At 68.8% G+C, this 56,496-nt stretch carries 50 protein-coding genes and 1 tRNA gene (2 of these 51 only partly in view); 24 read left to right on the top strand and 27 right to left on the bottom strand.

Annotated features, from left to right (window positions below):
* The 6 genes from ubiB to ASF45_RS02850 all read right to left on the bottom strand — a co-directional run.
* On the bottom strand, positions 1 to 378 hold the 5' portion of the coding sequence (ubiB, locus tag ASF45_RS02875; protein WP_056656548.1) for a ubiquinone biosynthesis regulatory protein kinase UbiB. The gene continues 1,194 nt to the left of window position 1, outside the view; only the first 378 of its 1,572 coding nucleotides appear in the window; its start codon is at positions 376 to 378; the stop codon falls past the left edge of the window.
* Between the two features lie 34 nt (positions 379 to 412).
* The gene (locus ASF45_RS02870; RefSeq protein WP_056656545.1) at positions 413 to 958 is read right to left on the bottom strand and encodes a hypothetical protein; all 546 of its coding nucleotides are present in this window, start codon (positions 956 to 958) and stop codon (positions 413 to 415) included.
* A 48-nt stretch (positions 959 to 1,006) separates the two neighbouring features.
* On the bottom strand, positions 1,007 to 2,014 hold the full coding sequence (locus ASF45_RS02865) for a Tim44 domain-containing protein (protein WP_056656542.1): 1,008 nt from the start codon (positions 2,012 to 2,014) through the stop codon (positions 1,007 to 1,009).
* A gap of 38 nt (positions 2,015 to 2,052) precedes the next feature.
* Positions 2,053 to 2,784 carry a bifunctional demethylmenaquinone methyltransferase/2-methoxy-6-polyprenyl-1,4-benzoquinol methylase UbiE gene (gene ubiE / locus ASF45_RS02860; protein WP_056656539.1) on the bottom strand — a complete coding sequence of 244 codons (732 nt, stop codon included), beginning with the start codon at positions 2,782 to 2,784 and terminating at the stop codon, positions 2,053 to 2,055.
* 110 nt (positions 2,785 to 2,894) lie between these two features.
* Positions 2,895 to 3,308 (bottom strand): gamma-butyrobetaine hydroxylase-like domain-containing protein, encoded by a 414-nt coding sequence (locus tag ASF45_RS02855; protein WP_056656536.1) that lies wholly within the window; start codon positions 3,306 to 3,308, stop codon positions 2,895 to 2,897.
* 10 nt (positions 3,309 to 3,318) lie between these two features.
* Complete coding sequence (locus ASF45_RS02850) at positions 3,319 to 7,170, bottom strand: FAD/FMN-binding oxidoreductase (RefSeq protein ID WP_056656533.1); 3,852 nt, start codon at positions 7,168 to 7,170, stop codon at positions 3,319 to 3,321.
* Between the two features lie 188 nt (positions 7,171 to 7,358).
* Between ASF45_RS02850 and ugpB the strand changes: the two genes are divergently transcribed.
* The 8 genes from ugpB to ASF45_RS02810 all read left to right on the top strand — a co-directional run bounded on the left by ugpB (position 7,359) and on the right by ASF45_RS02810 (position 18,792).
* Positions 7,359 to 8,666 carry a sn-glycerol-3-phosphate ABC transporter substrate-binding protein UgpB gene (gene ugpB, locus ASF45_RS02845; RefSeq protein ID WP_056656530.1) on the top strand — a complete coding sequence of 436 codons (1,308 nt, stop codon included), beginning with the start codon at positions 7,359 to 7,361 and terminating at the stop codon, positions 8,664 to 8,666.
* 76 nt (positions 8,667 to 8,742) lie between these two features.
* Positions 8,743 to 9,624, top strand: a complete 882-nt coding sequence (ugpA, locus tag ASF45_RS02840) for a sn-glycerol-3-phosphate ABC transporter permease UgpA (protein ID WP_056656527.1) — start codon at positions 8,743 to 8,745, stop codon at positions 9,622 to 9,624.
* A 1-nt stretch (position 9,625) separates the two neighbouring features.
* Positions 9,626 to 10,477, top strand: a complete 852-nt coding sequence (ugpE, locus tag ASF45_RS02835) for a sn-glycerol-3-phosphate ABC transporter permease UgpE (RefSeq protein ID WP_056656524.1) — start codon at positions 9,626 to 9,628, stop codon at positions 10,475 to 10,477.
* A gap of 10 nt (positions 10,478 to 10,487) precedes the next feature.
* The gene (locus tag ASF45_RS02830; protein WP_056656521.1) at positions 10,488 to 11,549 is read left to right on the top strand and encodes a sn-glycerol-3-phosphate import ATP-binding protein UgpC; all 1,062 of its coding nucleotides are present in this window, start codon (positions 10,488 to 10,490) and stop codon (positions 11,547 to 11,549) included.
* A complete protein-coding gene (gene ugpQ / locus ASF45_RS02825) occupies positions 11,546 to 12,289 on the top strand; it encodes a glycerophosphodiester phosphodiesterase (protein WP_056656518.1) in 744 nt (247 codons plus the stop codon). Before ASF45_RS02830 ends, ugpQ begins: the two co-directional genes overlap by 4 nt.
* A 214-nt stretch (positions 12,290 to 12,503) precedes the next feature.
* Positions 12,504 to 14,240, top strand: a complete 1,737-nt coding sequence (locus tag ASF45_RS02820) for a patatin-like phospholipase family protein (protein WP_235580797.1) — start codon at positions 12,504 to 12,506, stop codon at positions 14,238 to 14,240.
* Positions 14,225 to 18,091 carry a non-ribosomal peptide synthetase gene (locus tag ASF45_RS02815; RefSeq protein WP_056656514.1) on the top strand — a complete coding sequence of 1,289 codons (3,867 nt, stop codon included), beginning with the start codon at positions 14,225 to 14,227 and terminating at the stop codon, positions 18,089 to 18,091. The genes ASF45_RS02820 and ASF45_RS02815 overlap by 16 nt, the downstream gene beginning before the upstream one ends.
* Positions 18,088 to 18,792: a TVP38/TMEM64 family protein gene (locus tag ASF45_RS02810; protein WP_056656511.1), complete on the top strand. Its 705-nt coding sequence runs from the start codon at positions 18,088 to 18,090 to the stop codon at positions 18,790 to 18,792. The genes ASF45_RS02815 and ASF45_RS02810 overlap by 4 nt, the downstream gene beginning before the upstream one ends.
* Here ASF45_RS02810 and ASF45_RS02805 read toward each other — a convergent pair.
* The 4 genes from ASF45_RS02805 to ASF45_RS02790 are packed head-to-tail and all read right to left on the bottom strand — an operon-like array spanning position 18,776 to position 22,758.
* Positions 18,776 to 19,834, bottom strand: a complete 1,059-nt coding sequence (locus ASF45_RS02805) for a VWA domain-containing protein (RefSeq protein WP_056656508.1) — start codon at positions 19,832 to 19,834, stop codon at positions 18,776 to 18,778. The genes ASF45_RS02810 and ASF45_RS02805 overlap by 17 nt on opposite strands.
* A gap of 26 nt (positions 19,835 to 19,860) precedes the next feature.
* A complete protein-coding gene (locus tag ASF45_RS02800; protein ID WP_056656505.1) occupies positions 19,861 to 20,838 on the bottom strand; it encodes a DUF58 domain-containing protein in 978 nt (325 codons plus the stop codon).
* On the bottom strand, positions 20,819 to 21,826 hold the full coding sequence (locus tag ASF45_RS02795; RefSeq protein ID WP_056656502.1) for a MoxR family ATPase: 1,008 nt from the start codon (positions 21,824 to 21,826) through the stop codon (positions 20,819 to 20,821). Before ASF45_RS02795 ends, ASF45_RS02800 begins: the two co-directional genes overlap by 20 nt.
* Positions 21,827 to 21,843: 17 nt before the next feature.
* Entirely contained in the window at positions 21,844 to 22,758 is a 915-nt protein-coding gene (locus tag ASF45_RS02790; RefSeq protein ID WP_056657446.1) for a S1C family serine protease, read from the bottom strand.
* Between the two features lie 161 nt (positions 22,759 to 22,919).
* Between ASF45_RS02790 and ASF45_RS02785 the strand changes: the two genes are divergently transcribed.
* From ASF45_RS02785 to ASF45_RS02760, 6 genes are all read left to right on the top strand, one after another.
* A complete protein-coding gene (locus ASF45_RS02785; RefSeq protein WP_056656499.1) occupies positions 22,920 to 23,807 on the top strand; it encodes a TatD family hydrolase in 888 nt (295 codons plus the stop codon).
* Positions 23,791 to 24,573: a spermidine synthase gene (locus tag ASF45_RS02780; protein ID WP_056656497.1), complete on the top strand. Its 783-nt coding sequence runs from the start codon at positions 23,791 to 23,793 to the stop codon at positions 24,571 to 24,573. The genes ASF45_RS02785 and ASF45_RS02780 overlap by 17 nt, the downstream gene beginning before the upstream one ends.
* Entirely contained in the window at positions 24,570 to 26,348 is a 1,779-nt protein-coding gene (locus ASF45_RS02775; protein WP_056656494.1) for a GspE/PulE family protein, read from the top strand. Before ASF45_RS02780 ends, ASF45_RS02775 begins: the two co-directional genes overlap by 4 nt.
* Positions 26,349 to 26,486: 138 nt before the next feature.
* Positions 26,487 to 26,975: a tripartite tricarboxylate transporter TctB family protein gene (locus tag ASF45_RS02770; RefSeq protein WP_056656491.1), complete on the top strand. Its 489-nt coding sequence runs from the start codon at positions 26,487 to 26,489 to the stop codon at positions 26,973 to 26,975.
* A 10-nt stretch (positions 26,976 to 26,985) separates the two neighbouring features.
* Entirely contained in the window at positions 26,986 to 28,497 is a 1,512-nt protein-coding gene (locus ASF45_RS02765; RefSeq protein ID WP_056656488.1) for a tripartite tricarboxylate transporter permease, read from the top strand.
* Positions 28,498 to 28,583: 86 nt separating this feature from the next.
* Positions 28,584 to 29,381: an SDR family oxidoreductase gene (locus tag ASF45_RS02760; RefSeq protein ID WP_056656485.1), complete on the top strand. Its 798-nt coding sequence runs from the start codon at positions 28,584 to 28,586 to the stop codon at positions 29,379 to 29,381.
* A 3-nt stretch (positions 29,382 to 29,384) separates the two neighbouring features.
* Here ASF45_RS02760 and ASF45_RS02755 read toward each other — a convergent pair whose 3' ends face one another.
* Positions 29,385 to 30,302, bottom strand: coding sequence for a DMT family transporter (locus ASF45_RS02755; RefSeq protein ID WP_056656482.1), 918 nt, complete (start codon positions 30,300 to 30,302; stop codon positions 29,385 to 29,387).
* A gap of 80 nt (positions 30,303 to 30,382) precedes the next feature.
* Here ASF45_RS02755 and ASF45_RS02750 point away from each other — a divergent pair, with 80 nt between their 5' ends.
* The 3 genes from ASF45_RS02750 to ASF45_RS02740 all read left to right on the top strand — a co-directional run bounded on the left by ASF45_RS02750 (position 30,383) and on the right by ASF45_RS02740 (position 33,270).
* Positions 30,383 to 31,375: a quinone oxidoreductase gene (locus ASF45_RS02750; RefSeq protein WP_056656478.1), complete on the top strand. Its 993-nt coding sequence runs from the start codon at positions 30,383 to 30,385 to the stop codon at positions 31,373 to 31,375.
* Positions 31,372 to 32,175 (top strand): NUDIX domain-containing protein, encoded by an 804-nt coding sequence (locus ASF45_RS02745; RefSeq protein WP_056656475.1) that lies wholly within the window; start codon positions 31,372 to 31,374, stop codon positions 32,173 to 32,175. Before ASF45_RS02750 ends, ASF45_RS02745 begins: the two co-directional genes overlap by 4 nt.
* Before the next feature lie 186 nt (positions 32,176 to 32,361).
* The gene (locus tag ASF45_RS02740) at positions 32,362 to 33,270 is read left to right on the top strand and encodes a diguanylate cyclase (RefSeq protein ID WP_056656471.1); all 909 of its coding nucleotides are present in this window, start codon (positions 32,362 to 32,364) and stop codon (positions 33,268 to 33,270) included.
* On the opposite strand, the gene ASF45_RS02735 is transcribed toward ASF45_RS02740, so the two are convergent.
* The 4 genes from ASF45_RS02735 to ASF45_RS02720 all read right to left on the bottom strand — a co-directional run bounded on the left by ASF45_RS02735 (position 33,271) and on the right by ASF45_RS02720 (position 39,461).
* Positions 33,271 to 34,935, bottom strand: a complete 1,665-nt coding sequence (locus ASF45_RS02735) for a Na/Pi cotransporter family protein (RefSeq protein ID WP_056656468.1) — start codon at positions 34,933 to 34,935, stop codon at positions 33,271 to 33,273.
* A gap of 61 nt (positions 34,936 to 34,996) precedes the next feature.
* Positions 34,997 to 35,485: a signal peptidase II gene (lspA, locus tag ASF45_RS02730; RefSeq protein ID WP_056656465.1), complete on the bottom strand. Its 489-nt coding sequence runs from the start codon at positions 35,483 to 35,485 to the stop codon at positions 34,997 to 34,999.
* On the bottom strand, positions 35,485 to 38,310 hold the full coding sequence (gene ileS / locus ASF45_RS02725; protein WP_056656462.1) for an isoleucine--tRNA ligase: 2,826 nt from the start codon (positions 38,308 to 38,310) through the stop codon (positions 35,485 to 35,487). The genes lspA and ileS overlap by 1 nt, the downstream gene beginning before the upstream one ends.
* A gap of 107 nt (positions 38,311 to 38,417) precedes the next feature.
* Complete coding sequence (locus ASF45_RS02720; protein ID WP_056656459.1) at positions 38,418 to 39,461, bottom strand: bifunctional riboflavin kinase/FAD synthetase; 1,044 nt, start codon at positions 39,459 to 39,461, stop codon at positions 38,418 to 38,420.
* 173 nt (positions 39,462 to 39,634) lie between these two features.
* Here ASF45_RS02720 and ASF45_RS02715 point away from each other — a divergent pair, with 173 nt between their 5' ends.
* Positions 39,635 to 40,192, top strand: coding sequence for an HNH endonuclease (locus ASF45_RS02715; RefSeq protein WP_056656456.1), 558 nt, complete (start codon positions 39,635 to 39,637; stop codon positions 40,190 to 40,192).
* A 44-nt stretch (positions 40,193 to 40,236) separates the two neighbouring features.
* Here ASF45_RS02715 and ASF45_RS02710 read toward each other — a convergent pair whose 3' ends face one another.
* The gene (locus tag ASF45_RS02710) at positions 40,237 to 41,352 is read right to left on the bottom strand and encodes an acyl-CoA dehydrogenase family protein (protein ID WP_056656453.1); all 1,116 of its coding nucleotides are present in this window, start codon (positions 41,350 to 41,352) and stop codon (positions 40,237 to 40,239) included.
* Positions 41,353 to 41,365: 13 nt separating this feature from the next.
* Complete coding sequence (locus ASF45_RS02705; RefSeq protein WP_056656450.1) at positions 41,366 to 42,544, bottom strand: acyl-CoA dehydrogenase family protein; 1,179 nt, start codon at positions 42,542 to 42,544, stop codon at positions 41,366 to 41,368.
* A gap of 109 nt (positions 42,545 to 42,653) precedes the next feature.
* Here ASF45_RS02705 and purN point away from each other — a divergent pair, with 109 nt between their 5' ends.
* From purN to ASF45_RS02685, 5 genes are all read left to right on the top strand, one after another.
* Positions 42,654 to 43,247 (top strand): phosphoribosylglycinamide formyltransferase, encoded by a 594-nt coding sequence (gene purN / locus ASF45_RS02700; protein WP_056656447.1) that lies wholly within the window; start codon positions 42,654 to 42,656, stop codon positions 43,245 to 43,247.
* Positions 43,248 to 43,260: 13 nt separating this feature from the next.
* A complete protein-coding gene (locus tag ASF45_RS02695; protein WP_056656444.1) occupies positions 43,261 to 44,529 on the top strand; it encodes an RsmB/NOP family class I SAM-dependent RNA methyltransferase in 1,269 nt (422 codons plus the stop codon).
* Positions 44,530 to 44,652: 123 nt separating this feature from the next.
* On the top strand, positions 44,653 to 45,867 hold the full coding sequence (locus ASF45_RS02690; protein ID WP_056656441.1) for a fatty acid desaturase: 1,215 nt from the start codon (positions 44,653 to 44,655) through the stop codon (positions 45,865 to 45,867).
* A 176-nt stretch (positions 45,868 to 46,043) separates the two neighbouring features.
* Positions 46,044 to 46,442 (top strand): hypothetical protein, encoded by a 399-nt coding sequence (locus tag ASF45_RS34970; RefSeq protein ID WP_156472792.1) that lies wholly within the window; start codon positions 46,044 to 46,046, stop codon positions 46,440 to 46,442.
* 6 nt (positions 46,443 to 46,448) lie between these two features.
* On the top strand, positions 46,449 to 47,411 hold the full coding sequence (locus tag ASF45_RS02685) for a succinylglutamate desuccinylase/aspartoacylase family protein (protein WP_056656438.1): 963 nt from the start codon (positions 46,449 to 46,451) through the stop codon (positions 47,409 to 47,411).
* Here ASF45_RS02685 and ASF45_RS02680 read toward each other — a convergent pair.
* The 10 genes from ASF45_RS02680 to ureA form a co-directional block, all read right to left on the bottom strand.
* Positions 47,395 to 48,207: a transglutaminase family protein gene (locus tag ASF45_RS02680; RefSeq protein ID WP_056656435.1), complete on the bottom strand. Its 813-nt coding sequence runs from the start codon at positions 48,205 to 48,207 to the stop codon at positions 47,395 to 47,397. The genes ASF45_RS02685 and ASF45_RS02680 overlap by 17 nt on opposite strands.
* Positions 48,208 to 48,323: 116 nt before the next feature.
* Positions 48,324 to 49,475 carry a lytic murein transglycosylase gene (locus ASF45_RS02675; protein ID WP_369802094.1) on the bottom strand — a complete coding sequence of 384 codons (1,152 nt, stop codon included), beginning with the start codon at positions 49,473 to 49,475 and terminating at the stop codon, positions 48,324 to 48,326.
* A gap of 172 nt (positions 49,476 to 49,647) precedes the next feature.
* Positions 49,648 to 49,735 (bottom strand) — tRNA-Ser (locus tag ASF45_RS02670).
* A gap of 17 nt (positions 49,736 to 49,752) precedes the next feature.
* Positions 49,753 to 50,415: an urease accessory protein UreG gene (gene ureG / locus ASF45_RS02665; RefSeq protein WP_056657444.1), complete on the bottom strand. Its 663-nt coding sequence runs from the start codon at positions 50,413 to 50,415 to the stop codon at positions 49,753 to 49,755.
* Between the two features lie 13 nt (positions 50,416 to 50,428).
* Positions 50,429 to 51,103 carry an urease accessory protein UreF gene (locus tag ASF45_RS02660; protein ID WP_369802093.1) on the bottom strand — a complete coding sequence of 225 codons (675 nt, stop codon included), beginning with the start codon at positions 51,101 to 51,103 and terminating at the stop codon, positions 50,429 to 50,431.
* Positions 51,104 to 51,108: 5 nt separating this feature from the next.
* Entirely contained in the window at positions 51,109 to 51,951 is an 843-nt protein-coding gene (locus ASF45_RS02655; RefSeq protein WP_056656429.1) for an SHOCT domain-containing protein, read from the bottom strand.
* Between the two features lie 66 nt (positions 51,952 to 52,017).
* Positions 52,018 to 52,629 carry an urease accessory protein UreE gene (gene ureE / locus ASF45_RS02650; protein WP_056656426.1) on the bottom strand — a complete coding sequence of 204 codons (612 nt, stop codon included), beginning with the start codon at positions 52,627 to 52,629 and terminating at the stop codon, positions 52,018 to 52,020.
* Positions 52,630 to 52,718: 89 nt separating this feature from the next.
* Entirely contained in the window at positions 52,719 to 54,437 is a 1,719-nt protein-coding gene (gene ureC / locus ASF45_RS02645; protein ID WP_056656423.1) for an urease subunit alpha, read from the bottom strand.
* Positions 54,438 to 54,743 (bottom strand): urease subunit beta, encoded by a 306-nt coding sequence (locus ASF45_RS02640; protein WP_056656420.1) that lies wholly within the window; start codon positions 54,741 to 54,743, stop codon positions 54,438 to 54,440. It abuts the gene before it with no gap.
* Positions 54,743 to 55,045: an urease subunit gamma gene (ureA, locus tag ASF45_RS02635; protein ID WP_056656417.1), complete on the bottom strand. Its 303-nt coding sequence runs from the start codon at positions 55,043 to 55,045 to the stop codon at positions 54,743 to 54,745. Before ureA ends, ASF45_RS02640 begins: the two co-directional genes overlap by 1 nt.
* 198 nt (positions 55,046 to 55,243) lie before the next feature.
* Here ureA and ASF45_RS02630 point away from each other — a divergent pair, with 198 nt between their 5' ends.
* Positions 55,244 to 56,496, top strand: partial view of an ATP-binding protein gene (locus ASF45_RS02630; RefSeq protein ID WP_082550795.1) — the 5' end (the start) only. Its footprint extends 2,095 nt past the window's final position; 1,253 of the gene's 3,348 nt are visible here — the first part of the coding sequence; it begins with the start codon at positions 55,244 to 55,246; its stop codon lies beyond the right edge, outside the window.

Genomic DNA, 56,496 nt, shown 5'->3' with positions numbered 1-56,496 from the left:
GGCGATCGGCGTGCGATCGAACTGGATGAAGATCTCGTCGAGCGGCTTGCGGAAGGCGCGCTCGATGGTCTCCACCGCGATCTCGGAGGGGAAGGGCGGCACGCGGTCCTGCAGCCGCGCGAGCTCGTCGGCGATGTCGGGCGGCAGCAGGTCGCGCCGGGTGGACAGCACCTGGCCGAACTTCACGAACAGCGGGCCCAGCTTTTCCAGGGCCTCGCGCAGGCGCTGGCCACGCGGCGCGCTGAGGTCGCGCCCGACCGACAGCACGCGTGTGAGCCCGCGCAGCCAGGGCTGGCGGAAGCTGGAGAGCACCAGCTCATCCAGGCCGTAACGCAGCGCGATCCAGGAGATGTAGGCGCCGCGGGCGAGCTGCCTCACGGTGCGGCCTTCCCGCTGGCCGTCATGTCGACGCTCATGCCGGGTTCTTGCCGCGCGCGCCGCTGGCGAGGGCTGCGAACTTCTTGAGGGCCGCGGACGCGGCCCGGCCGATCTGGCCCAGCGTGTGGGCCGGTGCGTCGCCGATCAGGCGTGACAGGTCTTCCTCAAGGTCCCAGCGCACATGCTCGATGAGCCAGTTCACATCGGCGGCCAGCTGCACATCGCCTTCGATGCGGATGCCGGGCTTGTCGCCGCGCAGCAGCGTCTGCGCCAGCGCAGCCGGGGATTCCTCGGTCACGGTCAACGTCAGGTCGGCTGGCGTCAGCGCGTCCGCCAGGTCCAGCAAGCCGGCCGGCGTGGCCTTGAGGAGCAGCGTGAAGTGGCGCCACTGGAAGCGCACGGCGCGGCCCTGGTGGCGCAGCAGGCGTTCCATGGCCTGCTCCTCCTGCATCAGCACGTGGTTCAGCAGCAGCACCAGGCGCCGGTGGAACTCCTCCACGGCCCAGGCGGGCGGCTGCAGCGCGCTGCCGGCACGTTCGAGCAGGGTGCCCAGAAAAGAAAAAGGGGACGATGTGGCCATGTCCCCGATTATTTCCGCGTTTGCGCCGCATTCCGCGGCGCATCGGCTTTATTGCAGTGCCTGGACACCGGCCACCAGCCAGCCGGCATGGCCGCTCTTGGGCTTGGTCATGTTCCAGACTTCGCGGAACGGGCTCGGGCCGGCCGAGGGCTCCTCGCGGATCATGCCGGAGAACTCCACGCTGGCCATGTAGTCCTCGCCGGTGTCCTCGATGCCCAGCAGCTTGGCGTCCAGCATCACGACTTCGGTGGTGTTGGACTGGCCGCCGGTGTGGGCTTCACGCTCCTTGAGCTGGGCCTGGATCTCGCCCAGCATGGCGTCGGTCATCATGGCGCGCAGCGAGGAGATGTCGGCGCGGTCCCAGGCCGATTGCAGCGTCACGAAGTTGCGCTTGGCGGCGGTCAGGAAACCATCGGTGTCGAAGTCGCCCGGGACGCCCCAGGTCTGCGCGCCCGACAGCCCTGAGCCGATCACGATGCCCGAGTTGCCGACGCCGGCGGGGCCTGCATCGAAGGCCGTGGCATTGCGCTCGAAGGGGCGCGCGGAGGCATCGTTGCCGACGTTCTCGGGCCGGTAGCTGCGTGGCATCTGCGGCTCCTGCGGGGACCCGCCGCCAGCGCCCTGGAAGGCGAACGGGCTGCGGTTGGCCTGCTGGGGTTGCGCGCCACGGCGTGCCCGCATCACGGCCCCGATGACCACCATGGCCACCAGCACCAGCAGCGCGATCAGCAGGAACTGGCCGAAGGCCTCACCCAGGCCCAGCGACGACGCCAGCCAGGCCAGGCCCAGGCCGGCGGCCAGGCCGCCGAGCATCGCGCCCCAGGGACGCTTGGGTTGTGCGGCGGCGGCATTGGGGGCGGCCGCGGCCTTGCTCGGCACGGCGTTGTTGGCCGACTGTGCCGGTGCGGCCGGGGCCTGCGGCGCGGCTTCGCGCTGCGTCACGTTGCTGGACTGCTTGCCGATGGACTTGCCACCGCCCATGCGGCGCTGTGCGTCGGCGTCGGTGCCCAGCGTCAGCAGCAGCGCGCCGGCCAGAATCACGGTCAGGAATTTCATCGAGGTCTCCTCGTCGTCTTCAAATCAAGAAAAATGGTTCAGCACTTGATGCCCACGTGCAGGGCCACCATGCCACCGGTCATGTTGTGATAGTCCACGTGACCGAATCCCTGCGCCTGCATGAGGCCTTTGAGAGCCTGCTGGTCGGGGTGCATGCGGATCGATTCGGCGAGGTAGCGGTAGCTGGCGTCGTCGCCGGCCACCACCTTGCCGATTCGGGGCAGCACCTTGAAGGAATACCAGTCGTAGGCTTTTTCCAGCGGCTTGGCGACCTTGGAGAACTCCAGCACGAGCAGCTTGCCACGTGGCTTGAGCACGCGGCACATCTCGGCCAGAGCCTTGTCCTTGTGCGTCATGTTGCGCAGGCCGAAGGCCACGCTGACGAGGTCGAAGCTCTCGTCGGCGAAGGGCAGGGCCTCGGCATCGCAGACCATGCTCGGCACCACCACGCCTTCGTCGAGCAGGCGGTCGCGGCCGGCGCGCAGCATGGCCTCGTTGATGTCGGTGTGCACCACCAGCCCGCTGCGGCCCGCGCTCCTGGCGAAGCTGCGCGTGAGGTCGCCGGTGCCGGCGGCAATGTCCAGCACGTGCTGGCCTTCGCGCACATTGGCCACCAAGGTGGTGTAGCGCTTCCAGACGCGGTGCAGCCCGGCGGACATGAGGTCGTTCATGAGGTCGTACTTGGGTGCGACCGAATCGAACACCTCCCGCACGCGGCTGGCCTTTTCCGTCTCGTCGACGGACTGGAAACCGAAATGGGTGGATGACATGCGACGAATCCTAGGACACAAGAGGTGTGCAGGGACTCACATCCCTGCACCAGATCGGGGATTGTGTGGCGGTTTGCGCCACAGTGGCGGCGCGCAGGCGCGCGTCTGCGTCAGTGGCTGGCGCAGCCGTGGCCCGCTGGCGGCGCCATCGGTGCGTCGCGGTCGACGCCGGCCTCGGCCAGGCGGCGCTGGTAGTCGGTCCACAGCTGTTGCTCTTCCTTGCCCAGGAAGTACAGGTACTCCCAGGTGAAGATGCCCGAGCTGTGGCCGTCCGAAAAGCCGGGTTGCACGGCGTAGTTGCCCACAGGCTCCAGCCCCAGCAGCGTGACATCGCGCTTGCCGGTCTGCAGCACTTCCTGGCCAGGCCCGTGGCCCTGGACCTCGGCCGAGGGTGAATACACGCGCATCAGCTCGAACGGGATGCGAAAGCGCGCGCCGTCGGAGAACGCGATCTCCAGCACGCGCGACTGGCCGTGCACGGTGATCTCTTCGGGCTGCGGGGTGGTGGGGGTCAGGCCGGCCATGGAAACTTTCTCAGACGAGCACGCGCTCGATGCCGCCGCGGTTGGCGGTGGCGACATAGGTCTGCATCCAGTCCTCGCCGAGGATCTTGCGCGCCATCTCGACGACGATGTAGTCGGCCTCCAGCAGCCCGCTCTGCAGGTCGTTCTGGTAGCGCGACAGGCCTTGCAGGCAGCTCGGGCAACTGGTCAGGATCTTGAGGTCGCCCTGCACACCCTGCGCACGCAGCGCGGTCTCGCTCTTGCGCAGCTCCTCCTCCTTGCGGAAGCGGATCTGCGTGGAGATGTCGGGCCGGGTCACGCCCAGCGTGCCGGATTCGCCGCAGCAGCGCTCGCTCTTGGCCACGCCGTCGCCCAGCAGCGCCTTGACGGTCTTCATCGGCTCCTGCTGCTTCATGGGCGTGTGGCAGGGGTCGTGGTAGAGGTAGGCACCGGCTTCACCCAGGGTGATGCCCTTTTCCAGCAGGAACTCATGGATGTCGATGATGCGGCAGCCCGGGAAGATCTTGTCGAACTGGTAGCCCTGCAGCTGGTCGAAGCAGGTGCCGCAGCTGACCACCACGGTCTTGATGTCCAGGTAGTTCAGCGTGTTGGCCACGCGGTGGAACAGCACCCGGTTGTCGGTGATGATCTTCTCGGCCTTGTCGAACTGGCCCGAGCCGCGTTGCGGGTAGCCGCAGCACAGGTAGCCCGGCGGCAGCACGGTCTGCACGCCGGCGTGCCAGAGCATGGCCTGGGTCGCGAGGCCCACCTGGCTGAACAGCCGCTCCGAGCCGCAGCCCGGGAAATAGAACACCGCCTCGGAATCCGTGCTCGTGGCCTGCGGATTGCGGATGATGGGCACGTAGTCCTTGTCCTCGATGTCCAGCAGCGCGCGCGCGCTGCGTTTGGGCAGGCCGGCCGGCATCTTCTTGTTCACGAAGTGGACCACCTGCTCCTTGATCGGCGCGGTGCCCACCGTGGCCGGCGGTGCGGCGGTCTGCTTCCTGGCCAGGCCCTGCAGCACGTTGCTGGCCAGGCGCTGGGCCTTGAAGCCCACATCGACCATGGCCGTGCGCATCAGGTTGATGGTCTGCGGATTGGTCGCGTTGAGCATCAGCATGGCGGCCGCGTTGCCGGGCCGAAAGCTCTTCTTGCCCATCTTGCGCAAGAGGTTGCGCATGTGCATGGTCACGTCGCCGAAGTCGATCTTGACCGGGCAGGGCGTCAGACACTTGTGGCAGACCGTGCAGTGGTCGGCCACGTCCTCGAACTCGGCCCAGTGCTTGATCGACACGCCGCGGCGCGTTTGCTCTTCGTAGAGGAAGGCCTCGATCAGCAGCGAGGTGGCCAGGATCTTGTTGCGTGGGCTGTAGAGCAGGTTGGCGCGCGGCACGTGCGTGGCGCAGACCGGCTTGCACTTGCCGCAGCGCAGGCAGTCCTTGACGCTGTCGGCGATGGCGCCGATGTCGGACTGCTGCAGGATCAGCGACTCGTGGCCCATGAGCCCGAAGCTGGGGGTGTAGGCGTTGGTCAGGTCGGCCGGCAAGGCTGGGTCGCGCAGCAGCTTGCCCTTGTTGAAGCGGCCCTCGGGGTCGACGCGGCGCTTGTAGTCGGCAAACGGCGCAACCTCTTCCTCGGTCAGAAACTCCAGCTTGGTGATGCCGATGCCGTGCTCGCCCGAGATCACGCCGTCCAGCGAACGCGCCAGCACCATGATGCGCGCCACGGCCTCGTGCGCAGTCTGCAGCATCTCGTAGTTGTCGCTGTTGACCGGGATGTTGGTGTGCACGTTGCCGTCGCCCGCGTGCATGTGCAGCGCCACCCAGACACGGCCCTTGAGCACGCGCTTGTGGATCGCCTCGCACTCGGCCAGCAGCGGTCGGAAGGCCGCGCCCGGGAACAGGGTCTGCAGCGGCGTGCGGATCTGCGTCTTCCAGCTCGCGCGCAGGCGGTGGTCCTGCAGCTCTGGAAACAGCGCATCGACATCGTGCAGCCAGCCCTGCCACTGCATGCGCACCTCGCGCAGCAGCGCCAGCGCCTGGGCCACGCGGTCTTCCAGCAGCTCGGCCGAGGCGATTTCGGATGCATCGTCCTCCTTGCCCAGCGGCAGCTTGCCGGCGCCGAAGAAATCGATCAGCGCATCGGCCAGCGCGAGCTTGTTGCGCAGCGACAGCTCGATGTTGATGCGCTCGATGCCGTCGGTGTACTCGGCCATGCGCGGCAACGGGATCACCACGTCTTCGTTGATCTTGAAGGCGTTGGTGTGGCGGCTGATGGCGGCCGTGCGCTTGCGGTCCAGCCAGAACTTCTTGCGCGCCTCGGCGCTGATGGCGATGAAGCCCTCGCCGCTGCGCGAGTTGGCGATGCGCACCACCTCGGAGGTGACACGCGCCACGGCATCGGCGTCGTCGCCCGCGATGTCGCCGAACAGCACCATCTTGGGCAGGCCCACGCCATGGCTCTTGGACTTGGTGGCGTAGCCCACGGCCTTCAGGTAGCGGTCGTCCAGGTGTTCCAGGCCGGCCAGCAGCACGCCCGAGCGCTTCTGCTCGGCGAACATGAAGTCCTTGATCTCCACGATCGACGGCACGGCGTCCTTGGCGTTGCCGAAGAACTCCAGGCACACCGTGCGCGTATGGGCCGGCATGCGGTGCACGATCCAGCGCGCGCTCGTGATCAGGCCGTCGCAGCCTTCCTTCTGGATGCCCGGCAGGCCCGACAGGAACTTGTCGGTCACGTCCTTGCCCAGGCCTTCCTTGCGGAAGGTGCGGCCCGGGATGTCCAGGCGTTCGCTGCGCACGGGCGTCTTGCCGTCGGCCTCGAAGTACGCGAGCTGGAAGCTGGCGACTTCCACGTCGTGGATCTTGCCCAGGTTGTGGTTGAGCCGCGTGACTTCCAGCCACTGCGCCTGCGGCGTGACCATGCGCCAGGAGGCCAGATTGTCCAGCGCCGTGCCCCACAGCACGGCCTTCTTGCCGCCCGCGTTCATGGCCACGTTGCCGCCCACGCAGGAGGCTTCGGCCGAGGTCGGGTCGACCGCGAACACGTAGCCGCTGCGCTCGGCCGCATCGGCCACGCGCTGGGTGACCACGCCGGCGCCGGTCCAGATGGTGGCGACCGGCTGTTCCACGCCGGGCAGGGAGACCAGTTCGACCTCGGTCATGGCCTCGAGCTTCTCGGTGTTGATGACCGCGCTCTTCCAGCTCAAAGGGATCGCGCCGCCCGTGTAGCCGGTGCCGCCGCCGCGCGGGATGATGGTCAGGCCCAGCTCAATGCAGGCGGCGACCATGCCGGCCATCTCGGCCTCGGTGTCGGGCGTCAGCACCACGAAGGGATACTCCACGCGCCAATCGGTGGCGTCCGTCACGTGGGAGACCCGCGACATGCCGTCGAACTTGATGTTGTCCTTGGCCGTGAGCCGCTGCAGCGTGCGGCGCGCGCGCCTGCGCAGCACCGCGATCTCGGCGAAATCGGCATCGAAGCGGGCCACGGCCTGGCGCGCGGCCTCCAGCAGCTCGCCGACCAGTGCATCGCGGCCGGGGTCGGCCTGCGGCGTGCGGCGTTCCTCGGCCGCAGCCAGCCGGTGCTGCAGGGCCTGCACCAGCAGCGCGCGGCGCTTGGGGTTGTCCAGCAGGTCGTCCTGCAGGTAGGGGTTGCGCTGCACCACCCAGATGTCGCCCAGCACCTCGTACAGCATGCGGGCGGAGCGGCCCGTGCGGCGCTCGGCGCGCAGGGTCTGCACCAGCTCCCAGGCGCGCGCGCCCAGCAGCCGCACGACGATCTCGCGGTCGGAGAACGAGGTGTAGTTGTAGGGAATCTCGCGCAGGCGCTGCGTGTCTTCTGCTGGCGCGAGCAGCTGGTTCAGGGTGTTCGGGGCATTCATCGGGGGAGGCGTGCTTGGGCCCGCCGGCCCTGCGCAGGCGGGGGTGGATGTTACCGCAGCGCAACAATCGACGCCGCGATCCGTTCAGCCCATGGAAAGCCCGCATGCACGCGTGACAGTCACTGCGCTTAAATCGTTCTGTCACATGGCGACACTACCCTGCCGCCTTCTTTCTTACCGGAGCATCCATGAAGAAGACCTTTGCCTTGGCGGCGCTGGCCGCCGCCGCGTTCGCGCTGCCGGCCCAGGCCCAGACCGAGATCCAGTGGTGGCACGCGATGAGCGGGCCGCTGGGCGAATGGGTCAACGACCTGGCCAAGCAGTTCAACGCCAGCCAGAGCGAGTACAAGGTCGTCCCCACCTACAAGGGCCAGTACGACGAGACGCTGACCGCTGGCGTCGCCGCCTTCCGCGCCGGAAATGCGCCGCACATCCTGCAGGTGTTCGAGGTCGGCACCGCGACCATGATGGCCTCCAAGGGCGTCATCAAGCCGGTCGGCGAGATCATGAAGGAGTCGGGCGCCAAGTTCGACCAGAGCGCCTACATCTCCGCCGTCGCCGGCTACTACACGGCGCCCAACGGCCAGATGCTGAGCTTCCCGCTGAACAGCTCCACGACCATCTTCTATTACAACAAGGACGCCTTCAAGGCCGCCGGCCTGGACCCGAACAAGGCGCCGACAACCTGGCCCGAGGTCGTGGCTGCCGCGGCCAAGCTCAAGGCCAGCGGCCACAAGTGCCCGTTCACGACCAGCTGGGTCAGCTGGACGCAACTGGAGAGCTTCTCGGCCTGGCACAACACGCTGTACGCCACGCTGAACAACGGCTTTGGCGGCACGGCCACGCGCCTGGCGTTCAACTCGCCGCTGCATGTGCGCCACTTCGAGAACCTGGCCAACATGTCGCAGCAGGGTCTGTTCGTCTACAAGGGTCGCAACAACACGCCCGACGCCTCCTTCCCCTCGGGCGAGTGCGCGATGATGACCGGCTCCTCGGGCCTGTACGCCCGCGTCGCCAAGGACGCCAAGTTCGCCTACGGCATCGGCGCGCTGCCCTACTACCCGGACGTGGCCGGCGCGCCGCAGAACACCGTGATCGGCGGCGCCAGCCTGTGGGCCATCGGCGGCAAGAAGCCAGCCGAGTACAAGGGTGTGGCCGCGTTCTTCAGCTTCCTGTCCAACGCCGAAGTGCAGTCCGCCAGCCACAAGCGCACGGGCTACCTGCCGGTCACCATGGCCGCCTACGAGCTGACCGAGAAGTCGGGCTTCTACAAGCAGAACCCGGGCACCGACGTGGCCGTCACGCAGATGATCCGCAAGACCACCGACAAGTCGCGCGGCATCCGCCTCGGCAACTTCCTGCAGATCCGCACCATCGTGGACGAGGAAGCCGAGCAGATCTGGAGCGGCAAGCAAAGCGCCAAGCAGGCGCTGGACAACGCCGTCAAGCGCGGCAACGAGCAGCTCGAGCGCTTCCAGAAGGCCAACAAGGGCTGAGCGCGCCAGTCGGTACACTCGCCCGCCGCGGCGCCAGGGAGCGCGCCGCGGTAACCTGGCCCAGGACGATCACAAGATGGAAAAACGCGTGCTGTTCCGCTCGGCATGGCTGCCCTGGCTGCTGGTCGCGCCGCAGATGGCAGTCGTGCTGGTGTTCTTCTTCTGGCCAGCCAGCCAGGCCATCGTGCAGTCGCTGCAAAGCGAGGACGCCTTCGGCACCTCCACGACTTGGGTCGGATTCGACAACTTCGTCGCGCTGTTCGAGGACGAGGCCTACCTGCAGTCCTTCAAGGTCACGGCGCTGTTCTCGGTGCTGGTGGCGGGCCTGGGCATCGCGGTGTCGCTGGTGCTGGCCGTGTTTGCCGACCGCATCCTGCGCGGCGCCCTGGTCTACAAGACCTTCCTGATCATTCCCTACGCCGTCGCGCCCGCGGTGGCCGGCGTGCTGTGGGTGTTCATGTTCTCCCCGAGCATCGGCATCGTGGCCTATGGGCTGCGCGGCCTGGGCTACGACTGGAACCACCTGCTCAATTCCGGCCATGCGCTCACGCTGATCGTGGTGGCCGCGGTCTGGAAGCAGATCTCCTACAACTTCCTGTTCTTCCTGGCGGGCCTGCAGTCCATCCCCAAGGCGCTGATCGAGGCCGCCGCCATCGACGGTGCGGGCCCGGTGCGCCGCTTCCTGTCGATCCAACTGCCGCTGCTGTCGCCCACCACGTTCTTCCTGCTGGTCATCAACGTGGTCTACGCCTTCTTCGACACCTTCGCCATCGTGCACGCGACGACCGAAGGCGGCCCCGGCCGCGACACCTCCATCCTGGTCTACAAGGTCTGGCACGACGGTTTCAAGGCGCTGGACCTGGGCGGTTCGGCCGCGCAGTCGGTGGTGCTGATGGCCATCGTCGTGGTGCTGACGGTGATCCAGTTCCGCTATGTCGAGAAGAAAGTGAACTACTGACATGGTGGAACGCCGCCCCGTTCTGACGCTGTTGTCCCACCTGGTCCTGGTGCTGGGCATCCTGATCGTCGCCTTCCCGATCTACCTGGCCTTCGTGGCCTCCACGCACACGCGCGACGAGATCGTGCAGGTGCCCATGCCGATCACGCCCGGCAGCCACATGGTGGAGAACTACACGGCGGCCCTCACCGGCACCGGCTCCACCCAGGGCTCGGCCGCGCCGGTCGGCCGCATGATGTGGGTGAGCCTGGTCACGGCGCTGGTCATCAGCCTCGGCAAGATCGCCATCTCGCTGCTGTCGGCCTTCGCCATCGTCTACTTCCGATTCCCGTTCAAGAAGCTCGTCTTCTGGATGATCTTCATCACGCTGATGCTGCCCGTGGAGGTGCGCATCCTGCCCACCTACAAGGTCCTGTCGGACCTGAACATGCTGAACACCTATGCCGGGCTCACGGTGCCGCTGATCGCCTCGGCCACGGCGACCTTCTTGTTCCGCCAGTTCTTCCTGACCGTGCCCGACGAACTCGTGGAGGCCGCGCGCATCGACGGCGCCGGGCCCATGCGCTTCTTCAAGGATGTGCTGGTGCCGCTGTCGCAGACCTCCATCGCGGCGCTGTTCGTCATCCAGTTCATCTACGGCTGGAACCAGTACCTGTGGCCGCTGCTGGCCACGACCACGGAAGACATGTACCCCATCGTCATCGGCATCAAGCGCATGATCGCCAGCGGCGACGCGGCCACCGACTGGAACATCATCATGGCCACGGCCATCCTGGCCATGCTGCCGCCGGCGCTGGTCGTGGTGCTGATGCAGAAGTGGTTCGTCAAGGGCCTGGTCGATACCGAGAAGTAAGCAAGCACACATGGCCTCCATTTCCATCCGCAAGCTCATCAAGCGCTACGGCCACGGCGCCAAGGCGCTGCAGGTCATCCACGGCGTCGACGCCGAGATCAAGGACGGCGAGTTCGTCGTCATCGTCGGCCCTTCGGGTTGCGGCAAGTCCACGCTGCTGCGCATGGTGGCCGGGCTGGAAGAAGTCAGCGAGGGCGAGATTGCCATCGGCCCGCGCGTGGTCAACGACGTGGAGCCGGCCGAGCGCGACATCGCGATGGTGTTCCAGAACTACGCGCTGTATCCGCACATGACGAACTTCGAGAACATGGCCTATGGCCTGAAGATCGCCAAGGTGCCCAAGGAAGAGATCCGCCAGCGCGTGGACAAGGCGGCCAAGATCCTGGAGCTCACGCATCTGCTGGACCGCAAGCCGCGCCAGCTCTCGGGCGGTCAGCGCCAGCGCGTGGCCATGGGCCGCGCCATCGTGCGCCAGCCGCAGGTCTTCCTGTTCGACGAGCCGCTGTCCAACCTGGACGCCAAGCTGCGCGCCCAGACCCGGCTGGAGATCCAGAAGCTGCACAACGAGCTGGGCATCACCTCGCTGTTCGTCACGCACGACCAGGTCGAGGCCATGACGCTGGCGCAGCGCATGATGGTCATGAACGCCGGCCGCATGGAGCAGTTCGGCACGCCCGAGGAGGTCTACCACCGGCCTGCCACCACCTTCGTGGCCAGCTTCATCGGCTCGCCGCCCATGAACCTCATCGAAGGCCGGGCCGAAGGCACGCGCTTCGTCGTCGGCGAGCAGCGCCTGGCCTTGCCGCAGGCGGCGCCGCGCGACGGTACGCTGGTGCTGGGGCTGCGCCCCGAACATGCCGAGCTGCGCGCCGACGGCGCCTGGCAACTGGTCGTCGAAGCGGTCGAGATGCTGGGGGCCGAGCGCCTGGTCTACGGCCGCGTGGGCCAGAGCTTGTTCACCGTGCGGCAGGACGCGATGCTGGAAGCGCCGCGCATCGGCGACACCGTGGCCATCGGCGTGCCTGCGGCGCAACTGCACTGGTTCGACGCCGAAACCCGGCAGCGGCTGTGAGTGCCGCGCCCTGGCCGTACCCCGCCTGGGTGGCCCACCGCGGTGCCGGCAAGCTGGCGCCCGAGAACACGCTGGCCGCCTTCCGCCTGGGCGCGGCCCACGGCTACCGCATGTTCGAATGCGATGTGAAGCTCAGCGCCGACGGCGTGCCCTTCCTGCTGCACGACGCGACGCTGGAGCGCACCACGAACGGCCAGGGCACGGCCGGGGACAAGCCCTGGGACGAGCTCTCGCGGCTGGACGCCGGCGGTTGGCATTCGCGCGCCTACGCGGGCGAGCCGCTGGCCACGCTGGCCGGCATCGCGCGCTTCTGCCAGGCCAATGGCCTGCTGCTCAACATCGAGATCAAGCCCACGCCAGGCACAGCGGCCGCGACTGGCGCGGCCGTGGCCGATGCCGCAGCCGCGCTATGGACCGGCCAGCTTGTGCCGCCGCTGCTGACCTCGTTCGAGGTCGATGCACTGCAATCGGCCCAGGCCGCCCAGCCGGCGTTGCCGCGCGGCCTGTTGCTGGATGCGTTGTCGGCCGGGTGGGAGCAGGCGGCGCAAGGCCTGGCCTGCCAGGTGCTCGTCTGCCGGCACAGCCTGTGGACGGACGGCCTGGTGCAGCAGGCACAGGCGCTGGGGCTGCGGATGGCCAGCTACACCGTCAACGACCAGGCCGAGGCGCAACGCTTGCGCGCGCTCGGCGAGCACACCGTCATCACCGACCGCGTCGATCTGTTCGCCCCGTCGCGCTAAAGCGCAGGCGCATGTGTAACGGTAGAGAAGTGCGTGATAAATAGCGCACTTTTCATGCCAAAGAACGTTCGAATTTGTTATGGTGCTGCGCGGGTGCAGGAGTGTGTACTGGCGCATCGACAGATCGGGATCTCTTCCGTTCGCATGCGCTCCGCAGAGGAAAGGGTTCCCGCGCATGGTCGCAGCAGAGAAGTTTCAGGCGCGCGCATTGCAAGTGTTGCGGAGCAGCCGCATCTTCGGCCAGCTGGACGAAGAGGTGCTGCACGACCTGGCGCGCTTCCTGGTGCGGCAGGACGTGCCTGGCGGTCACCAGGTGCTGCGCGAGGGCGCCCCTTCGGACAGCATGCTCATCCTGCTGAGCGGCCGCCTGCGGGTGTCGCGCACCAACCCCGACGGCAGCCTGCTGCTCTACAACGAGATCAGCGTGGGCGAAGGTGTGGGCGAGACCGGCATGATCCTGCAGCAGCCGCGCACGGCCGACGTGACGGCGGTGCGCGATTCCACGCTGGCCGTGTTGCACAGCAGCGATTTCGAGGCCCTGCTCCAACTGCGGCCGCTGGCCGTCAACCGGGTGTTCTCGCAGGCCATCTACAACCACTTGCGCCACGGTGCCCAGGTGGTGCGCCGGGCCTTCGCGCAGTCCTTCGTGGTGGTGCCGCTGCATCTCGATGCGCAGGCCGACGCCGTAGCGCGCGCGTTGACGGCAGCCTTCGCCAAGACCGGGCGCGCGCGGCACCTGCCGCCCCCCACGGGCGTCGCCCAGGCAGAGAGCCCGGGCGACGCGCTGGACGAGCAGTTCGACCACTTGGTCTACGAGGCCGAAACCCAGGCCACGGAGTGGACGCGCCGCGCCTTCCGCCAGGCGGACCAGGTGATCTACGTGGCCCGCGCCGACGGCAGCTTGGCCGTCAGCGAACTGGAGCAGCAACTGGCGCGCGAACCCGGCTACGCGCTCAAGCGCAAGCACCTGGTGGTCATGCATCCCGCCGGTGCGCAGTCGCCGCACGAGGTCCGGCGCTGGCTCGCCGGCCGGGCCTGCGAGCGGGTCTATCCGCTGCGCACCGACCATGTCGAGGACTTCGCCCGGTTGGCGCGGTTTTTGACGGGCACCGCCGTCGGCGTGGTGCTGGGCGGCGGCGGCGCCCGCGGCTATGCCCACCTGGGCATCCTGCGTGCGCTGCACGAGGCCGGCATCCCGATCGACATGATCGGCGGCAACAGCATGGGCGCGCTGGTCGGCGCGCAGTACGCCTGCGACGTGCCGCTGGACGAGATCGTGCGCAACACCCAGGCCTTCGCGGCGGGCGGCGAGCGGCTGACCCTGCCGCTGATCTCGCTGGTCTCAGGTTTCCGGGTCGAGCGCGACCTGCGCAAGATGTTCGGCGAACGCAGCGTCGACAGCCTGTGGCGGCCGTTCTTCGCTGCCGCCTGCAACCTGTCCAAGGGCCACACCACGGTGCAGGACACGGGCCCGCTGTGGAAGGCCGTGCTGGCCAGCAACTCGCCGGCCGGGCTGTTCCCGCCCGTGCTGCACAAGGGCGACCTGCTGGTGGACGGCGCCATCCTGGAGAACGTGCCCGTGGATGCCATGCGCATGCGCCTGGGCACCCCGCTGGAACGGCGGCGCGGCAACGGCACCATCATCGCCATCGACGTCGACGTGCAGGAAGACCTGGCCGTGGCACAGGATCTGGCCCGGCTGTCGCGCCGAAGCGCGCTCAAGGGCATGCTGGCCCGCAATCCCACGCAGCCCGGCATCGTCGAGATCCTGTACCGGGCCGGCCACATCGGCGGCCTGCACAAGCGCGCCGCGACCGTGGCGCAGGCCGACCACTACCTGGAGCCGCCCGTGGCCGACTATTCCATGATGGACCACAAGCGGGCGCCGGAGATCGTCGAAGCAGGCTACCGCTACGCCGTGGAGAGGATTGCGCAATGGACGCGCCCGTAGCCCATGTCGAACCGAGCGCCGGCAGCGAACTGAACGACGGGCTGGCGCTGTCCCTGAGCCAGCGCGAGGTCTGGCTGGACCAGCGCGCCTGGCCTGGCAGCGCCCACCTGAACATCGGCGGCGGCGCCTTCCTGGTCGGCCTGCTCGATCTGACGGTGTTCCGCCGCGCCCTGGCGCATCTGGTCGCCGAGAACGAAGCCCTGCGCCTGGCGCCGCTGCCCGACGGCCGCCAGCACCTGCTGGCGCCGACCGAGGAGCCGGCGCTGGAGGTGGTGGATCTGAGCGACGCCGACGATCCCAAGGAGGCCATGCGCCGCTGGTGGCAGCAGCGCATGACCGAGCCCTTCGTGCTGGATGGCCGCTCGCCCTGGCGCTTCGCGCTGCTGCGCGCCTCGGACCAGCTGCATGGGCTGACCATCCAGTTCCACCACCTGGTGATGGACGGCTGGGGCACCTCGCAGGTCATGCGCCGCTGGGCCGAGATCCACAACGCGCTGCTGGCCGGCGAGCCGCCGCCGATGTCGTCGGTGCCGCACTACAGCACCTTCATCGCCGAGTCCAACGCCTACCGCAGCTCCGAGGGCTTCGCGCGCGATGCACGCTACTGGCGCGAGCGCATTCCGGAGCTGCCCACGCCGCTGATCGAACGGCGCTTCAGCCAGGCTCGGCCCGACACGCTGCCGCCGGCCAGCCTGGCCTTTCACCGCGTGCCGCGGGCCGACTACGAGCGCCTGCGCCGCCATGCGACGGAGCAGGGCCAGACCGTGTTCAACCTGGTGCTGGCCGCGCTGGTGCTGTACTTCGCGCGGATCTGCGAGCGCAGTGACGTGATCGTCGGCGTGCCCAGCCTGAACCGGGGCGGGCGCCGCTACACCGACACGCTGGGCATGTTCGTCGGCGTGGTGCCGATCCGCATCGAGATCACGCCGCAGATGCCGGTGGCCGAACTGATCGCCAACGTCGGCGCGTCCATGCGTGCGGCACTGCGCCACCCGCGCTACCCGATCAGCGAACTCGGCCGCGAACTGCAGATGATCCGCGCCAACCGCGACGGGCTGTTCGATGTGCTGCTCTCGTTCGAGCGGCAGGACTACGCCGTGTCGTTCGGCGCGGCCCAGCTGGTCGAGTCGCGCCAGCTGTTTTCGGGCGTGGCCCGGTTCCCGCTGGGCGTGACGGTCTGCGAATTCCACCCGACCCAGGACGTGGAGCTCGCGCTGGAGGCGAGCGCCGCCTGCTTCTCGGCCGGCGAGACCGAGCTGCTGGGCCGGCGACTGTGGCACCTGGTCGAGGCCATCATGGCCACGCCGCCCGGGGGCAGCGTCGACAGCATCGAACTGCTGCCGCCCGAGGAGCGCTGGCACGTGGTCTCGGGCCAGCACAAGGACGTGGCATGGCACCAGGTGGTGTTGCCCTTCGTGAACCTGTTCGAGTACCAGGCGGCGCTGCGGCCCGAGGCCGTCGCGCTGGCCTGGGACAGCGGCAGCATGGATTACCTGGCGCTGGACCGGCACGCCAACCGCCTGGCGCGCCAACTGGTCGAGCGTGGGGCCGGGCGCGATGTCGTGGTCGCCATGGCGCTGGAGCGTTCGCCGGAACTGGTGGTCACGCTGCTGGCCATCGCCAAGGCCGGCGCGGCCTTCCTGCCGCTGGACGTGGACGCACCGCTGGCCCGCCTCGCGTCCATCCTGCAGGAGAGCGGGGCGGCGGTGCTGGTGATCCAGCAGCGCCATGTCGACCGCCTGGGCGGACTGCACGGCAACACCCTGGTGCTGGATCCGCTGGGCGACGAACTCTTCGATGTCAACGCGACCGACCTGCCGCCGCGTCGGCCGGCCGCCTCGGACATGGCCTACGTGCTGTTCACCTCCGGCTCCACCGGGCGGCCCAAGGGCGTGGCCATCGAGCACGGCATGCTGTCGCGCCGGCTCATGTGGCTGTCGCGCGCCTGGGCGGTGGATGCGCGCGACCGCTCCGGCCAGGGCACGCAGGCCACCTTCGATCCCTCGCTGATCGAGCTGCTGCTGCCGCTGATCCATGGCGCCAGCGTGGCGCTGCCGCCGCCCGGCCGGCTGCTGCCCGAGAGGCTGGCCGATTTCGCGCTGCGCCACGGCGTCACCTTCATGGCCTTCGTACCCTCCACGCTGGCGCGCTTCCTCGACGCTGCGGCCGGCCGCCCTGGCCTCAAGCTGCGCGTGGCCTGCTGCGGCGGCGAGGTGCTGCCGCCCGAGCTGGCCAGCCGCTTCATCAGCGTCACGGGCGGGCGGCTGTTCAACGTCTACGGGCCGACCGAGGCCACCATCTTCGCCACGGCCTGGGAGTGCGAGGCCCAGCGCAGCCATGCGGCATTGCCGATCGGCCGGCCCATCGACGACACCCGCATCTACGTGCTGGATGCGGGCCTGCGGCCCTTGCCGCTGGGCGTGGCCGGCGAGATCTTCATCGGCGGCGCGGCCGTGGCGCGCGGCTACCTGCACCGGCCCGAACTGGACCTGCAGGCGTTCGTGGCCGACCCGTTCCACGCCGGCGAGCGCATGTACCGCACCGGCGACCGCGGCTGGCTGGCCAGCGACGGCCACCTGCACTTCGTCGGCCGGCTGGACCGCCAGGTCAAGCTGCGCGGCTACCGCATCGAGCTGGGCGAGATCGAGTCCGCGCTGCTGGCCATCGACGGCGTGGTGCAGGCCGCCGCCGCGCTGCGCGAACTGCGCGGCAAACCCGCCATCCATGCCTGGGCCCAGGCCCCCGGCCAGAGCGCCGAGCGCCTGCACGCGCTGCTGCGCGCGCGCTTGCCCGACTACATGCTGCCATCCAGCATCACGCTGCTGTCCGAGCTGCCGTCCAGCGGCACCGGCAAGATCGACTACAAGCAGCTGCCGGACCCGGTGGCACTGCCCAGCAGTGGAACGCGTGCCCCGGCCAACGACACCGAGCGGGCGCTGCTGGAACTCTGGAAGGATGTGCTCCAGGTCCCAGCCCTCGGTGTACAGGACAACTTCTTCGACCTGGGCGGCGACTCGCTCGCGGCGGTCAACATGATGAGCGGGCTGGAGAAGCTCGTGGGCCGGCAGGTGCCGCTGTACCTGATCACCGAGCATCCCACCGTGGAGAGCCTGGCCGCCGCGCTGCAACAGCACAGCAGCACGCCGGGCCTGCTGCTGCCGCTGGGCGGCACCGGCCGGGTGCCGCTGTACCTGGCCGCCTCGGGCCATGGCGACCTGCTGCGGCTGCAGAACCTGGGCCCGGCCATGGGCGAGGCCTGCAGCCTGTACATGTTGCAGCCGCCGCCGGACCAGCCGATCGGCACCATCGCCGAGCTGGCCACCATGTACGCCGACCGCATCCAGGCCCAGGCGCTGGCTGAGGGCTTCGACGGTGGCTGGGTGGCCGGCTTCTCGGTGGCCGGCATGGCTGCATTGGAAACCGCGCGGCTGCTGCGCGAGCGTGGCTGGCCGGTGCGCGGCCTGGTGTTGCTGGACACCACCTACCCCAGTTCGGTGCTGGGCGGCACCCGGGCCTGGCGCGCGGCCGGCTGGATGGTGCGGCACTTTCACATCCAGGACCTGACCATGAACGGCCGCCGGCTCGACGCCATGTTCAACGACCCCGGCCTCGTGAGCCAGGTCATGGCGCTGCGCGGCTACAAGCCCGAGGCCTACGACGGCCCCACGCTGCTGGTGCGCACCTTCGGCCTGCGCACCTGGGACCGCTGGCTGTTCAAGCCCTGGCGCCGGCTCATGGGGCGCAAGCTGCGCGAGGTGGAGATCGCCGGCATGCACGGCACGATGTTCGACGCGCGGCATGTGGCTGAACTCGCCGCCGCGCTGCGCGACTGCATGGAGCAGGGTGCGTGAGCGCGGCGGGTGGCTTGCGTGGCCGGCTCTGGGCCCTGGTGCTGGCGCTGGCCGTGCTGATCGGCCTGGCGGTGGCCTGGACCTGGTCGCCCATGCGCGAATGGCTGGATGTGGACCGCATCGTGGATGGCCTGCAGGGACTCGGCGAATCCTTCGGCCCCGTGGCCGCGGTCGCCGGCCTGAGCCTGGCCCTGGTGCTGGCGGTGCCGCTGACCTTTCTGACGCTGGTGACGCTGGTGGCCTTCGGGCCCTGGACGGGCTTCGTCACCTGCATGGCCGGCGCCCTGGTCGGCGCCGCCGCCAGCCACGGCCTCGGGGCGCTGCTGGGCCGCGAGGTGGTGCAACGCCTGGGCGGGCCGCGCGTGAACGCCGTGAGCCAGCGCCTGGCCGACCATGGCCTGCTGGCCGTGATCGCGATCCGCATGGTGCCGGTGGCGCCGTTCGCCATCGTCAACATGGTGGCCGGCGCCTCGCACATCAGCCTGCGCCACATGCTGCTGGGCACCTTCCTCGGCATGGCGCCCGGCACGCTGGTGATGGCGTTCTTCGTCGACCAGATCGTGGAGGCCCTGCGCAACCCCGGTCCGCTGACCTATGCCCTGATCGCGGGAACGCTGCTGCTCATCGTCGGCGCCGGCTTCGGCGCCAAACGCTGGGTGCAGCGCGTGGAGGCGCAGCGCAGCGTCAGAGGACCCGGTTGAACCAGGCCAGCGACAGGCCGGCAGAGACCAGCGCCAGCAGCGCGCCGGCCAGCGCCAGCAGCGCCGAGATCTCGGTTTCCTTCTTCTCCACCGTCAGGCGCGAGCTCAGCGTCTGGTAGACCTTGCGCAGGTTCTCGGCCGAGCCGGCGTAGAAGTACTCGGCCTGGGTGCGCGTGGCCACAGCCTTGAGCGTCTCTTCGTCCAGCCGCACCCGCATGGACCAGCCCTCGAAGCCAATGGTCTCGCCGTCCACCGTGCCGATGCCCACGGTGTAGACGCGCACGCCGCGGTCGGCCGCCATCTTGGCGGCCTCCAGCGTGTCCACGCCCGTGGTGCGCTGGCCATCGGTCAACAGGATGATGGCGGCCGAGTCGTAGGAGCCGGGCGCCACCGGCGTGAACTCCTTGACCTCGCCCTTGGCCGCGATGTCCTTGTCCAGCTTGTCCAGAGATTGGCCACGCGGGCGCTCGCGGCCGTAGGTCATGGCGCCCACGTCGATGCCTGCATCGGGGAACAGTTCCGCCAGCGAGACCACGATGGCGCTGCCGATGGCCGTGGCGCGCTGCAGCTGGAACTTGTCGATGGCCACCACCAGGTCTTCGCGCGAGAGCGTGGCCGGCTGCACCACCTGGGCCGTGCCGGCGAAGGCCACGATGCCCACGCGCACGTGGCGCGGCAGGTCGGCGATGAAGGCCTTGGCGGCGTTCTGCGCCGCCACCAGGCGGTTGGGCTGCACGTCGGTGGCGCGCATGCTGCCGGACACGTCCATGGCCAGGATGATGGTTTCCTGCTGCGAGGGCAGGCTGATCACGGCCATGGGCCGGGCCGCGGCCACGATGAGCGCGCACAAGGCCAGCAGGAACAGCACAGGCGGCACATGGCGCTTGAGGCCCTGGCGCACGCCCATGGCCTCGCGCACGATGGACAGGCTGGCATAGCGCAACGCGGTCTTCTTGCGTCGGCGCAGCAGCCAGACGTAGAGCAGCACCAGCAATGGTGTGAGCAGCAGCAGCCAGAGGAACTGGGGCCAGAGGAAGTTCATGGGTGGTCTCCTCGTGCTGGGGCGTGTCAGGCGGCCGCGAGGGGCCGCAGATGGGTAGGCAGGCCGCCGCCCGCGCCGGACAGCCGGCTGCGCCGGCGGCGCAGTTCGGCGAAGCGCAGGATGGCGGCCGCGAGATCGTCGTCGGTGGACAGCTCCAGCGTGTCCACGCCGGCCTCGCCGAGCGCCTGGCGCAACTCGGCCTCGCGCTGCGCCGCGATGCGCGCGAAGCGCTTGCGGAAACCGGCGTCCGAGGTGTCGACCAGCAGTTGCTCGCCGGTCTCGGCATCGCGGATCGGGATCAGGCCCAGGTCGGGCAGTTCCAGCTCCAGCGGATCGAGCAGGCGCACGGCCAGCACCTCGTGGCGCTGGGCCAGCTGGGCCAGCGGCTTCTCCCAGCCCGGCGCGCTGATGAAGTCGGACACCACGAACACGGTGGAACGCCGGCGCATGAGGCCACCGGCGGCCTGCAGCAGCTCGTGCAGGTGCGTCACGCGGCCGGGCTCGGTCGGCTGGCCGTCCTTGGGGAGCATGCGGTGCAAGAGATCCAGCACGTGCAGGCGGCTTGCGCGCGGCTGCAACACCTGGTCGAGTCCGGCGCCGTAGAGCATGGCGCCGACGCGGTTGCCGTGCCGCGTCAGCAGCCGGGCCAGCACGGCCACGAAGGCGGCCGAGACCTCGCGCTTCTTCTGCTCGCCCGAACCGAAATCGATGGAGGGCGAGAGGTCGAGCAGGAACCAGGCCGCCATCTCGCGGTCCTCGGTGAACACGCGCACATGGGGCTGCTGCAGCCGCGCCGTGACATTCCAGTCGATGTGGCGCACGTCGTCGTGGTGCTGGTACTCGCGCAGGTCCGCGAGGTCCATGCCGGTACCGCGCATCAGCGTGCGGTAGTCCCCCTGCAGCAGGCCGTCGAGCCGGCGCAGCACCGTCCATTCGAGCCGGCGCAGCAGGTGCTCGGCCTGCGCGGGCGGCGCGGGCTTGGTTTCAGGCGGCGAGCTTTTCATGTTCCAGCGGTTTGGGCGGGGCCGGGATGCGCGCCATGATCTTGCCGACCAGCGTGTCGGCCGTGACGCCCTCCGACAGCGCCTCGTACGACAGCGCCACGCGGTGGCGCAGCACATCGGGCACGAGGTCGCTCATGTCCTCGGGCAGCGCGTAGCTGCGCCCGCGCAGCATGGCCAGCGCACGCGCGCCCTCGGTCAGGTTGATGGTGGCGCGCGGGCTGGCGCCGAAGGTGATGAAGCGCGCCAGCTCCTTCAGGCCATGGGCCTCGGGCTTGCGCGTGGCCGAGACCAGCTTGACGGCGTACTGCACGAGCGAGGGGTCGACGTAGATGCGCCGGCATTCCTTCTGCAGCGCGGCCAACTGCTCGACCGTGGCCACGGGCGCCACCTGCACGGCCGGCCCGGTCACGCGCGTGACGATCACGAACTCTTCCTCGTCGGTCGGGTAGTCGACCAGCACCTTCATCATGAAGCGGTCGACCTGGGCCTCGGGCAGCGGGTAGGTGCCTTCGGTCTCGATCGGGTTCTGCGTGGCCATCACGAGGAAAGGCTTGGGCACGTGGTGCGTCTCGCCAGCGATCGTCACCTGGCGCTCCTGCATGACCTCGAGCAGTGCGCTCTGCACCTTGGCCGGTGCGCGGTTGATCTCGTCGGCCAGCAGCAAATTGGTGAACACCGGGCCCAGTGCGGTGGCGAAGTCGCCGGTCTTCTGGTTGTAGATGCGCGTGCCGACCAGGTCGGCCGGCACCAGGTCGGGCGTGAACTGGATGCGTTTGAACTGGCCCTGGATGGTCTCGGCCAGGGTCTTGACCGTCAGCGTCTTGGCCAGGCCCGGCACGCCCTCCACCAACAGATGGCCCTGCGCCAGCATGGCCACCATCACCCGCTCGAGGAAACGGTCCTGGCCGACGACGACGCGCTTGACCTCGTAGAGGATCTGCTCCATCAACTGGGCGGTGTCTGGGCTCTGGGTGCTGGCGTCGCTCATGGAGGGTCCTCGGGTTGTCAGAAGGGGTGCAGGCCGACCGCGGAAGCGGCGTTCTCGATCGGCACGGCGAAGCCGATGCCCACGAAGGTGCGCTGCTGCGAGGGGTTCAGGATGGCGGTGACGATGCCGACCACCTGCCCATCCATGGTGACCAGGGGACCGCCGGAGTTCCCGGGATTGGCCGCGGCGTCGAACTGGATCAGGTTGGTCAGCACATGCTTGCCTTCCGGCGATCGGAACGAGCGGCCCAGGCCCGAGACCACGCCCGCGGACGTGGAGGGGCCGATGCCGAACGGAAAGCCCACCGCGACGACCTGGTCGCCCGGCATCAGGTCGGCCGTGGAGCGCATGGTCGCCGCGATCATGTCGTCCGGGATCTTGTGGGCCTGCAGGACCGCCAGGTCGTTTTCGGGCTGGGTGCCGGTCACGCTGGCCGTGGTTTCCATGCCGTCGGAGAAGGTGACCTTGATGGACTGCGCGCCTGCGACCACGTGCAGGTTGGTCAGGATGATGCCCTTGTCGACGATCACCACGCCGGTGCCCACCCCCTGCTCCACGTCCTGCTTGCCGTCCTTGCTCTTGACAAAGCCCATCACGCGCACCACCGAGGGGATGATGGCGGCGTAGGCCTTGGCGGCCGGCGAGGGCAGCACATTGGTCTCCAGCGTGCGCATGACGGCCGCGTCGATGTCCTTCTGTGTCAGCATCCGCGCGCCGGGGCGCAGGGCGAGCGTTCCGGCTCCCAGTGCCGCCGCAGCCAACAGCGCGATGGTGGCCCAAAGCAGGCGCGGATCGCTCCACCAGCGTTTGCGCGCGGCCGGCGGTGCCGCAGGCACGGCTTCGGGAGGCTGGGGGGGCGAGGGGGTAGCGTCGGCATCCGGCGGCTCGGGTCGGGCACGGGATGCACTGCTGTAAAGAGCCGGCCTGCGCATGGTGATCACCTGATGGGAGGGACGTTGCGGATCTACGCAATTACAGTACCACGGTTCATTCCGGGGCGCATCCCCGGCCGGACGGCATCCCTCAGGCGACGTGCGGCGATGGGGCGCCAGCGGCGTGCGGCGTCCCCAGGACCGCGCGCTACAGTGGTGCCATGCCCTGGATCGACACCCATTGCCACCTGGACGCGCCCGAGTTCGGCCAGGACCACTGGCGCGCGCTGGCCGCGCGCGCCCAGGCGGCCGAGCGCGGCGTGGCGTTGTGCGTGCTGCCGGCAGTCGGCGTGTTCGATTTCGACACCGTGCGCGCCTTCGCCCACCGCACCGGCGACGCCTATGCACTGGGCATCCACCCGCTGCTGGTGCCGCGCGCCGACGATGGCGACCTGGAACGCCTGGACGCGGCCCTGGCGGCCCATGCCGGCGATCCGCGCCTGGTGGCCGTGGGCGAGATCGGGCTGGACTTCTTCGTGCCCGAACTGACCGAGCCGGCCATGCGCGCGCGCCAGCTGCATTTCTTTCGCAAGCAGTTGCAACTGGCGCGGCGGCACGGCCTGCCCGTCATCGTGCACACGCGGCGCAGCGTCGACCAGGTCCTGCGCCAGCTGCGCGAGGTCGGCGCGGGCGGGCGCTGGGAGGGCATCGCCCATGCCTTCAACGGCAGCTTGCAGCAGGCGCAGGCCGTGCTGGCCCAGGGCCTCAAGCTCGGCTTCGGCGGCGCCATGACCTTCGACACGGCGCGCCAGCTGCGCCAGCTGGCCACCGAACTGCCGCTGGATGCCATCGTGATGGAGACCGATGCGCCCGACATCCCGCCGCAGTGGCTCTATGTGCGCCAGTCAGAGCGCGCGGCCGGCCGGCCCCAGGGCCTGAACACGCCGGCCGAGCTGCCGCGCATCGCCGAGACGCTGGTGGCGTTGCGCGGCCTGCCGCTGGCTGCCATCGAGGCGGCCACCACGGCCAACGCATTGGTGGCGCTGCCGCGCCTGCGAGCGCTGTGGCAGGAGCAGGCCACAATCGCGGGCGATGACCAAAGCCGCTAAATCCACCCAGGCACGGCGCGCCCAGCCCGCGCTGCCCGAGGTGCAGTTCGCCGACGACGGCGTGGTGCGCACGCTGCACCTGGGCACCGAATGGGTGCAGGGCTCGATGCTGATCGACAGGCCCTACGACATCGAGCTCGAGTACGTGCAGCGCATGATGGCCTGGCTGCTGTTCGTGCCCGCGGACGGCATCACCAAGCGCCACGCCATGCAGCTGGGCCTGGGGGCCGGTGCGCTGACCAAGTTCTGCCACAAGAAGCTGCGCCTGCGCACCACGGTGATCGAGCTCAACCCGCAGGTGATCGCGGCCTGCCGCGGCTGGTTCAAGCTGCCGCCCGACGATGCGCGGCTGCAGGTGCGCCTGGCCGATGCGGGCCTGGCGGTGCTGGACGTCACGCTGCACGGGACGGTGGACGCGCTGCAGGTCGACCTGTACGACCAGGAGGCGGCCTCGCCCGTGCTCGACAGTGCCGACTTCTACGCCGACTGCCGCCGCCTGCTGACCGAGGACGGCGCCATGACGGTCAACCTGTTCGGCCGCTCGTCCAGCTACGAGGCGAGCCTGGCACGCATCGCCGAGGCCTTCGGCGAGCGCGCGGTCTGGGCCTTCCGGCCCACGCGCGAGGGCAACACCGTGGTGCTGGCCCAGCGCGAGGCCAGCCGGCCCGAGCGGGCCGACCTGCTGGCCCGCGCGGCCGACATCGAATCGCGCTGGGGCCTGCCGGCGCGCAAGTGGCTGCGCGTGCTCGGTCCGGTGGCGCCATGACACAGGCCTACGTCGGCCCGGTCAACTGGCGCCTGCTGGTCGACTGGCTGGCCGCCGACGGCGTGATCGCGGCCGAAGAGCACCGCCGCACCGTGGCGCGCTGCTCGCAAGCCGAGAGCGCGCAGCCGGCCCTGGTGCGGCTGGCCAGCGTGGCCATGGCGCGCGCAGGCGACGGCAAGCCGCTGGACATCGAGATGCTGGCCGAGTGGCTGGCCGGCCGCGCCGGCCTGCCCTACCAGCGCATCGACCCGCTCAAGGTCGACGTGGGCAAGGTGGCCGACACCATGAGCGCCGTCTACGCCGAGCGCCACAAGGTGCTGCCGCTGCAGGTCGGCGCGGGCGAGGTGGTGGTGGCGACGGCCGAGCCCTTCGTCAGCGACTGGGTGCCCGAGGTCGAGCGCCAGTCGCGCCGCAGCGTGCGCCGGGTGGTCGCCAACCCGCTGGACATCCAGCGCTACACGGCCGAGTTCTTCGCGCTGGCCAGATCGGTGCGCGCGGCGCAAAAGGCTGGCGGCAGCGCGGGCCTGGCCAGCTTCGAGCAACTGGTCGAGCTCGGCAAATCCAACAAGACGCTGGATGCCAACGACCAGGGCGTGGTGCAACTCGTGGACTGGCTCTGGCAATACGCCTTCAACCAGCGCGCCAGCGACATCCACTTGGAGCCGCGGCGCGAGCAGGGCGTGATCCGTTTCCGCATCGATGGCGTGCTGCATCCGGTGTACCAGATGCCCATGGGCGTCATGAATGCGGTGGTCGCGCGCGTCAAGCTGCTGGGCCGCATGGACGTGGTGGAAAAGCGCCGGCCGCAGGACGGCCGCATCAAGACACGCAACCCGCGTGGCGACGAGATCGAGATGCGCCTGTCCACGCTGCCCACGGCCTTCGGCGAGAAGATGGTGATGCGCATCTTCGACCCCGACACCGCCGTCAAGGACCTGGATGCGCTGGGGTTCTCGCCGCACGACGCCCAGCGCTGGGAGGCGCTGGTGCGCCAGCCGCACGGCGTCATCCTCGTCACCGGCCCGACCGGCTCGGGCAAGACCACCACGCTGTACTCCACGCTCAAGCGCGTGGCGACCGAGGCGCTCAACGTCAGCACCATCGAAGACCCGATCGAGATGATCGAGCCGGCCTTCAACCAGACCCAGGTGCAGCCCCAACTGGACTTCGATTTCGCCGAGGGCCTGCGCGCGCTCATGCGCCAGGATCCGGACGTGATCATGGTCGGCGAGATCCGCGACCTGCAGACGGCGGAGATGGCGATCCAGTCGGCGCTGACGGGCCACCTGGTGTTCTCCACGCTGCACACCAACGACGCGCCGGCTGCGCTGACGCGGCTCATGGAGTTGGGCGTGCCGGCCTACCTGCTCAACGCCACGGTGCTGGGCGTGCTCGCGCAGCGCCTGGTGCGCGTGCTGTGCCGTCACTGCCGCGCGCCCGACGAGAGCACCACGGCCGAGACCTTGAGCCGCGTGATCCAGCCCTGGCGCATCAACGGTGTCTGCACGCCGTACAAGCCGGTCGGCTGCCTGGAATGCCGCATGACCGGCTTCATGGGCCGCATGGGTCTGTACGAACTGCTGACCGTCAGCGAGAGCTTCAAGGACAAACTTGCCCAGGCCGGCGGCCAGCCGTCGGCACTGCGCCGCCAGGCGCTGGTGGACGGCATGCGGCCGCTGCGCCTGGCGGGTGCGCTGCGCGTGGCCGAAGGGCTGACCACCATGGCCGAGGTGCTCAGCGCCACGCCACCGCTGGAGGCGCCGCCGACGGCGTGACCATCGCTCACAAAACGGCCATCGCAGCACCGCCATGGGTCAGGCGGACGTCAGCAAGCATGTAGGTGGAATCCACATCTGTTGGCCGTTTGAATGCCCCCACAATGCGCCACCTTTGCAGTTTGAGGAGGCATTTTTGTGAACATCAAAAGTCAGAAAGACTTTTTCTCAGGGCTCATGTTCACCGTCGTCGGTGTTGCGTTCGCCTGGGGCGCGACGACCTACACGGTGGGCAACGGCGCCCGCATGGGACCGGGCTATTTCCCGCTCATGCTGGGCATCGTCATGGCCATCATCGGCATGATCATCACCTTCACCGCCCTGGTGACCGAGACGCCGGACGGCGACAAGATCGGCAAGTGGGCGTGGAAGCAGGTGTTCTTCATCCTGGGCGCCAACCTGGCGTTCGGCATCCTGCTGGGCGGCTTGCCCAGCCTGGGTGTCCCGGCGATGGGCTTGATCGCCGCCATCTACGCACTGACCATCATCGCCAGCCTGGCCGGCCACGAGTTCAACATCAAATCGGTGCTGATCCTGGCCACGGTGCTGGCCATCGGCAGCTACTTCGCATTCATCTGGGCCCTGAAGCTCCAGATCCAGGTCTGGCCGACCTTCATCACGGGCTGAGTTGCACACCATGGATCTGATTCACAACCTCTCGCTGGGTTTCGGCGTCGCCTTCACGCTGACCAACCTGCTGTACTGCCTGGTCGGCTGCATCTTGGGCACGCTGATCGGCGTGTTGCCGGGCATCGGTCCGGTGGCGACCATCGCCATGCTGCTGCCGGCCACCTACGCGCTGCCGCCGGTGTCCGCGCTCATCATGTTGGCCGGCATCTATTACGGCGCGCAGTACGGCGGTTCCACCACCGCCATCCTGGTCAACCTGCCGGGCGAGTCCTCCTCGGTGGTGACCGTGATCGACGGCTACCAGATGGCGCGCAAGGGGCGCGCAGGACCAGCACTGGCTGCTGCCGGCCTGGGCTCGTTCTTCGCGGGCTCGGTCGGTACGCTGATCCTGGCCGCGTTCGCGCCGCCGCTGACCGAAGTCGCGTTCAAGTTCGGCCCTGCCGAGTACTTCTCGCTGATGATCCTGGGCCTGATCGGCGCCGTGGTGCTGGCCTCGGGCTCGCTGCTCAAGGCCATCGCCATGATCGTGCTGGGCCTGCTGCTGGGCCTGGTCGGTACCGACGTGAATTCCGGCGTGGCCCGCTTCAGCTTCGATGTGCCCGAACTGACCGACGGCATCGGCTTCGTGGCCATCGCCATGGGTGTGTTCGGCTACGGCGAGATCATCACCAACCTGTCCAAGCCCGCGGATGAGCGTGAAGTGTTCACGGGCAAGGTCACTGGCCTGTTCCCGACCAAGGAGGACTTCAAGCGCATGCTGCCGGCCGTGCTGCGCGGCACCTCGCTGGGCGCGGCCCTGGGCATCCTGCCCGGTGGCGGTGCACTGCTGGCGGCCTTCGCGGCCTACACCATCGAGAAGAAGACCAAGCTGCATCCGGGCGAAGTGCCGTTCGGCAAGGGCAACATCCGCGGTGTTGCCGCGCCCGAGTCGGCCAACAACGCCGGCGCGCAGACCTCGTTCATCCCGCTGCTGACGCTGGGCATCCCGCCCAACGCCGTGATGGCGCTGATGGTGGGTGCCATGACCATCCACAACATCCAGCCGGGCCCGCAGGTGATGACCAGCAACCCGGAACTGTTCTGGGGCCTGATCGCCTCGATGTGGCTGGGCAACGCGATGCTGGTGATCCTGAACCTGCCGCTGATCGGCATGTGGATCAAGCTCTTGACCGTGCCCTACAAGTTCCTGTTCCCGTCCATCGTGCTGTTCTGCGCGATCGGCGTGTACTCGACCAACAACAACACCTGGGATATCTGGATGGTGGGTGCCTTCGGCTTCATCGGCTACCTGTTCGCCAAGCTGGGCTGCGAACCCGCGCCGCTGCTGCTGGGTTTCATCCTGGGGCCGATGATGGAGGAGAACCTGCGCCGCGCGCTGCTGCTGTCGCGTGGCGACTGGAGCGTGTTCGTCACGCGCCCGATCTCCGCCGGCCTGCTGATCGCCGCCGCCATCCTCGTGATCATCGTGCTGCTGCCGGCGGTCAAGAACAAGCGCGAAGAGGCCTTCGTCGAAGACTGACGTCGTTCGCGGCCTTTCCCATGAACGGCGCCCTCGGGCGCCGTTTTTTCTATGATCGGCCGCTTTGGCCAACAACGGAGAACGTGATGGATCTGGGTATTGCAGGCAAGTGGGCACTGGTGTGCGGCGCGAGCAAGGGCTTGGGCTTCGGCTGCGCGCAGGCGCTGGTGCGCGAAGGCGTGAACGTGCTGATCGTGGCGCGCGGTGCCGAGGCGCTGCAGGCGGCAGAGCGCACGCTGCTGGACGATCCGCAGCGCCCCGCCGCTGCCGAGGTCCGCCACGTGGCGGCCGACATCACGACGCCGGCCGGCCGTGCGGCCGTGTTCGCCCTGCGGCCCGAATTCGACATCATCGTGACCAATGCCGGTGGCCCGCCGCCCGGCGACTTCCGCGACTGGGACCGCGAGGACTGGGTCAAGGCGCTGGACGCCAACATGCTGACGCCGATCGAACTGATCAAGGGCGCGGTCGATGGCATGGCGGCGCGCGGCTTCGGGCGCATCGTCAACATCACCTCGAGCTCGGTGAAGGCGCCGATCGACGTGCTGGGCCTGTCCAACGGCGCGCGCAGCGGCCTCACGGGCTTCGTCGCCGGCGTGGCGCGCACCACGAAACTGGCCTCGGCCAACGTGACCATCAACAACCTGCTGCCCGGCGTGTTCGACACCGACCGCATCCGCGCCACCGTGGCCGGCCAGGCCGCCAAGACCGGCAAGCCGGTCGAGGACATCGTCGCCGCGCGCAAGAACAACATCCCGGCGCGGCGCCTGGGCACGCCGGCCGAGTTCGGCGCGATCTGCGCCTTCCTGTGCAGCCAGCACGCCAGCTACATCACGGGCCAGAACATCCTGCCGGACGGCGGCGCCTACCCCGGCACCCACTGAGCCTCAGCGGGCGGCCTCGGGCCTGCGCGAGGACACGACGATGCCGCCCACGATCAGCGCGAAGGCAAGGCCGTGGTACAGCCGTGGCGGTTCGCGCAGCACGAGGCCGGACAGCAGCACCGCGAACAGCGGCGTGAGGTTGGCGAAGAAGCCCGCGGTGCTGGGCCCCACGCGGCGCACGCCCGCGCCCCAGCACAGGTAGGCGGTCAGCGAGGGGCCGAGCGCGATGTAGAGCAGCGCACCGGCCAGCGGCCAGCCCCAGGCCGTGGCCACCGGGCCCATCCAGAGGGCCTCGCCCAGCGCGAAGGCGCCGGCCCAGGGCAGGCCGAACACCACCTGTGCCATCAGAAAGCCCGCCCAGTGCGCGCGCAGCGAGGCCGGGTAGCCCGGCCGCGTCAGCAGCCAGCTGTAGGCGGCCCAGGCCAGCGTGGCGGCCAGCATGTACAGGTCGCCCGGCACCAGGCGCAGGTGCAGCAGCTGCTGCAGCTCGCCACGGGCCAGCACCACGAGCACGCCGGCGACCGACAGGGCCGCGCCGAGCAGTTGCCGGTGCGAGACCGGTGCGCCGAACAGCAGGCCGATGGCCAGCATCCAGACCGGCAGGCTGGAGCCGACCAGCGTCACGTTGATGGGCGTGGAGGTCTGCAGCGCCAGGTACTGCAGTGCGTTGTAGCAGCCCACGCTGAGCAGGCCCAGCAGCAACAGGCCGCGGCGGTGCTCCCACAGGCCCGAGCCGCGCCGCAGCACCGCCGCGGCCAGCGGCAGCAGCAGCGCGAACACCAGCACCCAGCGCAGGAAGTTCAGCAGGACGGGCGGGATCATGCCGGCCACGAGCCGGCCGACGATGGCGTTGCTGGCCCACATCAGGGGGGGGAGTGTGAGCAGGGCGACCGTGGAAGGCGTCAGGCGTTGCGAAGGCATCGAAGCGACTGTAACAACGGGCCATCGCTGCTAGCATCCGCCGCTTCGATTGCACGCGCACGCGAGGAAGAGAGGACGACATGACGACGACGAGCAAGGCCATCCGCATCGAGCGCAATGGTGGCCCCGAGGAAATGCAGCTGGTGCAGGTGCAGGTGGGCGAACCCGGCCCGGGCGAGATCCGCATCCGCCACAAGGCCATCGGCCTGAACTTCATCGACGTTTACCAGCGCAGCGGCCTGTACCAGCTGCCCATGCCGCTGCAGTTGGGCATGGAGGCCTCGGGCATCGTCGAGGCCGTGGGCTCCGGCGTCGCGCACCTCGCGGTGGGCGACCGCGCGGCCTACGCCAGCCAGCCGCCCGGCAGCTACTGCGAAGTGCGCGTGATGCCGGCCAGGAACGTGTGCAAGCTGCCCGACGCCATCGATTTCGAGACCGGCGCGGCCATGATGCTCAAGGGCCTCACGGCCCAATACCTGCTCAAGAAGACGCTGCCCCAGGGTGGGTTGCAGCGCGGCGACCATGTGCTGTTCCATGCCGCGGCCGGCGGCGTGGGCCTCATCGCCTGCCAGTGGGCGCGCGCGCTGGGTCTGCAGCTGATCGGCACTGCCGGCTCGCCCGAGAAGTGCCAGCTGGCTTTGGCCCACGGCGCGGCCCATGCCATCGATTACAAGCGCGAGGACTTCCTGGTCCGCGTCAAGGAGATCACGGGCGGCAAGGGCGTCAAGGTGGTGTACGACTCCATCGGCAAGGACACCTTCGACAAATCGCTGGACTGCCTGCAGCCCTTCGGCCTCATGGCCAGCTTCGGCAACGCGTCCGGCGCGGTGCCGCCGTTCGCGCCCGGCCTGCTGGGCAACAAGGGCTCGCTGTATCTCACGCGCGCCACGCTGTTCACGCACATCGCCACGCGCGAGAGCAACCAGGCCATGGCCGACGACCTGTTCGACGTGGTGCTGCGCGGCGACGTGAAGATCCGCATCGACCAGCGCTATCCCTTGGAGCAGGTGCAACAGGCGCACCGCGACCTGGAGGCGCGCAAGACGACCGGCTGCTCCATCCTGACCTTGTGAACGCGCTGGCGCTGGACCCGGCCTGGTGCGCGGCGCTGCTGGCGCGCGCCGACCAGGCGCCACTGGCCCCACGCGTGCCGCTGCTGTGGCAGGAACGCGAGATCGGCAGCATCGAGCCGGCGCTGCCGCTGGCGCTGGGCCGCCTGGCGGCGGCCGACGGGACGGCGCTGCTGTGCCGCGAGGGCATGGCCTATTGCGTTCGTGGCGCACTGGGCGACAGCCTGGAGCGGCTGGCACGGGCGTTGCGCGCCGCGGGCCTGGCCCATGCTTGGCGCGACGAGCAACTGGCCGTCTGCGATGTGCACGGCGTGCCGCTGGCCAGCGTGGAGCGTGCCGTGGTGCGCGTGCTGGGCATCGCGACCCGCGCCGTGCATCTGGTCGGCTTCGATGCACGCGGCCATGTCTGGCTGCAGCAGCGCGCGTTCGACAAGGCCAACGATCCCGGCCTGTGGGACACGCTGATGGGCGGCATGGTCGCCGCGGGCGACACGCTGGACACCGCGCTGGAACGCGAGACCTGGGAGGAGGCCGGCTTGCACCTGGAGGCCTTGCAGGACCTCTACCAGGCTGGATGGGTGCACCAGCGCCGGCCGGCCGGTGACGGCACCCGCCACGGCTACCTCGTCGAGGACATCGCGTGGAGCCGTTGCGTGCTGCCCGAGGGCGTGGTGCCCAGCAACCAGGATGGCGAGGTGGAGCGCTTCGAATGCGTGCCGCCCGACGAGGTGGTGGCACGCCTGCAGCAAGGCCTGTTCACCGACGAGGCCGCGCTGATCCTGCTGCAGGCGCTGGGTGAGTAGCGCGCTTCTGTTCACACCCTGTCATTGTTGACACCCTTGGCGTCGCCCCAACGCCACGGACCTTCCATGTATGCATCTGGCATCCATGGAATGCAAGTGGGCAGCAGGACGCAGCGGATACGATGTGGTGGAGCACCGGCCCCCCGGGCTGAACGCGCGTGGGGAGCCTGCACGAAGGGGCACCACATGGATTCGAACGAGCGGCAGACTGTGCTGGTCGTGGACGACTCGGCACTGAACCGCCAGATGCTGACCGACCTGCTGCGGTCGGACTACGCCGTGATCGCTGCGCGCAACGGCGAACAGGGCCTGGAGCTGGCGCGCCAGCATCAGCCCGATCTCATCCTGCTGGATGTGGTGATGCCGGGTTTGGACGGCCATGAGGTGCTGCGCCTGCTCAAGGCCGATGGACGCACCTCCTTGATCGGCGTCATCTTCATCACGGGCCTGGATTCGGCGGCCGAGGAGGAACGCGGCTTGCGCGCCGGCGCCTCCGACTACGTCGTCAAGCCTTTCCATGCTGCCGTGGTGCGCGCCCGTGTCGCCCTGCATCTGCAGCTGGCGCGCCAGCGCCGTCTGCTGGAGCAGTTGGCGCGCATCGACGGCCTCACCGAGATCCCGAACCGCCGCCATTTCGACGACATGCTGGCCCAGGAGACGGCGCGGGCCACCCGGGGGGGCGTGGGGCTGGCGTTGGCGTTGCTCGACGTAGATTGCTTCAAGCAATACAACGACCACTACGGCCACGCCAAGGGCGACCGGGCACTGCAGTCCATCGCCCGCGTGCTGCAGGCCGGCATGCGCCGCCCCGCGGACCTGGCCGCACGCTATGGCGGCGAGGAATTCGTGCTGCTGATGCCCGACACCGACCTGTCGGGCGCGGCGCTGCGCGCCGAGCGCCTGCGCGCGGAGATCGAGCAGCTGGCGTTGCCGCATGCCTGGTCGGACGCCGCGCCCTGCGTGACCGTCAGCATGGGCGTCACGCATGCGGCACGCTCCGAGGACCTGTCCGGCGCCGCGCTGCTGTTGCAGGCCGACCGCCGGCTCTACGTCGCCAAGCGCGCAGGCCGCAACCGGGTCGTCTCCGAGGGCTGATCAGCCCAGTTCGTCGAACTTGGACTCGCGGATGCGGCTGGGCGCCAGCGCGCCGGCCGAGTCCAGGATCGGGTAGGCGATCGAGCAGATGTGCGAGTTGATGCGCTTGAGTTCGGACAGCAGGTCGATGTGCAGCGAACTGGTCTCGATGCTGGGCACGGTCTTGTCGGTCAGCCGCGCCAGGTGGGTGCGCGAGTAGGCGCGTTCCAGGTCGCGAAAGCGCGCCTTCTCCTCCAGCAGCTTGCGCGCGTCGTGCACGGTGCCGTTGAGGAACACGCTCATGCCCAGCCGCAGGTTGGACAGCAGGCGCTCGTGCAGTTCGCGGATCTCGGCCATGCCGGCCTCCGAAAAGCTGCGGCCGGGACGGATCTTCTTGTCCTCGATGTCGATCAGCACGCGCTCGATGGTGTCGCCGATGTGCTCCATGTTGATCGTGAAGCTGATGATGTCGGTCCAGCGCTGGCTCTCTTCCTCACCCAGCGCCTCGCGCGAGATCTTGGTCAGGTAGTACTTGATCGAGGAGTAGAGCTGGTCCACCGTGTCGTCGAGCTTGCGCAGGTCTTCCGCCAGGCGCAGGTCGTTGCGCACGATCACGTCGAGCACGCCACGCAGCATGGTCTCTACCACGTCGGCCTGGTGCAGCGCCTCGCGCGCCGCGCAGGAGATCGCCAGCGAGGGCGTGGCCAGGGCCGAGGGGTCCAGGTGCTGGGGCCGATCCAGTGGCCCGCCCTGACCGCGCGGCTGGCGCGGCAGCCAGCGCTCCACGCCGCGCGCGATCCCGTTCGTGAGCCCGATGAAGACGATGGCCACGACGACATTGAAGCTCAGGTGGAACAGCACCACCAGCGTGGCCGTGTCGGCGATGTAGGGCTGCACGACCCGCATCCACAGGCCGATCCAGGGCGCGGCCAGCGCGACGCCGAGCAGCTTGAACACAAGGTTGCCCATGGGCACCTGGCGCACCTCGACCGCCGAGCGTGCGGTGGTCAGCACGGCCAGCGCACCGCTGCCCAGGTTGGCGCCCAGCACCAGGCCCAGCGCCACCTCGGCCGGCACCACGCCCGAGGCCGCGAGCGTGGCCGTCAGGAGCACGATGGCGAGACTGGAGTAGCAGACCACGGCCAGCAGCGCACCGACCGTGATCTCCAGCATGAGGTCGCTGGACAGCGAACCCAGCAAGGACTTGATGGCCGGTGCCTGTGTCAGCACGGCCGTGGAGGCGGTGACCAGTCGCAGCGCCAGCAACATGAGGCCCAGGCCGATCAGCACGCGGCCGAAGCGGCCCACGTTGCTGGACTGGCGCGCCATGAACAGCACCACGCCGACGAAGATCAACAGCGGCGAGAGCCAGGACAGGTCGAACGAGAACACCACAGCCATGAGGCTGGTGCCCACGTCGGCGCCCAGCATCACGGCGAGCGCGGCCGGCAGCGCCACCAGGCCCTGGCCGACGAAGGAAGAAACGATGAGGGCGGTGGCCGTGCTGGACTGCACCAGGGCCGTGACGCCCAGGCCCGAGGCGAACGCCGAGAAGCGGTTGGAGAGGCTGTGCGACAGCGTGCTGCGCAGGTTGGCGCCGAACACGCGCAGGATGCCGGTGCGCACCATGTGCGTCCCCCAGACCAGCAGCGCGATGGCTGCCAACAGATTCAGCAAATGCTTCATGGAATGTGCAGACGACTATACGCCTGCACCACGCTGTGGCCTGGTGGCCACAGTCAGCGGCTCAGCGGCTGCGCCGCATGCGCCGCAACTCGTCGAGGATCAGCAGCACGGCACCCACCGTGATGCCGCTGTCGGCGATGTTGAAGGCCGGGAAATGCCAGCCGGCCCAGTGGAAGTCCAGGAAGTCGACCACGTAACCGTGCTGCAGTCGGTCGACCACGTTGCCGATGGCGCCGCCCAGGATCAGCGTCAGCGCGAACGAGAACAGGCGCTGGCCCGCATGCGCGCGCAGCAGCCAGACAATGAACACCGCCGCGCCCACACCGATGGCCGTGAAGAACCAGCGCTGCCAGCCCGAGGCCCCGGCCAGGAAGGAGAAGGCCGCGCCCGGGTTGTGCGCGCGCACGATGTTGAAGAAGCTGGTGACGACGGTGGCGTCGCCGTGCTGGTAGTGGTCCAGGATCCACTGCTTGGTCCACTGGTCGGCCACGAAGATCGCGGCCGCCAGCAGCAGCCAGGGCCACCAGCGCGCGCGCACGCTGCCGGACATCAGGCGAAGACCCGGTTTTCGCCGGCGCCGAACAGGTTGCTGGTGCAGCGGCCGCACAGCGTCGGGTGCGCCGGGTCGCTGCCCACGTCGGCGCGGTAATGCCAGCAGCGCTCGCACTTGGTGTCCGCGGAGGGCGTGACCTGCACGGCGAGTTCGGCGCCTTCGCGCAACTCTGCCTTGGACGTGATCAGCACGAAGCGCAGGTCCTCGCCCAGCGCGGCCAGCACGGCATGGTCGTCGGCCGCGGCCGACAGCACCACGTTGGCCTGCAGGGACGAGCCCACGGCACCCGTGGTGCGCACGGCCTCGATCTCCTTGTTGACCACGTCGCGCACGGTGCGGATGCGCGACCACTTGGCCAGCAGCGCCTCGTCGGGCTGGGGCAGGGCACTGTAGGTTTCCGTGAAGATGGACTCCGAGCTGCCGACCAGCTTCCAGGCTTCTTCGGCCGTGAAGGACAGGAACGGCGCCATCCAGCGCAGCATGGCCTGGGTGATCTGCCACAGCGCGGTCTGCGCGCTGCGGCGCGCCAGCGAGCCGGCGGCCGTGGTGTACAGGCGGTCCTTCAGGATGTCGAGGTAGAACGCGCCCAGGTCTTCCGAGCAGTACACCTGGAGCTTGGCCACGACCGGGTGGAACTCGTAGACCTTGTAATGGGCCAGGATCTCGGCCTGGAACTGCGCGGCGCGCGCGAGCGCGTAGCGGTCGATCTCCAGCAACTGCTCGGCCGGCACGGCGTCCTTGGTCGGGTCGAAGTCGCTGGTGTTGGCGAGCAGGAAGCGCAGCGTGTTGCGGATGCGGCGGTAGGCGTCGACCACGCGGGCGAGGATCTTCTCGTCACCCGCGATATCGCCCGAGTAGTCGCTGGCAGCCACCCACAGGCGGATGATCTCGGCGCCCAGCTTCTTGTTGACCTCTTGCGGGTCGATGCCGTTGCCGAGCGACTTGCTCATCTTGCGGCCCTGGCTGTCCACCGTGAAGCCGTGCGTGAGCAGGCCGCGGTAGGGCGCGCGGCCCTCCAGCGCGCTGGCCAGCAGCAGCGAGCTGTGGAACCAGCCGCGGTGCTGGTCGTGGCCTTCCAGGTACAGATCGGCCTCGGGGCCTTCGGTGTGGAAGCCGGGCGCGTGCGTGCCGCGCAGCACATGCCAGAAGGTCGAGCCCGAGTCGAACCAGACCTCCAGGATGTCGGTGCTCTTGGTGTACTGCGCGGCGTCGGCACCGAGGATTTCCTCCGTCGTCACGCGGCTCCAGGCCTCGATGCCGCCCTTCTCGACGATGTCGGCGGCTTGGTCCAGGATCTCCATCGTGCGCGGGTGCAGCTCGCCCGAGTCCTTGTGCAGGAAGAACGGGATGGGCACGCCCCAGCTGCGCTGGCGCGAGATGCACCAGTCGGGCCGGTTGGCGATCATGTCGTGCAGCCGCGCCTTGCCGTTCTCGGGGTAGAAGCTGGTCTGCTCGATCGCGGCCAGCGCGGTCTGGCGCAGCGTGAGCGGCGCCTTGTCCTTGGTGAACACGCCTTCGCCCTCGTCCATGCGGATGAACCACTGCGCGGCGGCGCGGTAGATCACGGGGGTCTTGTGGCGCCAGCAGTGCGGGTAGCTGTGGCTGATGGTCTCGGTGGCCAGCAGCCGGCCGGCAGCCTTGAGCGCGTCGAGGATGACCGGCACGGCCTTCCAGATGTGCTGGCCGCCGAACAGCGGGAAGTCATCCGCGTAGGCGCCGTTGCCCTGCACGGGGTTCAGGATGTCCTCGTTGCGCACGCCGTGGGCGGTGCAGGAGTTGTAGTCCTCCAGGCCGTAGGCGGGCGCCGAGTGCACGATGCCGGTGCCGTCGTCGGCCGTGGCGTAGTCGGCCAGGTACACGGGCGCCAGGCGGCGGTAGCCGGCATCGACGTCGTAGAGCGGGTGCTCGAATTCGAGGCCGCCCAGCTTCTCGCCCTTGGCGGTGGCCAGCACCTGGCCCTGCAGGCCATAGCGCGTCATGCACTTCTCGACCAGCGAGGCGGCCAGCACCAGCAGGCCGCGCTCGGTGTCGACCAGCGCGTACTCGAGCTCCGGGTTCAGGTTCAGCGCCTGGTTGGCCGGGATGGTCCAGGCCGTGGTGGTCCAGATCACGACGAAGGCGTCCTTGGACAGCGCCGGCAGGCCGAAGGCTGCTGCCAGCGCGGCCGGGTCGTGCGCCTTGAAGGCCACGTCCAGCGTGTCGCTCTTCTTGTCGGCGTACTCGATCTCGAACTCGGCCAGCGAGGAGCCGCAGTCGAAGCACCAGTACACGGGCTTCAGGCCCCGGTAGACGAAGCCGCGCTCGATCACGCGCTTGAACGCGCGCAGCTCGCCGGCCTCGTTGGCGAAGTCCATGGTCTTGTAGGGATGGTCCCATTCGCCCAGCACACCCAGGCGCTGGAAGTCGGCCATCTGCTGGGCGATCTGCTCGGTCGCGAAGGCGCGGCTCTTGGCCTGCATGTCGTCGCGGCTGAGCTTGCGGCCGAACTTCTTCTCGATGGCGTTCTCGATCGGCAGGCCGTGGCAGTCCCAGCCTGGCACGTACAGCGCGTCGAAGCCTTCCAACTGGCGCGCCTTGACGATCATGTCCTTCAAGATCTTGTTGACCGCGTGACCCATGTGGATCTGGCCGTTGGCGTAAGGCGGGCCGTCGTGCAGGATGAACTTGGGGCGGCCGGCGCGTGCGGCGCGCAGCCGCTTGTACAGGCCTTGCTCGTTCCAGTCCTTGACCCAGCCGGGCTCGCGCTTGGGCAGGTCGCCGCGCATGGGGAACGGCGTGTCGGGCAGGTTCAGGGTGCTGCGGTAGTCGGTGGTGTCGGTCATGGTGCGGGCAGGGGCGTCGTCGGCGACGGCGCCATGGAACTGGGGAAGGGGGAAACGCGGCCCGGCGGCAGGCCGGGAACACGCGCGAACGCGGGCAAGCCGGGCGGCTAAATTCGGTCGCGCGTGGTCTGCCGGCGCGTCTGCGCATGGCCGGCCGCCAGCCAGGCACGGGCCTCTTCGCAGTCCCTGTTGATGCCGGTCGTGAGGGCATCCAGGCTGTCGTACTTCAGCTCGTCGTGCAGTTTGTGCAGCAGTTCCACGCGCACGATCTTACCGTAGCCCCCCTCCGGCCCCAGGTGGGCGGGCCAGTCCAGGCAGTGCGTCTCCAGCAGCACGCGGCCGCCGTTGACGTCGTTCGGGTCCAGCGACGGGCGCACGCCCAGGTTGGCGACACCGGCCAGCGGCTGCTCTGCCAGGCCGTGCACCTCGACCACGAAGATGCCCGAGGCGGCCGGCTTCCAGTGCGAGAAGCGCATGTTGATGGTGCGGAACCCCAGTTCGCGGCCGAGCCGGCGGCCGCGCACCACATGGCCGCTGATGCTGTAGGGCCGGCCCAGCAGGCGGGCCGCATCGTCCAGGCGGCCCTGGCCCAGCGCTTCGCGCACGGCCGAGCTGGACACGCGCACGCTGCGCCGGCCGCCGTCGGCCGTGGCGTCGGGCAGCGAGACCTCGTAGCTGTTCATGCGTGCCACCTCGAAGCCCATGGCGTTGCCGGCGGCAGCCAGCATGGCGTAGTCGCCCGCGCGCTTGGCGCCGAAGCGGAAGTCGTCGCCCACCAGCACGTAGCGCACGTTCAGGCCGGCGACCAGCACGTCCTGGATGAAGGCCTGGGGGCTCTGGCTGGCCAGCTCGGCGCGGAAGGGCAGCACGATGGTCTGGTCCACGCCGCAGCGGGCCAGTTCGGTCAGCTTGTCGCGCAACGTACCGATCCGGGCCGGCGCGATTTCGGGCTTGCCGGTGGCCTGTGCGAAGTAGTCGCGCGGGTGCGGCTCGAAGCTCATCACGCAGCTTTCCACGCCGCGGTGCTGGGCCTCGTTGCGCAGCAGCGCCAGCATGGCCTGGTGGCCGCGGTGCACGCCGTCGAAGTTGCCGATGGTCAGCGCGCACGCCGGTGCGATGCCCCGGTAGTGGTAGCCGCGGAAGATCTTCATGGTGTCGTTGTCTTTTCCATAGCGCCGAAGGCGTGCCCCCAGCGGCGCCCGTCATATCCTGGCCAGGCGAACCCTGTATATTGTGACGCGGCGCACCCAGGGCAAGTGGTGCGCGCAGCCTGGATGTTTGCGATTCCGTGTCCGTGCGCATGCACGCTAGCTGGAGGCGTCACTTGAAGGTCTTGAAGCTGTCGGGGCAGGGCCTGCCCCAATCCTGGATCACGCTGGAACAGGCGGTGCTCCACTACGCCGCCGACGAGGTGCGCTGGGAGTCCGGCGCCGAGGTCGCGGTGTTCCGCGGTGGCCACAACGCCGTCACGGGCCTGCAATCGAAGATCGCCATCAGCAGCATCATCGGCACCAAGGGCGTGCCGGGGGTCAACCCGTTCCGCGCACGCCCCGCCCTGACCAACAGCAAGCTGTTCGCGCGCGACCGCAATGTCTGCGCCTACTGCGGCCAGCATGTGCCCGAGGACGCCCTCACGCGCGAACACATCGTGCCGCTGGCCCAGAAGGGTCAGGACCACTGGATGAACGTGGTCACGGCGTGCCGCAGCTGCAACCACCGCAAGAGCAACCGCACGCCCGAGCAGGCGCGCATGCCGCTGCTGTACGCGCCCTACGTGCCCAGCCTGTGGGAGGACTTCATCCTGCGCAACCGCCGCATCCTGGCGGACCAGATGGAGTTTTTGATGGCGCATGTGCCAAGGTCGTCTCGGCTCCTCATATGAAAAAGCCCCGCTGAGCGGGGCTTCTTCTTTTGGAGCCAGCTGGTTCAGGCGAATACGCCGGCCTTGTCCTGCATGCGGGCCGAGACCTCGCCCAGGTGGTGCAGGGTGTCGCCGAACTGCATCTCCATCTGCGTGAGCCGCTTGAAGTAGTGGCTGCCCACGTACTCGTCGGTCACGCCGATGCCGCCGTGCAGCTGCACCGAGTTCTGGCCGACGAAGCGCATGGACTGGCCCAGCTGGTACTTGGCGCGCGCCATGGCGCGGCGGCGCTCGTCTGCCGGGGCGTTGAGCTTGAGCGTGGCGTAGTAGCTCATGGAACGGGCCAGCTCCTGCTGCATCTTCATGTCGGCCATGCGGTGGCGCAGCGCCTGGAAGCTGCTGATCACCACGCCGAACTGCTTGCGCGTGTTCAGGTACTCGGCCGTGATCTCCATGGTCTTGTCGATGGTGCCCACGGCTTCGGCGCACAGGGCAGCGATGCCGATGTCCACGCCATGCTCCAGCGCGGCCAGGCCATCGACCGTGACCAGCGCTGCCGCAGCGTCCTGGAACACGACTTCCGCCGCGCGCGAGCCGTCCTGCGTGGCGTAGCCGCGCGCCGCGACACCGGAGGCGGCACGCTCCACCAGGAACAGCGCGATCTTGCCGTCGATGGTGGCCGGCACCAGGAAGGCGTCGGCCTGGTCGCCGGCCGGCACCACGCTCTTGTGGCCGCTGACGGACCAGCCATCGCCCGTCTTCTTGGCGTGCGCGGCGCAAACATCCAGCCGGTAGCGCGCGGCGCGCTCCTGGTAGGCCAGCACCACGAGGGCCTCGCCCCCGGCGATGCGTGGCAGCCAGGTGCCCTTTAGCGCGGCGTCGGCATAGCCCGACAGCACGCCGCTGGCGATGAGCGTCTGGCCCAGTGGCTCGAGCACGATGCCGCGGCCCAGCTCTTCCAGGGCCACCATGGCGTCGACCGGGCCCATGGCCATGCCGCCATGTTCCTCGGCCACGTACAGGCCGGTCAGGCCCAGGCCAGCCAGTTCGCCGTAGGCCTCGCGCGAGAAGCCGCCGGCCTTGACCAGGCCGCGGCGGTGCTCGAAGCCATAGCCCTTGTCGACCCATTTGCGCACGGCGTCGCGCAGCTGTTCCTGGTCGTCGCTGAAGTTGAAGTCCATTCGCGTCTCCTGCTCAACCCAGCACGGTCTGGGCGACGATGTTGCGCTGGACCTCGTTCGATCCGCCGTAGATCGTGGTCTTGCGCATGTTGAAGTAGGTGGCGGCCAGCGGCGCGCAGTGCGCGGCGCCCACATGGTCGCCCTGCCAGCCGGCTTCCATGGCCTCCTTGATGAAGGGCAGGCTGTAGGGGCCGGCGGCCAGCATCATGAGTTCGCTGTAACGCTGCTGGATCTCGCTGCCCTTGATCTTGAGCAGGCCGGCCACGTCGAGCGGGTTCTTGCCCGACTTCTCGGCCGACAGCACGCGCAGCACCATCATCTCCAGTGCCACCACGTCGACCTCGAGCCTGGCGATCTCGTCGCGGAAACGGATGTCGTCGTAGACGCCTTCCGCCTTGGCGATGCGCTTCAGGCGTTCGAGCTCGCGCTTGGCGCGGTTGACGTCGGCGATGTTGGTGCGCTCGTGGCTCAGCAGGTGCTTGGCGTAGGTCCAGCCTTTGTTCTCCTCGCCGATCAGGTTCTCGGCGGGCACTTCGACGTTGTCGAAGAACACCTCGTTCACCTCGTGACCTCCATCGAGCATGATGATGGGGCGCACCGTGATGCCCGGGCTCTTCATGTCGATCAGCAGGAAGCTGATGCCGGTCTGCGGCTTGCCTTCCGTGCTGGTGCGCACCAGGCAGAAGATCCACTCGCCGTACTGGCCCAGCGTGGTCCAGGTCTTCTGGCCGTTGACGATGTACTTGTCGCCCTTGCGCTCGGCGCGGGTCTTGACCGAGGCCAGGTCCGAGCCCGAGCCCGGTTCGCTGTAGCCCTGGCTCCACCAGACTTCGCCGCTGGCGATGCCGGGCAGGAAGCGCTTGTGCTGTTCGGGCGTGCCGAAGGCCATGATCACCGGGGCCACCATGACCGGGCCGAACGGCACGATGCGCGGCGCGCCGGCCAGCGCACATTCCTCTTCGAACAAGTGCTTTTGCACAGCGCTCCAGCCGGGGCCGCCGAACTGCGTGGGCCAGCCGTAGCCCAGCCAGCCCTTGGCGCCCAGGATCTTGGCCCAGCGCTGCATGTCGTCACGCGTCTGGTGCAGCGCGTTGTGTACCTTGTAGGCAATGTCCTGGGGCAGGTTGGCGCGCACCCAATCGCGCACCTCCTCCCGGAACTGTTGCTCTTCGGCTGTGAAAGCCAAATCCATGGTGGTCTCCTGTGGGTCGTCGCAAGCCGTCCAACGACGGCCCGCAGCTTTGTAGCACGACCGTGCGCTTTGGGCTGTCACCTGCGTGTGGGGATAATCCCGCGCGCTGATGAAGAACCTTGTGATCCTGATTTCCGGCGGTGGCTCCAACATGGAAGCCATCGTGCGCACCGCGCAGCAGCGCGACTGGCCCGGCCGCCTGCAAGCCCGCGTTGCGGCCGTGCTGAGCAACCGCCCCGATTGCGCCGGCCTGGCCCGCGCCCGCGCCCTGGGCGTGCCGACCGCGGCCGTCGACCACCGCGCCTTTGCCCAGGCGCCCGACCCGCGAGCCGCCTTCGATGCTGCGCTGGCCGATGCCATCGACGCGTACGCGCCCGATCTCGTGGTGCTGGCCGGCTTCATGCGCATCCTGACGCCCGGCTTCGTGCGTCACTACGCTGGCCGGCTCGTCAACATCCATCCCTCGCTGCTGCCGGCCTTCCCGGGTCTGCACACGCACCGGCGTGCGATCGAAGCCGGCTGCCGCGTGGCCGGCGCCACCGTGCACCGCGTGACCGAGGAACTGGACCACGGCCCCATCCTCGACCAGGTGGTGGTGCCCGTGCTGCCCGGCGACGACGAGGCTGCCCTGTCGGCCCGCGTGCTGGCGCAGGAGCACCGCATGTACCCGCGCGTGATCGAGCGCCTGCTGACTGCCGCCTGAGGACCATCGCACCATGCATCCCAAAGCCATTCTGGACGCCTGCGCCGAGCTCGTGCGCGAGGCGCTGGTCTTCGACCATCCCGCCGACGCCGTGGCGGCACGCTTCTTCCGCACCCACCGTGGCCTCGGTCCGCGCGAGCGCGCCACGCTCACCGACACCTTGTTCGCCGTGCTGCGCCGCAAGCTGCAGTACGAGCATTTCGCGCCCTCGGGCTCGGGCCCGCGCGAACGCCGCCTGGCCATCCTGGGCTTCGGCGGGCCGCGCGACTTCCTGTTCTCCGCGTTGACGCCGCAGGAGAAGGAGTGGCTGCAGCAGTGCGAGGCGGTGGCTCCGTCCGACCTGCTCGACCGCCACCGCCACAACCTGCCCGAATGGCTGGCGCAGCCGCTGCGCGCCCAGCTGGGCCAGGAGTTCTGGCCGCTGGCCGACAGCCTGCTGGGCCCGGCGCCGCTGGACCTGCGTGTCAACCAGCTCAGCGCCAAGCGCGCCGAGGTGCAGCAGGAGCTCAAGGCCGCCGGCATCGAGTCCCAGCCCACGCCGCACTCGCCCTGGGGCCTGCGTGTGCAGGGCAAGCCTTCGCTGAACCGCGTGGACGCGTTCACGCGCGGCGCTATCGAGGTGCAGGACGAAGGCTCGCAGCTGCTCGCCCTGTTGCTGGACGCCCGCCGCGGGGAGATGGTGACCGACTTCTGCGCCGGCGCTGGTGGCAAGACATTGGCCATCGGCGCTGGCATGCGCAACACCGGCCGGCTCTACGCCTTCGACACCTCGGCGCACCGGCTTGATGCGCTCAAGCCGCGTCTGGGCCGCAGCGGCCTGTCCAACGTGCACCCGGTCGCCATCGCGCACGAGCGCGACGAGCGCATCAAGCGGCTGGCCGGCAAGATGGACCGCGTGCTGGTCGATGCGCCCTGCAGCGGCACTGGCACGCTGCGCCGCCACCCCGACCTCAAGTGGCGCCAGAACCAGGCGGCCGTCGATGCGCTGGCCGCCATCCAGTTGGCCGTGCTGCAGAGCGCGGCGCGGCTGCTCAAGCCGGGTGGGCGGCTGGTCTACGCCACCTGCAGCCTGCTGACGCAGGAGAACGAGGCCATCGCTGCAGCGTTCTCGGCAGCGCAGCCAGCGTTCGTGCCCTTGCCCGTGGCGCAGGAACTGGCGCGGCTCAAAGTGGCGGGCCCACAGACCCTGTGCGCCGGCGACGATGGCCGATTCCTGCGCCTGTGGCCGCACCGGCATGCCACCGACGGTTTTTTTGCCGCCATCTGGCAAAGACAGGGCTGAGAAAAGGTTGTTTCGGCACCATAGGCCGAAACGGGTCAGCGTCCTACAATAGCGAGTTTCTGCGGCTGCGCCATCTGTGCTATGTGTGCGCCTGCGGGAAGCGGAGAAGGGGCTGATACCTATATGTTGCTACCCGATTGGGCCGTGCTGAACGCTACCGTGGACTGGCTCGCCAATGGCCTGCTGGGCTTTTCCTGGTGGCAGATCGTTTTGTATGCACTGCTCACAACGCATATCACGATCGCCAGCGTGACGATCTATCTGCACCGCCACCAGGCGCACCGTGCAATGGATCTGCATTGGCTGCCTGCGCACTTCTTCCGTTTCTGGCTTTGGCTGGCCACGGGCCAGGTCACCAGGGAATGGGTGGCCGTGCACCGCAAGCACCACGCCAAGTGCGAAACCGCCGACGACCCGCACAGCCCCCATGCCCACGGAATCGAGACCGTGTTCTGGAAGGGGGCCGAGCTGTACCGCGCGGAAACCAACAACCAGGAAACCATCAACAAGTTCAGCCTGGGTTGCCCCAACGACTGGATCGAGCGCAACCTGTACTCGCGTTACAGCTGGCAGGGTGTGGGCCTCATGCTGGTCCTGAACCTGGCGTTGTTCGGTGCGGCGGGCCTGGTCGTCTGGGCCGTCCAGATGGTCTGGATCCCGTTCTGGGCCGCCGGTGTCGTCAACGGCATCGGCCACTACTGGGGCTACCGCAATTTCGAGGCACCGGACGCGAGCACCAACATCTCGCCCTGGGGCATCATCATCGGCGGTGAGGAGTTGCACAACAACCACCACACCTACCCGACTTCGGCCAAGTTCTCGGTCAAGCCCTACGAGTTCGATGTGGGCTGGATGTACATCAGCCTGATGCAGCGTGTGGGTCTGGCCAAGGTCAAGAAGACGCCGCCGCGTCTGCAACTGGGCCAGATCAAGCCGGTTGCCGACGAGAAGACGCTCGAGGCCCTGATCGCCCACCGCTACGAAGTCATGGCCGGCTATGCGCGCGAGCTCAAGCGCACCTGCCAGGACGAGATCGCCGCGCTCAAGGCCAAGCAGGCCGACGCTTCGGTGCTGGTGGCCGCCCGCCGCTGGCTGCACCGCGACGACGAACGTGTGCCGGCCTCGGTCCAGCCCAAGATCGCCGAGGCGCGGGCCGCGCATCCGGTGCTGGACAAGATGGTCACCATGCGCGAGGAATTGCGCCAGATGTGGCTGTCGACGTCGCTGACGCGCGAACAGCTGACTGCCAACCTGCAAGCCTGGTGCCACCGCGCCGAGAGCAGTGGCATCCAGGCGCTGCAGGACTTCTCCGTCCGCCTGCGCTCTGCCCACGTTTGAGGGCTGCCCGCTCCCAGGAACCCCGCCGCGTGCGGGGTTTTTTGTTGCTGGTGGGTCCATTTGTCAGCCGGTCGGTCGCGTTGGCTGTCGGCGGTGTTCCATTTGTGGCAGCGCGCAGCGCCGGCCCGCAGACCGGCCTCGATACTGCGTCGTCACAACAGCAGCAGGAGCGAGACATGCTTACATGGACTGTTCAACTCGGTGGGTGCCTGGTCCTGTGGATGGCGGCGATGGCGTTGCCCGCCGGTGCCCAGTCGACTGCTGCCCAAGCGGCAGCGGCCGGTGGTGGCACAAGCAACTCCGCCAACGGCGGTACTGGCGGAGTCGGCCTGGGCGGCGCCGGGCCTGGCGTGGCGGTCCGCCCCGGTACGGCGGGCGGTGCGGGAAGCCTGGACACGGCGCGGCCACCGGGCAACGGTGCACTGGTCGGCCCACGCGCGGAACGCCAGAGCCGGGAACTGATGGCAGGGCATCCGGAGCGCGGGGCCAGCGCGCCGCGCAACACCGGCCAGCGCGCGCTGATGCTGGACCAGTCGCGCCGGTCGGCGACGACGGCTCCAGCGACGAAGAACTGAACGCGCATGGACGAGACCCTGCGCTCGCATGCCTTCGCCTCCCCCCAGCCTGGCGCGCGGCTGGTCGTGCTGGGAGGGGTGCACGGCGATGAAACCTGTGGAACCGCCGCCATCGAGCGCGTGCGTGCCGACCTGGAATCCGGCCGGCTGGCGCTGCGGCGCGGCGAGCTGACCCTGGTGCCGGTCGCCAACCCCTTGGCCCGCCAGCGCCAGCACCGCGAGGGCGAGCGCAACCTGAACCGCTCTTTCCAGCCCGATCCACAGCCGCCTGACTACGAGGCCCGCATCACCAACCTGTTGTGCCCCCTGCTTGCACGCCACGACGTGTTGCTGGATCTGCACTCCTTCCACACGGCCGGGGCGCCGTTCGCCATGATCGGACCGCGCGACAACAGCGGGCCATTGGAACCTTTCAGCCGGGCATGGGAGGAGGGCCGGTTGGCGCTGCATCTGGGCATGGAGTGCGTCGTCGAGTCATGGCTGGACGTCTACGCCGCGCGGCTCGCCCGGCTCGGTAGGTCCACGGACGCGCGCGCCATGGCTTTCGGTTGGGGCACCAATGAGTACATGCGCAGCCAGGGCGGCTACGCGGTGACGGTGGAATGCGGCCAGCACCGCGATCCGCAGGCCCCCGAAGTGGCCTACCGCGCGATCCTGGCCAGCCTGGCCCTGCTGGACATGGCGGGCGCCCTGCCGCGGCCGCCCAGGGCGCCGCGGCTGCTGCGCTTGGTCGATGTGGTCGATCGCCACGCCGAAGGCGACCGCCTGCTGCGCAACTGGGCCAGCTTCGACCCGGTGCAGCGTGGCCAGTCCATCGGCGTGCGCGCCGATGGGCGTCCGGTCGAAGCGCCGTGCGATGGCGTCATCGTGTTTCCAAATCCGCAGGCCACGCCTGGGAGCGAGTGGTTCTATCTGGCCGTCGACAGCGAACGGCGCCTGGACGACCCTGGCCTCATGCCAGTTCCGTGACCACCTCGAAGCGGACCAACTGGTGCTCGCCGAACACCATGGTGATGGGCACGTCGGCAGCGTCGCGGCCGCGCGCCAGCAGCACGCGCCCGATCCGCGGCGTGTTGTGGCGGGCGTCGAAGGTGTGCCACTGTCCGCCCAGGTAGACCTCGAACCAGGCGCTGAAGTCCATGGGATAGGGCACGGGCGGGATGCCGATGTCGCCCAGGTAGCCGGTGGCGTAGCGTGCCGGAATGTTCATGCTCCGGCACAAAGCGACAGCCAGGTGGGCGAAGTCGCGGCATACGCCCACGCGCTCATGCCATGCCTGAAGGGCGGTCCGCGTCGGCCGCGCGCAGCCGTAGTCGAAGCGCAGGTGCTGGTGCACGTAGTCGCAGATGGCCTGCACACGGCCCCAACCGGGCTGCACGCCCGAGAAGCGGCTCCAGGCAAAGGCCAGCAGTTCTCCGTCGAAATCGCAATAGCGGCTGGGCAGCAGGAACTGCAGGCTGTCCACGGGCAAGTCCGCAACGGCATGTTCCCAGGCACCCCAGTGGACTGCGTCGGGCAGGCCGCTGTCCCGCACGACAGCCTGGTTGCGCAGCCGCACCTCGCGCGTGCCCGCGTCGACGCGCACGCGCGCGCACTGGTTGCCGAAACCGTCCAGGTAGAAGTCTGTGGCCAGCGGCGGACTGAGTGTGATGTCCTCGGGCGCGACCAAGTCGCCTGCGCGAGACGGATGGAGTTGGAGGAGGTAGATCAGCGCCGTGGGCGCATTGACCTGGAGCGCAATGTCATAGCCGATGCGGATCAACATGGCGAGCTGCGGCAGGGCCGCGCGAAGGGGTGGGGCATCCGACCCATGGTATGCCCCGGTTGCCGTGCCGGCTGTTTGAATTTTTCCCGTGCGCCCGTAGGCGCAGGGCCCGCCGCTCACGGCTGTTGCAGCCGGTCCAGTAGTTCGTGCGTCGGAAAGCCGTCGGCTGCCAGGCCCACGCTGCGTTGCCAGCGCCGGATGGCGCCACGCGTGGCGGGCCCCAGCACGCCGTCGATGCTGCCGGGGTTGAAGCCCTTGGACTGCAGCGCCTGCTGCAGTGTCTGAAGCGCGTTGCGCGAGAGCGGCTTGAGGTCGCGGGGCCAGGCCGCCTGGATCGCAGGGCCGCCCGCGATGCGCTGCGCCAGCAGGCCCACTCCGAGGGCATAGCTGGTCGCGTTGTTGTAACGCAGGATGGCGCGGAAGTTCGGCCCGACCAGGAACACCGGTCCGCGCGCGCCAGCCGGCAACAACAGGCTCGCGTCGGGCAGGTCGGGCAGGGCGGTGCCATCCATGGTGCGCACACCTTCTTCGGCCCATTGGGCACCGGGCTGGCGCAGCGCATCGTCCGCGCGACCCAGATCGAAGCCGGGCGGCAGTTGCACTTCCAGGCCCCACGGCTGGCCGCGCTGCCAGCCTTCGCGTGCCAGGAAATGTGCGGTGGAAGCCGTCACGTCCGCCATGCTGCCCCAGATGTCGCGCCGGCCGTCGCCGTCCGCATCCACCGCGTAGGCCAGGAAGTTCGAAGGCAGGAACTGGGTCTGGCCCATGGCCCCCGCCCAGGAGCCCAGCATGCGCTCGCGCGGGATGTCGCCGTTCTGCAGAATGCGCAGCGCCGCCATCAACTGGCCGCGTGCCCACGCCGCGCGCCGGCCCTCGAACCCGAGCGTGGCCAGTGCATCGATGGTGGGCGTGTCGCCGTAGTTGCTGCCGTAGTTGCTCTCCATGCCCCAGATGGCGACGACGATCTCCGCCGGCACGCCGTAGCGTGCCGCGGCAGCGTCGGCATAGGCCCGCACGTCGAGCAGCTTGTCCTGGCCACGCGCCACGCGCGTGGGCGAGACCGCGGTGTCCAGGTAGTCCCAGACGGCGCGCGTGAACTCGGGCTGCGAGCGGTCGAGCGTGACCACCTGGTCCAGGTGGCGGACGCCGTCGAAGGCCGCGTGCAGGGTGGCCTCCGTGATGCCGCCCGCGCGCGCTTCGGCGCGGAAGCGTTCGACCCATTGGGCGAAGTCCTGGTTCAGCGGCACCGCCGCGGCGGGGGCGGGCACTGCGGCTCCTGGTGGCGCGGACGCCGACGGTGGTGCAGCCGGCGTGGTGGAGGCAGGGGGCGTCGTGGGTTGGGGCGCCGGCGCTGTCGCGCACCCCGTCATGACCAGGGCCGCCAGCAGCGGTGCGAGGGTGCGGTGGCGGTGCGTCAGGGGCATGGGCGCGGGTCGGGTCTGGCGGAAGCTGTGAGATTCGAACTCACGGATGGTTTCCCATCGCCGGTTTTCAAGACCGGTGCAATCGACCACTCTGCCAAGCTTCCGAGTCCGCGGATTCTACTCAGGCGGTCTGCAGCATCCCGCGCTGCTCGATGAAGCGCACCACCTCGGCCAGCCCGTCGTTGGTCTTCAGGTTGGTCATCACGAAGGGCTTGAGTTCGCCGCGCGCGTTGGTGCGCATGCGGCGTGTGTCGGCCTCCATGACCGCCAGGTCGGCACCCACGTGCGGCGCCAGGTCGGTCTTGTTGATCACGAACAGGTCGCTCTTGGTGATGCCGGGGCCGCCCTTGCGCGGGATCTTCTCGCCGGCCGCCACGTCGATCACGTAGATCGTGAGATCCGACAGCTCGGGGCTGAAGGTGGCGGCCAGGTTGTCGCCACCGCTTTCCACGAACACCACGTCGGCATCGGGGAAGTCCTCCAGCATGCGGTCGATGGCTTCGAGGTTGATGGAGGCGTCCTCGCGGATCGCCGTGTGCGGGCAGCCCCCCGTTTCCACGCCCATGATGCGCTCGGCCGGCAGCGCGCCACTGACGGTCAGGAGGCGCTGGTCTTCCTTGGTGTAGATGTCGTTGGTGATGGCGACCAGGTCGTACTGCGCGCGCATCTGCTTGCAGAGCATCTCCAGCAGCGTGGTCTTGCCCGAGCCGACAGGGCCGCCGATGCCCACGCGCAGCGGTGGCAGTTTCTTGGTGCGGTGGGCGATGTGGTGCAGGGCGGTCATGGTCAAGGGCTTCTCAGGAACGGAACAATCGGGAGTATTGGGTTTCGTGCTGCGCGGACAGGATGGCCAGCATGGGCGAGAAGGCCTGGCGTGCCTCTGCGGGCGTGGCCAGCGCCTGCTCGACGGCGGCCGGGATCGCCTGCGCGAGCCGCTGCAGCATGCGCTGGCCCGCGCTCTGGCCCAGCGGTACGGCCTTGACGGCGGCGGCCACCATGTTCTCGGCCCAGCCGAAGGCGAAGGCCAGGCAGGCCTCGCGCGGCGCGGCGCCGGCGCGGGCCGCCGCAAAGGCGAAGGCCACGGGGTAGCAGGGCGTGAGCCCGGCGAAGGCGGCTGCGGCATCGCCGTGCTGCAGCTTGAGCCATTCCAGCATGGAGCGGCCCATCTGCTCGGTCTGCAGCACGAATTCGGCGGATTCGCGCGTGCAGCGCAGCCAGGCATCGAGTGCCTGCACACGGTCACGGTCGCCGGTGTGCCAGGCCGCGACGGCCTCGGCCACCACGGCCAGGTCGCTGCGCGCCTGGCTCAGCTGCAGCTGTGCCAGCAGCCAGTCGCCGGCCTGCTGCTCACCGTTGGCGAGCTGGGCGTCGACCGCGGCTTCCAGTGCTTCGGAGTAGCTGAAGCCACCCACCGGCAGTGCCGGCGAGGCCAGCCAGATCAGCCCCAGCAAAGTGGGGGAAGAGATGCTCAACGTGTTCAGAGTCGGCCCAGCAGTTCGGTCTTCTTGGCCTGGAACTCGGCGTCGTCCAGCACACCCTTGGCGCGCAGCTCGGCCAGGCGCTCGATGGTGGCGAAGATGTCCTGGCTGTTGCCGCCGGCAGGGGGAGGCATGGCCTGCGCCTGGGAGGGCGCGGGAGCTGGCTGGAACGGCGCCGGCGCCACGGGCTCCAGCCCATTGACCGAGACCACCGGCAGGCTGGCGACGTCGATCAGGCCGTACTGGCTGTTGAAGCTCAGCGAGCCGCCATGCGACTGCTGCTGCGAGAAGCCGCCGATCTGGTGGTCCAGCGTGTCGTAGATCGTGACCGTGCCGTTGGCCTCGATGGCCAGGCGCCGCGCCTGCGCGAAGTTGGCGTAGCGCACGCCGTTCTGCGAGCCCGTGCTGTCGGGCCAGCGCAGCGAAGGCCCCCACCAGTCGGGCGGTGGCGGCACGAACAAGCTGGCGCTGTTGCTGTTGCTGTTGCTGTTGCTGGCATGGCGATGGCCGCTGCCACTGAACTGCTCCTGCCCGCTCTGGCTCTGCGACTGAAAACTGCCGCTCAGCAACAGGTCGGGCTGGCTGGCGACCAGGTTGGACAGATCCAAGCACAGCGCATCGACACGCGACCTGAGGTGGTTGTTGAACATGTCCGACACCATGGTCATGCCGCCGCGCATCCACTGGCCCGAGCCGCCGAACTCCGGGTGGCTGAACTGCGCCATGCCGCCGTTGCCGCGGACCACGGCGTCCAGCATGCTCATTGCGGCTTCCGTGCTGATGCCGTGCCGCCTGGCGATGTCGTCAATGGCCTGCTGGCCAGAGGGGGAGAGTTGGCGCATGGGAGCCTCGCGCTGCAGTGGATGGGCGGATTCTGGCAGTGGTGGGTGTCAGTCCGGTAGCGGCGCTTACTGCTGGTCCTGGCCGTCGTGGCGGTGGGCGTGCGCGTGGCCGTGACCGTGCTGATGGGCGTGGCCATGACCATGCCCGTGGTCGTGGTCGTGGTGCGCATGGTCATGGTCACCATGACCGTGGTCATGGCCATGGTGTTCAGAGCCATGGCCATGCGCACCGTACGCGCCGCCCTCGGGCTCGAAGGCCTCGGCCACGGGCGTCACGATCAGGTGCATGGCCCGCAGCATGTCGGCCAGCACATGGTCGGGTTCGATCTTGAGGTGGTCGGGCTTGAGTTCGATCGGCACATGGCGGTTGCCCAGGTGGTAGGCCGCGCGGATCAGGTCGAACGGCGTGCCGTGGGCTGTGCAGTGCGTGATCCTGAGCACGTCCTGCGGTGCGGCGAGCACGCGGATCAGCGAGCCATCTTCGGCGACCAGCACATCGCCGCCGCGCACGGCCGTACCGCGCGGCAGGAACACGCCGAGCTGGCGGCCCTGCGAGTCGGTGGCGTCGAAGCGGCTTTTCTGGCGCACGTCCCAGTCAAGTTCGACGGTGGCGGCGCGCTTGAGCAGCACGGGCGCGAGGCCGGCGCCCCGGGGCATGAGTTTGCTGGTGGTGAGCATGGTGGCGAAGAAGGGGGCATGGGGACGCGGCCGCTGCAGCGCGCGGTGGCCATCGGCCCCTATCCTAGACCCGTGGCGGGCCCCCCGGGTCAGAACAGGAAATAGCGCTGCGCCATCGGCAGCACCTTCGCCGGCTCGCAGGTCAGCAGTTGCCCGTCGGCCCGCACGGCATAGGTTTGCGGATCGATCTCCATCTTCGGCAGGTAGCCGTTGTGGATGAGGTGCTGCTTGCGCACATTGCGGATGTTCTTGACGGCGCTCAGGTTCTTGGCCAGTCCGAAGCGCTCTTTGATGCCCGCCGACAAGCCAGCCTGCGACACGAAGGTCAGCGAGCCCTTGGCGATGGCGCCGCCGTAGGCGCCGAACATCGGCCGGTAGTGCACGGGCTGCGGCGTCGGGATCGAGGCGTTCGGGTCGCCCATGGCTGCCATCGCGATGCTGCCGCCTTTCAGGATCAGCGCGGGCTTCACGCCGAAGAAGGCCGGCTTCCAGACCACCAGGTCGGCCCACTTGCCCACCTCGATGCTGCCCACCTCGTGGCTGATGCCGTGCGCGATCGCCGGATTGATCGTGTACTTGGCCACGTAGCGCTTGGCGCGGAAGTTGTCGTTGCGCGCGTTGTCTTCGGGCAGCGCGCCGCGCTGCACCTTCATCTTGTGCGCGGTCTGCCAGGTGCGCAGGATGACCTCGCCGACCCGGCCCATGGCCTGGCTGTCCGAGCTCATCATGCTGATTGCGCCCAGGTCGTGCAGCACGTCCTCGGCCGCGATGGTCTCCTTGCGGATGCGCGACTCGGCGAAGGCCAGATCTTCCGCGATGCCGGCGTCCAGGTGGTGGCAGACCATCAGCATGTCCACGTGCTCGTCGAGCGTGTTCACGGTGTACGGCATGGTGGGGTTGGTCGAGGAGGGCAGGAAGTTGTCCTCACCGACCACGCGCAGGATGTCGGGCGCGTGCCCGCCGCCCGCACCCTCGGTGTGGAAGGCGCACAGCGCGCGGCCCTTGGTGGCCGCGATGGTGTTCTCGACGAAGCCCGATTCGTTGAGCGTGTCCGAGTGGATCGCCACCTGCGTGTCGGTGGCGTCCGCCACGTCCAGGCAGTTGCTGATCGCGGCCGGCGTCGTGCCCCAGTCCTCGTGCAGCTTCAGGCCGATCACGCCAGCGTCGATCTGCTCGTGCAGGGCCGCCGGCAGGCTGGCGTTGCCCTTGCCCAGAAAGCCGAGGTTCATCGGGAAGGCGTCGGCCGCCTGCAGCATGCGCTCGATGTTCCAGGGGCCGGGCGTGCAGGTGGTGGCGAAGGTGCCGGTGGCCGGGCCGGTGCCGCCACCCAGCATGGTGGTCACGCCAGAGGCCAGGGCTTCCTCGATCTGCTGCGGGCAGATGAAGTGGATGTGGCTGTCGATGCCGCCGGCCGTGACGATGTTGCCCTCGGCCGCGATGATCTCGGTGCCCGGGCCGATGACGATGTCCACGCCCGGTTGCACATCGGGGTTGCCGGCCTTGCCGATGGCCACGATGCGGCCGCCCTTCAGGCCGATGTCAGCCTTCACGATGCCCCAGTGGTCCAGGATCAGTGCGTTGGTCAGCACGCAGTCGACCGCGCCTTCGGCGCGTGTGCGCTGGCCCTGGGCCATGCCGTCGCGGATGGTCTTGCCGCCGCCGAACTTGACCTCTTCGCCGTAGCCGCCGGAGGCCAGGGTGTAGTCCTTCTCGACCTCGATCAGGATGTCGGTGTCGGCCAGGCGCACGCGGTCGCCGGTCGTGGGGCCGAAGATCTCCGCGTAGGCGCGGCGCGAGATGTTCGCCATTTACAGCTTTCCTTGTACGAGGCCGCGAAAGCCGTAGACCGTGCGGTCGCCGGCGAAGTCCACCAGTTCCACGGTGCGCTGCTGGCCGGGCTCGAAGCGCACGGCCGTGCCGGACGCGATGTTGAGCCGCATGCCGCGCGCGGCCTCGCGGTCGAAGTCGAGCGCGCCGTTGGTCTCGGCGAAGTGGTAATGCGAGCCGACCTGGATCGGCCGGTCGGCGCCGTTCTTGACCAGCACCGTGAGGGTGCGGCGCCCGGGGTTCAGTTCATGGTCGCCCGCGTCGACCAGCAGTTCGCCCGGCGTCATCACGGGATGGGCTGGTGCACGGTGACCAGCTTGGTGCCATCAGGGAACGAGGCCTCGACCTGGATGTCCGGGATCATCTCGGCAATGCCTTCCATCACGTCGGCGCGCGTGAGCACGTTGCGGCCTTCGCTCATGAGTTCGGCCACGGTCTTGCCGTCGCGGGCGCCTTCCATGACGGCGGCCGAGATCAGGGCCACGGCTTCGGGGTAGTTGAGCTTCAACCCGCGGGCCTTGCGGCGCTCGGCCAGCAGGCCGGCAGTGAAGATCAACAGCTTGTCTTTCTCTCGCGGTGTGAGTTCCATGTCGCTCGAAGATCGGGCTGTGGTGGGTGTTGTCGAACAATTATTCAGCAAGCATCGTGCCGCCGTGTGACCACGTGGCATGAAAGCTGCGCTGATCCAAGTCCCGTGCAAGAGACTTCCGCCCCCGTCGAACAGAACGCCCCGCAGCGCATCGTCAAGGTCCGGCGCGACTACAACAGCTGGGTCGCGCGCGAGACCATGGAGGACTACGCACTGCGCTTCACGCCCACGCGCTTTCGCAAGTGGTCGTCCTGGCGCGTGGCCAACACGGCTTTCGGCGCGGCCTCGTTCCTGATCCTGGAGGCGGTGGGCGCCACGCTGCTCGTGCAGTACGGCTTCGTCAACGCGTTCTGGGCCATCCTGGCCACCGGCCTGATCATCTTCCTGGCCGGCCTGCCGATCAGCATCTACGCCGCCCGCTACGGGCTGGACATGGACCTGCTCACGCGCGGCGCGGGCTTCGGCTACATCGGCTCCACGCTGACCTCGCTGATCTACGCGAGCTTCACCTTCATCTTCTTCGCGCTCGAGGCCGCCGTCATGGCCTATGCGCTGGAACTCGCGCTGGGCATTCCGCCGACCTGGGGCTACCTCATCTGTGCGCTGGTCGTGATCCCGCTGGTCACGCACGGCGTCTCGGCCATCAGCCGGCTGCAGATGTGGACACAGCCGCTGTGGCTGGTCATGCTGGTCGTGCCCTTCGTCTATGTGTTGATGCGCGATCCTGGTGCGTTCATGGGCGTCACGCACTATGTCGGTGAAAAATCCTCGCGTGATGGCTTTGAGATGCACCTATTTGGTGCTGCGTTGACCGTGGGAATCGCGCTGATCACCCAGATGGGGGAGCAGGCCGATTACCTGCGGTTCATGCCGGTGCGCGAACGCGCCAACCGCAGGCGCTGGTGGCTCGGCGTGCTGGTCGGCGGGCCGGGCTGGGTGGTGCTGGGCGTGGTCAAGATGCTGGGCGGTGCGCTGCTGGCCTACCTGGCCATCACCCACATGGTGCCCAAGGAGCGTGCGGTCGATCCGAACCAGATGTACCTGGCGGCCTACGAGTACGTGTTCCCCAACCTGGGCTGGGCGGTGGCCGCCACAGCGCTGTTCGTGGTGGTCTCCCAGCTCAAGATCAACGTGACCAATGCCTACGCGGGCTCGCTGGCCTGGTCCAATTTCTTCTCGCGCGTGACGCACAGCCACCCGGGCCGCGTGGTCTGGGTGGTGTTCAACACGCTGATCGCGTTCATGCTCATGGAGATGAACGTGTTCCAGGCCCTGGGCGAGGTGCTGGGCCTGTACTCCAACCTGGCGATCGCCTGGATCATGGCCGTGGTGGCCGACCTGGTCGTCAACAAGCCGCTGGGCCTGTCGCCCAAGGGCATCGAGTTCAAGCGTGCCCACCTGTACGACATCAACCCCGTGGGCGTGGGCGCGATGGCACTGGCCTCGGTGCT

Source organism: Pseudorhodoferax sp. Leaf265, assembly GCF_001422365.1.
In the GTDB taxonomy this organism is placed as follows: domain Bacteria; phylum Pseudomonadota; class Gammaproteobacteria; order Burkholderiales; family Burkholderiaceae_C; genus Pseudorhodoferax.
This window is presented reverse-complemented; position numbering and strand designations above follow the sequence as displayed.

Excerpts from the sequence above, each read along its gene's own strand:
- ASF45_RS02870 (WP_056656545.1), bottom strand. The coding sequence starts at position 958 with ATGGCCACATCGTCCCCTTTTTCTTTTCTGGGCACCCTGCTCGAACGT.
- ASF45_RS02865 (WP_056656542.1), bottom strand. The coding sequence starts at position 2,014 with ATGAAATTCCTGACCGTGATTCTGGCCGGCGCGCTGCTGCTGACGCTG.
- ubiE (WP_056656539.1), bottom strand. The coding sequence starts at position 2,784 with ATGTCATCCACCCATTTCGGTTTCCAGTCCGTCGACGAGACGGAAAAG.
- ASF45_RS02855 (WP_056656536.1), bottom strand. The coding sequence starts at position 3,308 with ATGGCCGGCCTGACCCCCACCACCCCGCAGCCCGAAGAGATCACCGTG.
- ASF45_RS02850 (WP_056656533.1), bottom strand. The coding sequence starts at position 7,170 with ATGAATGCCCCGAACACCCTGAACCAGCTGCTCGCGCCAGCAGAAGAC.
- ugpB (WP_056656530.1), top strand. The coding sequence starts at position 7,359 with ATGAAGAAGACCTTTGCCTTGGCGGCGCTGGCCGCCGCCGCGTTCGCG.
- ugpA (WP_056656527.1), top strand. The coding sequence starts at position 8,743 with ATGGAAAAACGCGTGCTGTTCCGCTCGGCATGGCTGCCCTGGCTGCTG.
- ugpE (WP_056656524.1), top strand. The coding sequence starts at position 9,626 with ATGGTGGAACGCCGCCCCGTTCTGACGCTGTTGTCCCACCTGGTCCTG.
- ASF45_RS02830 (WP_056656521.1), top strand. The coding sequence starts at position 10,488 with ATGGCCTCCATTTCCATCCGCAAGCTCATCAAGCGCTACGGCCACGGC.
- ASF45_RS02815 (WP_056656514.1), top strand. The coding sequence starts at position 14,225 with ATGGACGCGCCCGTAGCCCATGTCGAACCGAGCGCCGGCAGCGAACTG.
- ASF45_RS02805 (WP_056656508.1), bottom strand. The coding sequence starts at position 19,834 with ATGAACTTCCTCTGGCCCCAGTTCCTCTGGCTGCTGCTGCTCACACCA.
- ASF45_RS02800 (WP_056656505.1), bottom strand. The coding sequence starts at position 20,838 with ATGAAAAGCTCGCCGCCTGAAACCAAGCCCGCGCCGCCCGCGCAGGCC.
- ASF45_RS02795 (WP_056656502.1), bottom strand. The coding sequence starts at position 21,826 with ATGAGCGACGCCAGCACCCAGAGCCCAGACACCGCCCAGTTGATGGAG.
- ASF45_RS02790 (WP_056657446.1), bottom strand. The coding sequence starts at position 22,758 with ATGCGCAGGCCGGCTCTTTACAGCAGTGCATCCCGTGCCCGACCCGAG.
- ASF45_RS02785 (WP_056656499.1), top strand. The coding sequence starts at position 22,920 with ATGCCCTGGATCGACACCCATTGCCACCTGGACGCGCCCGAGTTCGGC.
- ASF45_RS02780 (WP_056656497.1), top strand. The coding sequence starts at position 23,791 with ATGACCAAAGCCGCTAAATCCACCCAGGCACGGCGCGCCCAGCCCGCG.
- ASF45_RS02775 (WP_056656494.1), top strand. The coding sequence starts at position 24,570 with ATGACACAGGCCTACGTCGGCCCGGTCAACTGGCGCCTGCTGGTCGAC.
- ASF45_RS02765 (WP_056656488.1), top strand. The coding sequence starts at position 26,986 with ATGGATCTGATTCACAACCTCTCGCTGGGTTTCGGCGTCGCCTTCACG.
- ASF45_RS02760 (WP_056656485.1), top strand. The coding sequence starts at position 28,584 with ATGGATCTGGGTATTGCAGGCAAGTGGGCACTGGTGTGCGGCGCGAGC.
- ASF45_RS02755 (WP_056656482.1), bottom strand. The coding sequence starts at position 30,302 with ATGCCTTCGCAACGCCTGACGCCTTCCACGGTCGCCCTGCTCACACTC.
- ASF45_RS02750 (WP_056656478.1), top strand. The coding sequence starts at position 30,383 with ATGACGACGACGAGCAAGGCCATCCGCATCGAGCGCAATGGTGGCCCC.
- ASF45_RS02740 (WP_056656471.1), top strand. The coding sequence starts at position 32,362 with ATGGATTCGAACGAGCGGCAGACTGTGCTGGTCGTGGACGACTCGGCA.
- ASF45_RS02735 (WP_056656468.1), bottom strand. The coding sequence starts at position 34,935 with ATGAAGCATTTGCTGAATCTGTTGGCAGCCATCGCGCTGCTGGTCTGG.
- lspA (WP_056656465.1), bottom strand. The coding sequence starts at position 35,485 with ATGTCCGGCAGCGTGCGCGCGCGCTGGTGGCCCTGGCTGCTGCTGGCG.
- ileS (WP_056656462.1), bottom strand. The coding sequence starts at position 38,310 with ATGACCGACACCACCGACTACCGCAGCACCCTGAACCTGCCCGACACG.
- ASF45_RS02720 (WP_056656459.1), bottom strand. The coding sequence starts at position 39,461 with ATGAAGATCTTCCGCGGCTACCACTACCGGGGCATCGCACCGGCGTGC.
- ASF45_RS02710 (WP_056656453.1), bottom strand. The coding sequence starts at position 41,352 with ATGGACTTCAACTTCAGCGACGACCAGGAACAGCTGCGCGACGCCGTG.
- ASF45_RS02705 (WP_056656450.1), bottom strand. The coding sequence starts at position 42,544 with ATGGATTTGGCTTTCACAGCCGAAGAGCAACAGTTCCGGGAGGAGGTG.
- purN (WP_056656447.1), top strand. The coding sequence starts at position 42,654 with ATGAAGAACCTTGTGATCCTGATTTCCGGCGGTGGCTCCAACATGGAA.
- ASF45_RS02695 (WP_056656444.1), top strand. The coding sequence starts at position 43,261 with ATGCATCCCAAAGCCATTCTGGACGCCTGCGCCGAGCTCGTGCGCGAG.
- ASF45_RS02690 (WP_056656441.1), top strand. The coding sequence starts at position 44,653 with ATGTTGCTACCCGATTGGGCCGTGCTGAACGCTACCGTGGACTGGCTC.
- ASF45_RS34970 (WP_156472792.1), top strand. The coding sequence starts at position 46,044 with ATGCTTACATGGACTGTTCAACTCGGTGGGTGCCTGGTCCTGTGGATG.
- ASF45_RS02685 (WP_056656438.1), top strand. The coding sequence starts at position 46,449 with ATGGACGAGACCCTGCGCTCGCATGCCTTCGCCTCCCCCCAGCCTGGC.
- ASF45_RS02680 (WP_056656435.1), bottom strand. The coding sequence starts at position 48,207 with ATGTTGATCCGCATCGGCTATGACATTGCGCTCCAGGTCAATGCGCCC.
- ureG (WP_056657444.1), bottom strand. The coding sequence starts at position 50,415 with ATGACCGCCCTGCACCACATCGCCCACCGCACCAAGAAACTGCCACCG.
- ASF45_RS02655 (WP_056656429.1), bottom strand. The coding sequence starts at position 51,951 with ATGCGCCAACTCTCCCCCTCTGGCCAGCAGGCCATTGACGACATCGCC.
- ureE (WP_056656426.1), bottom strand. The coding sequence starts at position 52,629 with ATGCTCACCACCAGCAAACTCATGCCCCGGGGCGCCGGCCTCGCGCCC.
- ureC (WP_056656423.1), bottom strand. The coding sequence starts at position 54,437 with ATGGCGAACATCTCGCGCCGCGCCTACGCGGAGATCTTCGGCCCCACG.
- ASF45_RS02640 (WP_056656420.1), bottom strand. The coding sequence starts at position 54,743 with ATGACGCCGGGCGAACTGCTGGTCGACGCGGGCGACCATGAACTGAAC.
- ureA (WP_056656417.1), bottom strand. The coding sequence starts at position 55,045 with ATGGAACTCACACCGCGAGAGAAAGACAAGCTGTTGATCTTCACTGCC.